The organism is Weissella confusa (assembly GCA_041871065.1).
GTDB lineage: Bacteria > Bacillota > Bacilli > Lactobacillales > Lactobacillaceae > Weissella > Weissella confusa_A.
Genome location: CP168942.1, coordinates 1,556,051 through 1,613,721, shown reverse-complemented (window position 1 = coordinate 1,613,721; position 57,671 = coordinate 1,556,051). Strand labels below are relative to the sequence as shown.

The 57,671-nt window shown below is 45.3% G+C and carries 51 protein-coding genes (2 of these 51 running past the window's edge); 49 read left to right on the top strand and 2 right to left on the bottom strand.

Annotated features, from left to right (window positions below; genetic code table 11):
- The 48 genes from ACAW68_07850 to ACAW68_07615 form a co-directional block, all read left to right on the top strand.
- Nucleotides 1–428, top strand: the 3' portion of a protein-coding gene (locus ACAW68_07850) for a 16S rRNA (uracil(1498)-N(3))-methyltransferase (GenBank protein ID XGA15389.1). The gene continues 319 nt to the left of window position 1, outside the view; 428 of the gene's 747 nt are visible here — the last part of the coding sequence; the start codon falls outside the window, past its left edge; the stop codon is at nucleotides 426–428.
- 48 nt (nucleotides 429–476) lie between these two features.
- Complete coding sequence (locus ACAW68_07845; protein XGA15388.1) at nucleotides 477–857, top strand: hypothetical protein; 381 nt, start codon at nucleotides 477–479, stop codon at nucleotides 855–857.
- A 508-nt stretch (nucleotides 858–1,365) separates the two neighbouring features.
- Nucleotides 1,366–1,800, top strand: coding sequence for a division/cell wall cluster transcriptional repressor MraZ (gene mraZ, locus ACAW68_07840; protein XGA15387.1), 435 nt, complete (start codon nucleotides 1,366–1,368; stop codon nucleotides 1,798–1,800).
- Between the two features lie 44 nt (nucleotides 1,801–1,844).
- Nucleotides 1,845–2,789 (top strand): 16S rRNA (cytosine(1402)-N(4))-methyltransferase RsmH, encoded by a 945-nt coding sequence (gene rsmH / locus ACAW68_07835; GenBank protein ID XGA15386.1) that lies wholly within the window; start codon nucleotides 1,845–1,847, stop codon nucleotides 2,787–2,789.
- A 44-nt stretch (nucleotides 2,790–2,833) separates the two neighbouring features.
- The gene (ftsL, locus tag ACAW68_07830; protein XGA15385.1) at nucleotides 2,834–3,205 is read left to right on the top strand and encodes a cell division protein FtsL; all 372 of its coding nucleotides are present in this window, start codon (nucleotides 2,834–2,836) and stop codon (nucleotides 3,203–3,205) included.
- Between the two features lie 82 nt (nucleotides 3,206–3,287).
- Complete coding sequence (locus ACAW68_07825) at nucleotides 3,288–5,399, top strand: penicillin-binding protein (protein XGA17016.1); 2,112 nt, start codon at nucleotides 3,288–3,290, stop codon at nucleotides 5,397–5,399.
- A gap of 29 nt (nucleotides 5,400–5,428) precedes the next feature.
- On the top strand, nucleotides 5,429–6,421 hold the full coding sequence (mraY, locus tag ACAW68_07820; GenBank protein XGA15384.1) for a phospho-N-acetylmuramoyl-pentapeptide-transferase: 993 nt from the start codon (nucleotides 5,429–5,431) through the stop codon (nucleotides 6,419–6,421).
- A 105-nt stretch (nucleotides 6,422–6,526) separates the two neighbouring features.
- Nucleotides 6,527–7,870, top strand: a complete 1,344-nt coding sequence (gene murD, locus ACAW68_07815) for a UDP-N-acetylmuramoyl-L-alanine--D-glutamate ligase (GenBank protein ID XGA15383.1) — start codon at nucleotides 6,527–6,529, stop codon at nucleotides 7,868–7,870.
- A gap of 11 nt (nucleotides 7,871–7,881) precedes the next feature.
- Complete coding sequence (gene murG, locus ACAW68_07810; protein ID XGA15382.1) at nucleotides 7,882–8,979, top strand: undecaprenyldiphospho-muramoylpentapeptide beta-N-acetylglucosaminyltransferase; 1,098 nt, start codon at nucleotides 7,882–7,884, stop codon at nucleotides 8,977–8,979.
- A gap of 31 nt (nucleotides 8,980–9,010) precedes the next feature.
- A complete protein-coding gene (locus tag ACAW68_07805; protein XGA15381.1) occupies nucleotides 9,011–9,940 on the top strand; it encodes a cell division protein FtsQ/DivIB in 930 nt (309 codons plus the stop codon).
- A 141-nt stretch (nucleotides 9,941–10,081) separates the two neighbouring features.
- The gene (ftsA, locus tag ACAW68_07800; GenBank protein ID XGA15380.1) at nucleotides 10,082–11,446 is read left to right on the top strand and encodes a cell division protein FtsA; all 1,365 of its coding nucleotides are present in this window, start codon (nucleotides 10,082–10,084) and stop codon (nucleotides 11,444–11,446) included.
- Between the two features lie 39 nt (nucleotides 11,447–11,485).
- A complete protein-coding gene (gene ftsZ, locus ACAW68_07795) occupies nucleotides 11,486–12,739 on the top strand; it encodes a cell division protein FtsZ (GenBank protein XGA15379.1) in 1,254 nt (417 codons plus the stop codon).
- 11 nt (nucleotides 12,740–12,750) lie between these two features.
- Nucleotides 12,751–13,224 (top strand): cell division protein SepF, encoded by a 474-nt coding sequence (locus ACAW68_07790; GenBank protein ID XGA15378.1) that lies wholly within the window; start codon nucleotides 12,751–12,753, stop codon nucleotides 13,222–13,224.
- 11 nt (nucleotides 13,225–13,235) lie between these two features.
- Nucleotides 13,236–13,499 (top strand): YggT family protein, encoded by a 264-nt coding sequence (locus tag ACAW68_07785; protein XGA15377.1) that lies wholly within the window; start codon nucleotides 13,236–13,238, stop codon nucleotides 13,497–13,499.
- An 11-nt stretch (nucleotides 13,500–13,510) separates the two neighbouring features.
- On the top strand, nucleotides 13,511–14,296 hold the full coding sequence (locus ACAW68_07780) for an RNA-binding protein (GenBank protein ID XGA15376.1): 786 nt from the start codon (nucleotides 13,511–13,513) through the stop codon (nucleotides 14,294–14,296).
- A 14-nt stretch (nucleotides 14,297–14,310) separates the two neighbouring features.
- Nucleotides 14,311–14,946: a DivIVA domain-containing protein gene (locus tag ACAW68_07775; GenBank protein XGA15375.1), complete on the top strand. Its 636-nt coding sequence runs from the start codon at nucleotides 14,311–14,313 to the stop codon at nucleotides 14,944–14,946.
- A gap of 290 nt (nucleotides 14,947–15,236) precedes the next feature.
- The gene (ileS, locus tag ACAW68_07770; protein XGA15374.1) at nucleotides 15,237–18,026 is read left to right on the top strand and encodes an isoleucine--tRNA ligase; all 2,790 of its coding nucleotides are present in this window, start codon (nucleotides 15,237–15,239) and stop codon (nucleotides 18,024–18,026) included.
- 453 nt (nucleotides 18,027–18,479) lie between these two features.
- Nucleotides 18,480–19,142: a histidine phosphatase family protein gene (locus ACAW68_07765; protein ID XGA15373.1), complete on the top strand. Its 663-nt coding sequence runs from the start codon at nucleotides 18,480–18,482 to the stop codon at nucleotides 19,140–19,142.
- A 20-nt stretch (nucleotides 19,143–19,162) separates the two neighbouring features.
- Nucleotides 19,163–19,831 carry a tetratricopeptide repeat protein gene (locus tag ACAW68_07760; GenBank protein XGA15372.1) on the top strand — a complete coding sequence of 223 codons (669 nt, stop codon included), beginning with the start codon at nucleotides 19,163–19,165 and terminating at the stop codon, nucleotides 19,829–19,831.
- Nucleotides 19,812–22,349 carry an ATP-dependent RecD-like DNA helicase gene (locus ACAW68_07755; GenBank protein XGA15371.1) on the top strand — a complete coding sequence of 846 codons (2,538 nt, stop codon included), beginning with the start codon at nucleotides 19,812–19,814 and terminating at the stop codon, nucleotides 22,347–22,349. Before ACAW68_07760 ends, ACAW68_07755 begins: the two co-directional genes overlap by 20 nt.
- A gap of 113 nt (nucleotides 22,350–22,462) precedes the next feature.
- Entirely contained in the window at nucleotides 22,463–23,185 is a 723-nt protein-coding gene (locus ACAW68_07750) for a YebC/PmpR family DNA-binding transcriptional regulator (GenBank protein ID XGA15370.1), read from the top strand.
- A gap of 273 nt (nucleotides 23,186–23,458) precedes the next feature.
- Complete coding sequence (locus ACAW68_07745; GenBank protein XGA15369.1) at nucleotides 23,459–24,913, top strand: NCS2 family permease; 1,455 nt, start codon at nucleotides 23,459–23,461, stop codon at nucleotides 24,911–24,913.
- Between the two features lie 139 nt (nucleotides 24,914–25,052).
- Nucleotides 25,053–25,949 carry a competence type IV pilus ATPase ComGA gene (gene comGA, locus ACAW68_07740; GenBank protein XGA15368.1) on the top strand — a complete coding sequence of 299 codons (897 nt, stop codon included), beginning with the start codon at nucleotides 25,053–25,055 and terminating at the stop codon, nucleotides 25,947–25,949.
- Nucleotides 25,939–26,937, top strand: a complete 999-nt coding sequence (locus tag ACAW68_07735; protein ID XGA15367.1) for a type II secretion system F family protein — start codon at nucleotides 25,939–25,941, stop codon at nucleotides 26,935–26,937. Before comGA ends, ACAW68_07735 begins: the two co-directional genes overlap by 11 nt.
- Nucleotides 26,931–27,245: a competence type IV pilus major pilin ComGC gene (locus ACAW68_07730; protein ID XGA15366.1), complete on the top strand. Its 315-nt coding sequence runs from the start codon at nucleotides 26,931–26,933 to the stop codon at nucleotides 27,243–27,245. The genes ACAW68_07735 and ACAW68_07730 overlap by 7 nt, the downstream gene beginning before the upstream one ends.
- Nucleotides 27,229–27,624: a type II secretion system protein gene (locus ACAW68_07725; GenBank protein XGA15365.1), complete on the top strand. Its 396-nt coding sequence runs from the start codon at nucleotides 27,229–27,231 to the stop codon at nucleotides 27,622–27,624. The genes ACAW68_07730 and ACAW68_07725 overlap by 17 nt, the downstream gene beginning before the upstream one ends.
- The gene (locus tag ACAW68_07720) at nucleotides 27,611–27,808 is read left to right on the top strand and encodes a hypothetical protein (protein XGA15364.1); all 198 of its coding nucleotides are present in this window, start codon (nucleotides 27,611–27,613) and stop codon (nucleotides 27,806–27,808) included. The genes ACAW68_07725 and ACAW68_07720 overlap by 14 nt, the downstream gene beginning before the upstream one ends.
- Nucleotides 27,781–28,209, top strand: a complete 429-nt coding sequence (locus ACAW68_07715) for a competence type IV pilus minor pilin ComGF (protein XGA15363.1) — start codon at nucleotides 27,781–27,783, stop codon at nucleotides 28,207–28,209. The genes ACAW68_07720 and ACAW68_07715 overlap by 28 nt, the downstream gene beginning before the upstream one ends.
- 360 nt (nucleotides 28,210–28,569) lie before the next feature.
- Nucleotides 28,570–29,577 (top strand): class I SAM-dependent methyltransferase, encoded by a 1,008-nt coding sequence (locus tag ACAW68_07710; GenBank protein ID XGA15362.1) that lies wholly within the window; start codon nucleotides 28,570–28,572, stop codon nucleotides 29,575–29,577.
- Nucleotides 29,578–29,689: 112 nt separating this feature from the next.
- A complete protein-coding gene (locus tag ACAW68_07705; GenBank protein XGA15361.1) occupies nucleotides 29,690–30,880 on the top strand; it encodes an acetate/propionate family kinase in 1,191 nt (396 codons plus the stop codon).
- A gap of 265 nt (nucleotides 30,881–31,145) precedes the next feature.
- Nucleotides 31,146–32,186 carry a DUF916 and DUF3324 domain-containing protein gene (locus tag ACAW68_07700; protein ID XGA15360.1) on the top strand — a complete coding sequence of 347 codons (1,041 nt, stop codon included), beginning with the start codon at nucleotides 31,146–31,148 and terminating at the stop codon, nucleotides 32,184–32,186.
- Between the two features lie 11 nt (nucleotides 32,187–32,197).
- Entirely contained in the window at nucleotides 32,198–34,366 is a 2,169-nt protein-coding gene (locus ACAW68_07695) for a hypothetical protein (GenBank protein XGA15359.1), read from the top strand.
- A 160-nt stretch (nucleotides 34,367–34,526) separates the two neighbouring features.
- Complete coding sequence (locus ACAW68_07690; GenBank protein ID XGA15358.1) at nucleotides 34,527–35,201, top strand: WxL domain-containing protein; 675 nt, start codon at nucleotides 34,527–34,529, stop codon at nucleotides 35,199–35,201.
- A gap of 259 nt (nucleotides 35,202–35,460) precedes the next feature.
- Nucleotides 35,461–36,531, top strand: coding sequence for a DUF916 and DUF3324 domain-containing protein (locus ACAW68_07685; protein XGA15357.1), 1,071 nt, complete (start codon nucleotides 35,461–35,463; stop codon nucleotides 36,529–36,531).
- Nucleotides 36,512–38,536: a hypothetical protein gene (locus ACAW68_07680; GenBank protein XGA15356.1), complete on the top strand. Its 2,025-nt coding sequence runs from the start codon at nucleotides 36,512–36,514 to the stop codon at nucleotides 38,534–38,536. The genes ACAW68_07685 and ACAW68_07680 overlap by 20 nt, the downstream gene beginning before the upstream one ends.
- A gap of 103 nt (nucleotides 38,537–38,639) precedes the next feature.
- Nucleotides 38,640–39,365, top strand: a complete 726-nt coding sequence (locus tag ACAW68_07675) for a WxL domain-containing protein (GenBank protein XGA15355.1) — start codon at nucleotides 38,640–38,642, stop codon at nucleotides 39,363–39,365.
- Nucleotides 39,366–39,496: 131 nt separating this feature from the next.
- Nucleotides 39,497–40,984 carry a helix-turn-helix domain-containing protein gene (locus ACAW68_07670; protein XGA15354.1) on the top strand — a complete coding sequence of 496 codons (1,488 nt, stop codon included), beginning with the start codon at nucleotides 39,497–39,499 and terminating at the stop codon, nucleotides 40,982–40,984.
- A gap of 172 nt (nucleotides 40,985–41,156) precedes the next feature.
- Nucleotides 41,157–43,577, top strand: a complete 2,421-nt coding sequence (priA, locus tag ACAW68_07665; GenBank protein XGA17015.1) for a primosomal protein N' — start codon at nucleotides 41,157–41,159, stop codon at nucleotides 43,575–43,577.
- Between the two features lie 50 nt (nucleotides 43,578–43,627).
- Nucleotides 43,628–44,590 carry a methionyl-tRNA formyltransferase gene (fmt, locus tag ACAW68_07660; protein XGA15353.1) on the top strand — a complete coding sequence of 321 codons (963 nt, stop codon included), beginning with the start codon at nucleotides 43,628–43,630 and terminating at the stop codon, nucleotides 44,588–44,590.
- On the top strand, nucleotides 44,574–45,950 hold the full coding sequence (rsmB, locus tag ACAW68_07655; protein XGA15352.1) for a 16S rRNA (cytosine(967)-C(5))-methyltransferase RsmB: 1,377 nt from the start codon (nucleotides 44,574–44,576) through the stop codon (nucleotides 45,948–45,950). The genes fmt and rsmB overlap by 17 nt, the downstream gene beginning before the upstream one ends.
- A gap of 35 nt (nucleotides 45,951–45,985) precedes the next feature.
- Complete coding sequence (locus ACAW68_07650) at nucleotides 45,986–46,726, top strand: Stp1/IreP family PP2C-type Ser/Thr phosphatase (GenBank protein XGA15351.1); 741 nt, start codon at nucleotides 45,986–45,988, stop codon at nucleotides 46,724–46,726.
- A 1-nt stretch (nucleotide 46,727) separates the two neighbouring features.
- A complete protein-coding gene (pknB, locus tag ACAW68_07645; GenBank protein XGA15350.1) occupies nucleotides 46,728–48,533 on the top strand; it encodes a Stk1 family PASTA domain-containing Ser/Thr kinase in 1,806 nt (601 codons plus the stop codon).
- 28 nt (nucleotides 48,534–48,561) lie between these two features.
- Nucleotides 48,562–49,476 carry a ribosome small subunit-dependent GTPase A gene (gene rsgA, locus ACAW68_07640; GenBank protein ID XGA15349.1) on the top strand — a complete coding sequence of 305 codons (915 nt, stop codon included), beginning with the start codon at nucleotides 48,562–48,564 and terminating at the stop codon, nucleotides 49,474–49,476.
- Nucleotides 49,477–49,497: 21 nt separating this feature from the next.
- A complete protein-coding gene (rpe, locus tag ACAW68_07635) occupies nucleotides 49,498–50,157 on the top strand; it encodes a ribulose-phosphate 3-epimerase (GenBank protein XGA15348.1) in 660 nt (219 codons plus the stop codon).
- On the top strand, nucleotides 50,157–50,822 hold the full coding sequence (locus ACAW68_07630) for a thiamine diphosphokinase (GenBank protein ID XGA15347.1): 666 nt from the start codon (nucleotides 50,157–50,159) through the stop codon (nucleotides 50,820–50,822). The genes rpe and ACAW68_07630 overlap by 1 nt, the downstream gene beginning before the upstream one ends.
- Nucleotides 50,823–50,963: 141 nt before the next feature.
- Nucleotides 50,964–51,164 (top strand): 50S ribosomal protein L28, encoded by a 201-nt coding sequence (rpmB, locus tag ACAW68_07625; protein ID XGA15346.1) that lies wholly within the window; start codon nucleotides 50,964–50,966, stop codon nucleotides 51,162–51,164.
- 139 nt (nucleotides 51,165–51,303) lie between these two features.
- The gene (locus tag ACAW68_07620; GenBank protein XGA15345.1) at nucleotides 51,304–51,666 is read left to right on the top strand and encodes an Asp23/Gls24 family envelope stress response protein; all 363 of its coding nucleotides are present in this window, start codon (nucleotides 51,304–51,306) and stop codon (nucleotides 51,664–51,666) included.
- 27 nt (nucleotides 51,667–51,693) lie between these two features.
- Nucleotides 51,694–53,382 (top strand): DAK2 domain-containing protein, encoded by a 1,689-nt coding sequence (locus ACAW68_07615; GenBank protein ID XGA15344.1) that lies wholly within the window; start codon nucleotides 51,694–51,696, stop codon nucleotides 53,380–53,382.
- A gap of 60 nt (nucleotides 53,383–53,442) precedes the next feature.
- Here ACAW68_07615 and ACAW68_07610 read toward each other — a convergent pair whose 3' ends face one another.
- A complete protein-coding gene (locus ACAW68_07610; protein XGA15343.1) occupies nucleotides 53,443–55,215 on the bottom strand; it encodes an oleate hydratase in 1,773 nt (590 codons plus the stop codon).
- A gap of 164 nt (nucleotides 55,216–55,379) precedes the next feature.
- Complete coding sequence (locus ACAW68_07605; protein XGA15342.1) at nucleotides 55,380–56,294, bottom strand: helix-turn-helix domain-containing protein; 915 nt, start codon at nucleotides 56,292–56,294, stop codon at nucleotides 55,380–55,382.
- A 76-nt stretch (nucleotides 56,295–56,370) separates the two neighbouring features.
- Here ACAW68_07605 and ACAW68_07600 point away from each other — a divergent pair, with 76 nt between their 5' ends.
- On the top strand, nucleotides 56,371–57,671 hold the 5' portion of the coding sequence (locus tag ACAW68_07600; protein ID XGA15341.1) for a family 43 glycosylhydrolase. The gene runs 358 nt beyond the window's last position; the window shows 1,301 of its 1,659 coding nt (coding positions 1–1,301); the start codon lies at nucleotides 56,371–56,373; the stop codon falls past the right edge of the window.

The window sequence follows — 57,671 nt, the reverse complement described above, 5'->3', positions numbered from 1 at the left end:
TCGTAGAGACGGATTGGTCGGTTGTGCATTGGGGCATGAAGGCCGATAAGAAGCTTGCGCGATTGCAGAAGATTGCCCAAGGGGCTGCTGAACAATCGCACCGCTTACGTGTGCCAGATGTGACGTATGTTGAAAAACTACGTGATTTGGTGTTGCCGGATGATATGGTTAAGATTGTTGCCTGGGAAGAGAGCGCCAAACAGGGTGAAACAGCGCAACTGGTTGCGCAGTTCAGTCGTTTGAATGCGGGTGACAAAATTGCCTTTTTGGTTGGACCTGAAGGTGGTTTAAAGGAAAGTGAGTTAGACTTACTAACGAAGACGTTTGGCTTTGTGCCAGCAGGACTGGGTCCACGTATTTTACGGGCTGAGACTGCACCACTTTATGCGCTAAGTGCACTAAGCTATGCACTTGAGTTAGCACGTTAGAATTTTTAAGGTTAACATCGTTGCAGGGATGTTAAAAGGGGAATTGATATGAAGCGTTTGAAAGAAGCGTGGGATTGGCGGTTCTGGATTTGGATGCCAATCTTGGGGTGGTTAGTACCGTTTTTGATTAACGAATCACCGTTGACAGCGAATGTTAAAATTATTTTTTCATTGTTTGTGGCGAACATGATTTTCAGTGCCATTGCAGGCGCATTCTTGCGTAAGCGAGGAGCGTTCTGGTACTTGATGTTTGTGTGGCCAGTCGTGTTCTTGGTGTCAGTTTGGCTACATTTGAACTCAGCAATGTACGGCTACTATTTGGCGGCCCTTTATTTCGTCATTGAGTTGTTTGCCTTTACACGTGGACAAGAGGAAGAAATCGACATCGAGGATCAAATTCCAGTTGATGGCGGCTTCCGCGAAATTTAAATAACTATCGAAAAAGCGACCTCAGTCTTGAGGTCGCTTTTTTGTGTGGTTTTGGGCACTGAGTGGGGAATGCGACCTGCGACGGCGTAGGTTGAAGTAAACATATTGATGGCTTAATGGTGTCGGTGGGGATGCGACCCACTTTTTGTTCAAATCCCCACCACTTTCCACCACCTAATCTTCCCACCCACTGTCCCCCACCTCCCACCATCTTCATAACTAAGTTGTTAACCGTTGGTATATCAAGGGTTTGACCTTATAACCTTAAAAAATTCTTCATTTTCTAAAGTTATTCGAAAACTTGTAAAGTGACTGTTAAAAAGGAGCGTCAGAGCCGGTGTAATAGGCTTTTGAACCCTAAAATACACCATATATCCCAGTGGTAGAACGTGGGGGTAGGTGGTGGAAGGTGGGAGATTGTGGTAAATTAAATGTATTGAAATGTCGACTATTCTCAATACGCCACAGCATCTGAAATTGCTGAATAAATTGAAAGGGGGTATCGCCGATGTTCATGGGAACTTACCAACACACGTTGGATACTAAGAACCGGTTGATTATCCCCGCAAAATTCCGCAATCAGTTGGGTGAATCGTTTGTGATTACACGCTGGATGGATCACTCATTGCGTGCCTACACGATGCAAGGCTGGGAAGATTTTTCAACTAAGATTAATGCATTGCCAGAAACGAATGCCAAGGCGCGTCAATTTAAGCGTTTTGTCTTCGGTGGTGCGACAGAAGTTGAATTCGACAAGCAAGGGCGTGTGAACCTATCACCAACCTTGCGTGAATACGCAAATATCGATAAGGATGTCACGGTCTTCGGTTTGGGTGATGATACATTCGAACTTTGGAGTGCCGAGAAGTGGCAAGCTTACGAAGAAGAAACTGCAGAGAATTTTGATGATATTGCTGATGGATTGGAAGACTTGGGCTTCTAACAGCAAATTGATACGAACTAGAAAGGTCGAACAGGCAATTACATATGACGGAGTTCAATCACGTAACCGTATTGCTTAACGAAGCAATTGATAATTTAAATGTTAAGCCAGACGGAACATATGTTGATGCAACGTTGGGTGGCGGTGGTCATTCACAGTTGTTGGCAAGTCGTTTGACAACCGGAAAGCTTTGGTCATTTGATCAAGACATCACGGCAATTAACTACAATAAAGAACATTTGGCTACTGAGTTGGCTGAAGGTAAGGTTGCCTTCATTCAAAACAACTTCCGCAACTTGCGTGACGCACTTGCTGAGGTTGGAGTCACTGAAATTGATGGTATCGTTTACGATTTGGGTGTGTCATCACCACAATTCGACGACGGACAACGTGGTTTTTCATATAACTATGATGCACCACTTGATATGCGCATGAATCAATCACAAGAATTGACAGCGCGTACGGTAGTTAACGAGTGGGATTTCCACGACTTGCTACGAATCTTGTCACGTTACGGTGAAGAAAAGTTCGCTAAGCAAATCGCACGTGCGATTGAGCGACAACGTGAAATTCAACCAATTGAGACGACATTTGAATTAGTTGAAGTCATCAAGTCAGCAATTCCTGCAGCGGCTCGTCGAACGGGTGGTCATCCGGCCAAGCGTTCATTCCAAGCTATTCGAATTGCCGTGAATGATGAATTGGGAGTGGTCGAAGAATCACTCGCACAAGCTTTGGATATGTTGAAGGTTGGTGGTCGCATTTCGGTCATCACTTTCCATTCACTTGAAGATCGCCTTGTTAAGACGATGTTTAAGGAAAAGACGGCAGTTCCTGAATTGCCAGCTGGCTTGCCAATCATTCCGGATGAGATGCAACCTGATTATAAACTCGTGACGCGTAAGCCAATCTTACCTTCAGAAGAAGAAATGGCTAACAATCACCGCGCTCATTCAGCGAAGTTGCGCGTCATCGAACGACTACGATAGCATAGGCCGCCCATGATGGACGGTGAAGAAAGGATCTGAACATCATGGATGCAATGCCAAACTACACGCACACAACGTCACCGCGCAAAGTTAATCAACCACAACAACGCCCAAGCGTTCGTGTGGTTAAGCGTAAGCTAGAAAAGCCTGGCTTTAACGCCATTGATATCGCCTTTTGCGTAGCAACTGCGTTTGTTGTTGTCTTCATGGCGATGGTTGTCGTACACACGTCAAATCGCGCAGCAACAGCAAACTCACAATTGGCGACAACGTCAGCTTCCCTTGAAAAGGTACGCAATCAAAACAATGATTTGAAGCAAGAAGTGAGTGATTTGACGAGCCCAAGTCGTTTGAACGATGTTGCGGCTAAGAACGGATTGACGCTTCAAAACCAAAACATAAGGAACGTGAAGTAGCATGGTTAAGAAACAGCGGATGCCAAAACGTAACCAATCGGATAAAAACAGTCGTATCACGGGTCTTGTTCTCGTGAGTACTATGTTGCTGATTTTGGTTGTGTTGGGGGTCCGTTTTTCTTATGTTGCCATTACAAAGGACGTGAAGGGGCATAAGTTAAACGAAGCCGCTCAACAAGTTTACCGAAGTCAGAATGCAGTTCAGCCCAAGCGTGGCGAAATATTTGACTCAGTCGGGAATGTGTTGGCTGAGAATGCAACAACCTACACATTGGCGGCAGTGATTGACGATACGCAAAAAACAAGTAAAGGCAAGCCAGCCTACGTTGCGCCAAGCCAAGATGAGAAGGTCGCTAAGCAATTGGCTGGCATCTTGGGTGGTAATCCGAAGACTTATGTGGAGACCTTGAAAAAAGGTCGGGCTAACAAGTTGAAGCAGGTGCAATTTGGTTCACGTGGACTAAAACTAGATTCCCAGACATATAAGAAAATCAATAAATTGAAGATACCGGGTATCACCTTTACGAATAGTGCGTCACGTTTCTATCCAAACGGTGTTTTTGCGTCAAATGTCATCGGTTATACGAGTGAAAAGACTGATGACAAGACTGGTGCACAAAGCATTGTTGGTCTGATGGGAATCGAACAAAAGTACAACAAACAACTCACTGGTAAGAAGGGTGTGAAGACAACTTCGGTCGATGATACAGATTCGAGTGTCTCAAAGAAAGACCAATCTGCAAAAAACGGGTATGATATTTATACAACCATAAATACAAAGTTGCAGACAACGCTCGAAGAGAAGATGCAAAATTTGTATGATGATATGAAGCCTAAGTCAGCGCTGGCGATTGTACTTGATACGAAGACGGGTAATATCGTTGCAACAACGCAACGCCCTTCATTTAATGCAACCACTGGTGAAGGTATCGGTGATTACTGGACAAACGAAATTTCAGGTTCTGTTTATGAGCCGGGATCAGTTATGAAGGGGATCACGCTGGCAGCAGCAATCGATACTGGTAACTGGGTTGGTGATGCGTATTATCAATCTGGAACCTTGAAAATCGGTGATAAGAGCGTTACTGATTGGAACAATGGTCAAGGTTGGGGAACGATTACGTATGCACGTGGAATAGCCGAGTCTTCAAACGTTGCGATGGCGTTGACCGAGCAAAAGATGGGTGCTGAAACTTGGCACAAGTACATTAATAAATTCCGCTTCTTGAAGTCAACGGATTCGGATTTGCCAGGTGAAGAAACTGGTTTGATGCAGTTTAAGTATCCAATTGAACAAGCGAACACATCTTATGGACAGGCCATTTCGGTAACGCCTTTGCAAATGGTTCAAGCCTATACAGCAATCGCTGGAAATGGTGAGGAAATCAAGCCGAACCTTGTTGAAAAGGTCGTTGATCCAAATACCAAGAAGGTGATTTACCAGGCCAAGCGTAAGGTTGTTGCAAAGCCAATTAAGAAATCAACGGCTGAGGCAACGCGTAAGCAATTGGAAGATGTTATTTACTCTGAGTACGGTTTGGGTCAAGCTTATGCGATCCCAGATGTTCGTACGACGGGTAAGTCTGGAACGGCACAAATCGCGACTTCGACAGGTTATTCATCACCAGGCGACAATACCCACGAAATCCATTCATGGATGGGAATGGCGCCATCTGATGATCCACGATACTTGATGTACATTGTGACGAAGGAACCACAGCAGAACACGCAAAATATTGCGACGGATATGTCCAATATGTTCGTGACGGTGATGCAACAAGCACTAACGATGTCGGATTCTGACAATAAAGTTGTTGTCAGTGAAGACCAACAAGTGGCTGTCCCAACGGTTGTTGGTGGATCAACCAATGAGGCAGAAAAAGAAGTTGCGGCAGCTAATTTGACACCAGTTGTAATGGGTGACGGAGATACAATCAAGAAACAGACACCAGCAGGTGCGCAAAAGTCTTTGACGAATCAACGTGTCTTCTTGAACACTGGTGAAAATATTGCGGTGCCAAATATGCACGGATGGTCGAAGAGTGATGTGCTAGCTTGGGCAAAGTTGGCTGATATCAAGCCAATTATTAAGGGTGATGGCTTTGTGGCAACACAATCAATTACGCCTGATACCCAGTTGGCAGATGGCTATCATGAAATAACGGTTGAGTTTAAAAACGCGAAAGCGGAATAAACAAGGGTTTATAAGAGAGGAGAAGTCAAATGTCGACTTTGTTACTCGGACTATTGGTGGGGTTGATTGCAACAATCATCGTAGTACCGCGTTTGAGAAATTGGTTTAAGAAAATTAAGGTGCAACAATTGGTGATGCGTACTGGTGAAAATGGGCCAGATCACGCCGCTAAGGCAGGAACACCTACGATGGGTGGGGCAGGATTTATTCCGGTTGTGATTATCGGTTTCATCATCTTGGCCTTTGCGACAGGCGCTAACGCCTCAACAGGTTGGGCAACGTTGATTGCCATTATTGTGTTTGCGTTGGTTGGTGCCTTTGATGACAGTATCAAGGTCTTTAATCACCGTGATGAAGGACTTCGTTTCTTGCCAAAGCTATTTTCACAAATTGCTGCTGCATTGCTAGCGGTTGCGGTGCTATTCTTGGGCCACTTTGACTTCACGTTGGATTTGCCATTTAACTTGGGTAGCATCAACAGCATCATCGTTTACACGTTGTTCACGATTTTCTGGCTTGTGGGTTGGTCAAATGCCACGAACTTGACGGATGGTTTGGACGGCTTGGCATCTGGTACAGCGATTATCGCTTACGTTGCATACTTGATTATCGCGTTCGTTCAAGGTGACATGACGATGGTCTTGTTGGATGCCTTGATGATTGGGGCATTGCTTGGATTCTTGGTCTTTAACCACTATCCAGCATCAATCTTCATGGGTGATACCGGATCATTGGCGTTGGGTGCCGGCTTGGCGATGAACTCACTTGTCTTGCACCATGAGTGGTCATTGTTGTTGATTGGTTTCGTCTTCATGGTCGAAACGTTGACGGTTATGATTCAAGTCACAAGCTATCACTTCTTCAAGAAGCGTATTTTCTTGATGACACCAATTCACCACAGTTTTGAAAAGGGTGGTTTGACTGGTAACACAGATAAGCCATGGAATGAGTGGCAAGTTGATACATTCTTCTGGGCAGTCGGATTGATTGCTGCGGTTTTGTACCTTGTGATTTTTAAGTAAATCATTATTCACTAAAACACATATTAAGTCGTTATAAGACTTTTTGCATTATGCAAACGAGCGGGGATCGCCCCGCGTACATAACTTTTTAAAGGGGATCTGATCATGAGTAAGCATGTTTTGGTAATTGGCTTTGCACGTTCTGGGGCAGCCGTTGCGTCTTTGTTGTTGAACGAAGGTGCGCAAGTGACAGTTTCAGACCCAAAATTGGATTTGACGGATGAACGCGTGGTTGCTTTGCAAGCACAAGGTGTTGTATTCACAACGGAACAAACTGATGAGTTGCTAGCTGACGTCGACCTAATTGTTAAGAATCCTGGAATTCCATATCGTATTCCAGTTTTGGCCGCAGCGCAGGAAGCTGGTATTCCAATTTTCGTTGAAGTTGCAATGGCGCAACGTTACATCAAGGGAACTTGGATTGCATTAACGGGTTCAAATGGTAAGACAACCACGACTGAGATGATTGCAGCTGTGCTACGTACGCAAGCAGACGACGAGCATGCAGTTGTTGTTGCCGGAAATATTGGGACGCCAGTGAGTGAGGTTGCCCCAACATTGCGCGCGACCGATACACTTGTCACAGAGCTCTCATCATTCCAATTGATGGGGATGCCAACGGCTAAGCCAAATATTGCGATAATCACAAACATTTTCGCATCTCACTTGGATTACCACGGCACACGCGAAAACTATGTCGCCGCTAAGATGGGGATCACAAAGAATCAAACGGCCGATGATTTCTTGGTTATCAATGTTGACCGCGAAGAATGGGTTGAATTGTCAAAGCAAACTGCAGCGACAGTTGTCCCAGTTTCACGTCAAAACGTGAGTCAAGAAGGTGCTTACGAACTAGATGGTACGTTGTACTTCCGTGGTGAAGCTATCATGCAAGCTAACCAACTCGGCGTACCAGGCGATCACAACGTCGAAAACGCGTTGGTTGCGATTGCTGTTGGTAAGTTGATGAATGTGCCAAGCAATCAAATTGCGATGACATTGCGTCAATTTGGTGGTGTTGAGCACCGTTTGCAATATGTTGGCACGTTTGAAGGACGTCAAGTCTATAACGATTCAAAGGCGACTGATATTGAGGCAACGGAAATGGCGCTATCAGGATTTAAGGCGCCCGTTGTTTTGCTAGCTGGTGGTCTAGATCGTGGTGACGACCAAATGCGTTTGCTTGAAGCGATGAAGCCACACGTAAAGGCTTTGGTTGTCTTTGGTCAAACGGCGGATAAGGTTGCAGCAGTCGGTGAGGCGCTTGGTATTGAAGTGGTTCATGCTGAAGATGCGCCTCATGCGGTTGAACCGGCTTTCGAATTGAGTGAGCCAGGTGACATTATTTTGCTATCACCAGCTGCAGCATCATGGGATCAATTCCCTAATTTCGAAACACGTGGTGATTTGTTCGTGGCAGCTGTTAAGGCTCACAGCGAAGGAAAGTAGAGGAGATAGATATGCGTATTGTTGTTTCAGGTGGTGGAACTGGGGGACACATTTACCCAGCGCTAGCAACGGTTAAGCAATTGAAGCAATTAGAACCAGATACCGAAGTGTTGTACATCGGTGGTGAACGTGGCTTGGAAAAGTCAATCGTGCCAGAAGCTGGATTCGACTTTAAGGCTTTGGCCGTGCAAGGGTTCAGTCGCTCATTGTCACTTGATAATGTGAAGACGGTCTATCTTTTCTTGACGGCTACTCGCAAGGCTAAGAAGATGCTGGAAGACTTTAAGCCGGATGTTGTGGTTGGAACTGGTGGTTATGTTTCTGGTCCAGTGCTATATGCAGCCCAACAACTTAAGATTCCAACGGTTATTCACGAGCAAAACTCGGTTGTGGGTGTCACAAACAAGTTTTTGGCCCGTCATGTGACGAAGGTCGGGGTTGCCTTTCCGGCGGCGCTATCAGCCTTTAAGGATGGTTTGGCAACAGTTGTTGGAAATCCACGTGCCCAAGAAGTCGTTGACGGTGAAGGAGCATTTGATTGGGATACCTTGCACTTGTCTGCAGATAAGCCAACGGTGTTGATCTTCGGTGGCTCACAAGGGGCGTTGAAGTTGAACAAGGCCATGGTTGCAGGCATGTCAAAGTTCGCTTACCGTCCATACCAAGTTATCTTCGTTACGGGTGGCAAGCGCTATGACGACGTACAAGCAGATCTACGTGCCGGTGGTGTCGTACCAGCTGAAAATGTCGCTGTTGTACCATACATCGGTAACATGCCACAATTGATGCCAGTTGTGGATTTGGTCGTTGGACGTGCCGGTGCGACGAGTTTGGCGGAACAAACGGCATTGGGTAAGCCAATGGTTTTGATTCCAAGCCCATACGTGACGAATGATCACCAAACAAAGAATGCCCGTAGCTTGGTTGAAGCCGGTGCAGCTGAAATGATTACTGAAGAGTCACTTTCAGGTACAACGTTGTTTGGCACAATCGACCACTTGATGACGCACGATGATCAACGTGCTGCGATGGCTAAGGCAGCCAAGGAATTGGGTGTGCCTGACGCAGCTGACCAATTCATCAAGTTGATTAAAACAGTTATTAAATAAGTTAACCTAACGATTGGAAAGGAGGCACATGATGGCCAATGAAAATGAATCGAAGCCGAAAGGAACGAAATCAAGTGATATTCAAGCGCACTTAGATGCATTGTTGTCGGAAGATGACTGGTCATCATTGCCTACACGCCAGTCGAAAGAAAAAAAGGCTCGTCGTGAATTAAAACTACCTCGTCGCTTACGTGAAACGTTTGCTGAAGAACCCGAAGATTCGGTGGCCGAAAGTGTTGAGCCGGTTGTAGAATCCGAGCCGATTCTCTTTCCCTACGAGCGTGGTGCTATTCTCTCGGCAACTGCACTAACGGTATTGGCAGGTGTCTTAATTTACTTGATGTCACCACTGAGTCAGGTGAATCACTATAAAGTGGTCGGATCAGAAAGTCTTAGCAAGCAAGCTGTGTTGGACGCAGCGCAATTGAAAACTGGCCAGCCACTGTTGACGACGCTCCACCAAGCTGATTATTTCAGTAAGATGGCTGCACAACGTAATCCGCAAATTTCAGGTCTTAAGTTTGAATTGGGTTCTGATAACACCATTGAAATCAAGGTCAACGAAATCGTGAAAGTGGGTTACGTCAAAGCAGATACGCATTACTATCCGATTTTGGAAAACGGTAAGATGCTGACGAGTGCTGAGGCGGATCAACCGGTCGGTGGGTTGCCACTGTATGATAATTTCACTTCAGTTGCTGATTTAAAATTAGTTTTAGCTGAGTTTGGTAAACTCCCATTGGCGTTACGCCGCTCGGTTTCTGAAATTGTTTGGTCACCAACTAAGCAAAATAATCAACGTCTTGAGTTGTATATGAATGATGGCAATGAAGTTTTGATTAGCGCAGATGACCTGGCAAGTAAACTGAAATATTACCCAGCTATGGCTGCATCGCTGGATAATAAAACCGGAATTGCCGACTTACAAGTCGGTGCATATTTCACACCATACGGACAATAAGAAAGCTAGGATTTCTTTTCCGAACAAAAACGGGATAATCCCGCAAGAGGTCTGGAAGAACCCTTATAAAGTATGGTATTATCTTAAAGAATTGTTTATTTATTTAAACATCAACTGATTGGCAGTTAAGGAGGTACTCAAATGGCCAACCACGGGTTAATAGTTGGTCTCGATGTCGGGACAAACACGATAAAAGTGCTAGCGGCGGATGTTCGAGATCAGCAAGCTAACATTGTGGCGGTTGGTCGTTCGATTGCCCACGGCGTTAAGCGCGGTGTTGTTGTGGATATTGAAGCAACAGCTAATGATATTCGACAAGCAGTTGCACAAATCAATGAGCAAACCAGCACGCCAGTCACTGAAGTTGTGGCTAGCTTGCCTGCAAGCAACATTCAAATTCAAAATGTTAGCGGTACAGTGACGGTAAAGGATAGTCAACACATTTCGTATGAAGACGTCTCAGCAGCCGTGAAAGAAGCTGTTAAAGTTAACGTGCCAAGCGATCGTGAAATTGTTGAACTATTGCCTACCGAATTTATCGTAGATGATTTTGATGGTATTCAAGATCCAAACGATATGGTGGGGATGCGTCTAGAAATGAAGGCGGTTGCCTATACAGCTCCTCGCAATGTGATGGGGAACTTGCGACTGGCAATTGCTAAAGCTGGATTGCAATTACGCGACTTCGTGTTGACGCCACTTGCTTATAGCAAGACGATTTTGGATGACGGACAACAGGAATTTGGCACAATCATTTTGGATATGGGTGCTGGTCACACAACGGCAACCGTTGTTCATGATCATCAACTAAAGTTCCTATCAACTTTCCCAGCTGGAAGCGATAATATCTCACGCGATATTAGTGCAGTTTTGGAAGTTGGGTTGCATGATGCAGACATGTTGAAGCTTGATTCTGGTTTGGCGCTTTCAAGCATGGCTCGTGAAGATAATAAGCTTGTTATCAAGAAGGTTAGTTCAGAAGAAACTGAGCAAATCTCTGAGGTATTGTTGGCACAAATTATCGAAGCGCGTCTCATGCAAATTTTGGACAAGCTTGGCGAGAAGCTACAACTTGTTGGGGCGTTTGAATTGCCAGGTGGCATTGTTGTTACCGGTGGTGGTGCTGCCTTGCGTGGCATGACTGAAGCAATTCGTAGTGTCTACAATGTGCAAGTTAAGCCATTTTCACCAACTGACATTGGGTTGCGTCACCCTGGTTATGCCGGAGCTTGGGCTTTGGTTCACTATGCTGCGCAACAATCACCAATTCAATTGATTGTGAAGGAGGCCTTGTACGGCTTGCCATTGACAGTTGTTGGTCAACCAACAATCGCGGTGGCAACACCAGTGCAAAAGCCAGCGACAAATCGCCGACCTGTTCGACCTGAAAGTCAAACGGTGGTAGAACCATCAGTTAATGACATGGATGATGTCAATTACGATGATGAAGAGAAGACTAAGAAGAAGAGTGCATTGTTTAGCTTCTTCAAGGAATTCTTCGACTAAACAAAAAAGAAAAGATAAGTGAGAAAAAAGGAGCTCGTTATGGATTTCCAAATGGATATGAACCAAGAGTACGGCGCAACGATTAAAGTAATTGGTGTCGGTGGTGGTGGTGGAAACGCCGTTAACCAAATGGTGAATGACGGTGTTGAAGGTGTTGAGTTTATCGTAGCCAACACTGATGCCCAAGCGTTGGAGCGTTCAGCTGCAGAAAACAAGATTCAAATCGGTGCTAAGGCAACTCGTGGTTTGGGTGCTGGAGCTCGTCCAGAAGTTGGTGAAGCTGCTGCTAAGGAAAGCGAGCAAGAAATTGCTGATGCTTTGGCCGGTGCAGACATGGTCTTCGTTACTGCTGGAATGGGTGGTGGTACTGGTACTGGTGCCGCACCAGTTATTGCTAAGATCGCCAAGGACTCAGGTGCTTTGACGATTGGTGTCGTAACACGTCCATTCTCATTTGAAGGTCCAAAGCGTGGCAAGTCAGCTGCCGAAGGATTGGCTAAGTTGAAGGAAAACGTTGATACGTTGATCGTTATCGCTAACAACAACTTGCTACAAATCGTTGATAAGAAGGCGCCAATTATGGAAGCCTTCAAGATGGTCGACGATGTCTTGTTGCAAGGTGTTTCAGGTATCTCAGACTTGATTACTAAGCCTGGTATCATCAATTTGGACTTTGCCGATGTTAAGACAGCGATGGCCGGTCAAGGTACTGCCTTGATGGGTATTGGGTCAGCTTCTGGTGAAAACCGTGCTGCCGAAGCAACGCGCAAGGCCATCGCTTCACCATTGTTGGAAGCTAAGATTGAAGGCGCTACGAACGTTTTGCTTTCAGTTAAGGGTGGCGCAGACATGTCATTGTTCGAAGCGCAAGAAGCTTCAGAGACGATTGCACAAGCTGCTGGAACAGACATTGACATTATCTTCGGTACAACGATTGATATGGAAATGGAAGGCGAGTTGGTTGTGACGGTTATTGCAACTGGTATTGATCGTCCAGCAACGCCACGTCCAGAAATCAACTTGGGCGCAGCCAACACAGCTAGCCCATTTGAAGCAGTGTCTGAGCCGGTAGCGCCTGTGCAACAACAAACTGCACCGGTTCAACCACAACAACCAGTTAACACTGATCCTTTTGCTGACTGGAACGTGACGGCTGAGCCCGCACAACAAGCAACGCCTGCACAAGCTGCTCCGGTTGAACCAGTTCAACCGCTTTCATCAGAAAACACAGCTGCTGACGAAGAAATTGAGCGTCCAGCTTACTTTAACTGGATGAAGCGTGGCGAAAAGTAAGGAGACAACCGATGGCTTTTGAGAATTTTAGAAACTTCTTCATGGGATCAGATAGTGATTACTACTATGAAGAAGAAGAGGCACCGGAAGAGCAATACGTGCAAGAACCTGCACAACAAGCACCGTCAAAGACTAAGGCTAATAATGCAAATGCAACACGTCCAACGGCAGCACGTCGTCCAAACGTTTTGCCAATGGATGGCTCACGTCCAGGTGAGACGTCAAAGATTGCATTGTATGAGCCACGTACGTACGCTGATGCCCAAACAATTGCGACGCAATTGTTGGCTGGTGAAGCGGTTATCGTAAACCTAGGTTCAATTGATGAAAACACGGGAAAGCGTGTGCTTGACTACCTAGGTGGGACGGCGTTTGCTGTTGACGGTATCATTGAACGTGTTGGTGAGCGCATCTTCCTTGCGACGCCTCACAATTTTGAGATTTCAGGAACGATTTCTCAAAACTTGGGACAACAATTTAATTAATAGGTGACCAAATGTTAACACTCATTTTTTCGTTATTGATGTTGGTCTTGCGTGCCATGGAGTTCGTAATCTTGATTTGGGTGCTGATGTCATGGTTGCCCGGGGCACAACAATCAGCCTTGGGACAATTGCTAGGTCGTATTGCCGGAATCGTCGTTGATCCGATTCGCCGTGTGATGCCTCGTACGGGAATTATCGACTTTACCCCATTGATTGGTTTGCTACTATTGCAAGCTGCTCAAGTTGGCCTACGCGCAATTGCACAAGCATTCTAGAGAAATAAAATATGGCAGATAATGTATCACAACATTTCCGCCCGAGCGAAGCTGCATTTCTTGATGTAGCGCAAGGCTTAATTCGTCAGGCATTGGATGAGTATCGTCCAGTACTGACGAATTTTTTGAACCCGCGGCAGAGATATATTTTGGAGACGTTGGTTAACCAGCATGATGAGTTAAAGATTGCTCACTCTGGTGGCTATACTGATGCCGAAAGTGCACGGTCCTTGATTGCACCAGATTACTACGATGTGCAACAGGACGATTTTGAAATTGCTGCAATCCGCATCAACTATCCAACCAAGTTTGCTGAACTACATCATAGTACAGTGCTTGGTACGTTAATTAACAATGGCTTATCTCGAGATAGTTTCGGGGACATTATTAGTAGCGAAGATGGTGATTGGCAGATTGTTGCAACGGAGCAGATGGCGCGATTTATCACGTCATCACTGGATCACGTTGGTAAAACAAAGGTTCGTTTTGAACCAATGATGCTAGCTGATATTGTCACACCACAAGAGGAGTGGGACGATATCAATACAACTGTGTCATCCCTTCGACTAGATACTATAGTGGCTAATGGGTATAATGTATCTAGAACGCATGCTAAAGAATTAGTTGAGCGTGGCATGGTCCGAGTAAATTGGACCGAGATTGACCGACCAGATTTTATGTTGGCGGTCAACGATTTAATTTCAGTGCGCCGGTTCGGTCGCATGAAATTGCTAGCTGAAAATGGTATAACAAAAAAAGATAAATGGCGCGTCACACTGGCCGTCATTAAGAAATAGATTGGAGAACGATCATGGCATTGACCCCACAAGAGATTCACGCTAAGGAATTTAACACAAAGAGTAACAAGTGGTACGACAAGGCTGAAGTAACGGCTTTCTTGGACCAAATCGTAACGGACTACGATGGTTTGCTACAAGAGAACCAAACTTTGAAGACGCAATTGGCTGAAGCAGATGCTAACGCTAAGCAAGTTGAAGAGATGAAGCAATCTGTTAACTCATCAATCTTGATCGCCCAAGAAGCAGCTGACCGTTTGAAGAAGCAAACTGAAGCTGAAGCTGAGGCAACGTTGCAACAAGCACAAGCTGAAGCACAAAAGATTGTTATGGAAGCTAACGCTAAGGCCAACTCATTGTTGACTGAATCTCAATCAAAGAACGAAGCATTGGTTGCTGAGCACGATGCTTTGAACAAGGAAATGGGCGCATTCAAGGCTAAGATTGAAGGTATGTTGAACGCACAATTGGACTTGGTTAAGACTGATGACTGGGCTGCATTCCAACAACCTGCTGCATTCCAACAACCACAATCAGCCGCTCCGGTTGCACCAGAGTCAGCTGCGTCACAAGCTAGTTCAGAGGTCGAGACGGTTGTTATCTTCCCTGAATCAAACGAAAACGAAGAAAACTTCTTGAATAAGGACTAATTTTTCGTTATCATGTAATCATGGTTTCTTGACCAAACGGCAAGATGTATTCCAAACAGCGACCTAGGATTACCCGGTGAGAGCCTAGGATGGTCACGCAGCTTGTTTATCAGCAAGAATGATTTTTTTAAATACACAGAAGAGGCGGCTTTTTGCCGTGAATTCGGGTGGTACCACGTTGACATGACGTCCCGCATTGGCTATTTGGCCGATGCGGGATTTTTTAGTTTCAGGGTAAACCGCATGTCAACGCGGTAGCACTTGAATTGAACAGAAAGGATTGCGCTTTTATGAAGATGAAGCAAACCTTGAACCTAGGAAAGACGAAGTTCCCAATGCGTGGTAACCTACCACAAACTGAGCTACAACGTGAAAACATCTGGTTCGAGAACAAGGTCTATGAGCAACGTCAAAAGATGAACGAAGGTAAGCCATCATTTATGCTTCACGATGGCCCTCCATATGCTAACGGAAACATTCACATCGGACACGCAATGAACAAGATTTCTAAGGATATCATCGTTCGTTACAAGTCAATGAATGGTTTCTACGCACCATTTGTCCCTGGTTGGGATACGCACGGTTTGCCAATTGAACAACAATTGACAAAGGCTGGTAAGGATCGCAAGGCGGTTGGACCAGTTATCTGGCGTAAGATGGCCGAAGAATTTGCACGTAAGCAAGTTAAGACGCAAATGGCCGACTTCAAGCGTTTGGGAATTTCAGCTGACTGGGATAACCCATACTTGACGTTGTTGCCTGAGTTCGAAGCTGCACAATTGCGCGTCTTCGGTGAGATGGCCAAGAAGAACTTGATCTACCGTGGTAAGAAGCCTGTCTTCTGGTCATGGTCATCAGAGTCTGCTTTGGCAATGGCTGAAATCGAATACCACGACATTGAGTCAGACACGGCGTTCTTCTCAGAGCGCGTTAAGGACGGTAAGGGCTTGTTGGATAACGACACGTACTTCATCGCCTGGACGACGACGCCTTGGACGGTACCAGCTTCACAAGCTTTGGCTTTGAACGCTGATTTCGAATACTCACAAATCCAACCCAAGGGTTCAGACAAGAAGTACATCGTTGCTTCAGCTTTGTTGGGTGCCGTTGCACCTAAGTTCGGCTGGGACGAGTACGAAGTTGTCGCAACCTTCACTGGTAAGGAACTTGAAATGGTGACAACTGAGCACCCATTCATGGACCGTGAGATTTTGGTTGTTAACGCTGATTACGTTACGGCAGATGCCGGTACTGGTGCGGTTCACACGGCCCCAGGATTTGGTGAAGATGACTTTGCTACCGGTCAACGCTACAACATGCCAGTTATCATGAACGTTGATGACCAAGGTAAGATGACGGCTGAAGCTGGTCCTGACTTTGAAGGTGTCTTCTACCAAGACGCTGACAAGGTTGCTTTGCAAAAGCTTGAAGAAGCTGATGCGTTGATCTTGCACGAGCCAGTTGTTCACAGCTACCCATTTGACTGGCGTACTAAGAAGCCAGTTATCTTCCGTGCTGTGCCACAATGGTTCGCTTCAATCGACAGCTTCCGTCAAGACATTTTGGATGCATTGGACGATGTAACGTTCCAACCAGAATGGGGTAAGAAGCGTTTGTACAACATGATCCGCGACCGTGGCGACTGGGTTATCTCACGTCAACGTGTTTGGGGTGTGCCATTGCCAATCTTCTACGCTGAAGATGGTACGGCAATTGTTGACCCTGAAATCATTGACCACATCGCTGACTTGGTAGCTGAGCACGGTTCAAACGTTTGGTTCGAACGTGAGGCCAAGGACTTGTTGCCAGAAGGTTACTCAAACGAGCACTCACCAAATGGCGAATTTACCAAGGAAACGGACATCATGGACGTTTGGTTCGATTCAGGAACTTCACACCAAGGTGTTATGGCCACTCGTCCAAACCTAAGCTTCCCAGAAGATTTGGTTTTGGAAGGTTCTGACCAATACCGTGGTTGGTTCAACTCATCATTGATCACTGGTGTTGCCGTAACTGGTAAGGCTCCTTACAAGTCAGTCTTGTCACAAGGATTCGTCTTGGACGGAAACGGTGAGAAGATGTCTAAGTCATTGGGTAACATCATTTCACCTAACGAAGTGGTGAAGGAGATGGGTGCTGAAATTATCCGTTTGTGGGTAACGTCAGTTGATTCATCAGCCGATGTTCGTGTGTCAATGGACTTGTTGTCACAAACTTCTGAGACATACCGTAAGATCCGAAACACGATGCGTTTCTTGTTGGCTAACACGTCAGACTTTGATCCAAAGGCTGACACAGTTGCCTTTGATGACTTGGTTGCAGCTGATCAATACTTCTATGCTCGCTTTAACAAGTTGGTTGCCGACATTAAGGCTGCCTACGACGCATACGACTTCCAAGCAGTAAACAAGTTGGTTATCAACTTTATTAACGTTGACTTGTCAGCGTTCTACTTGGACTTCGCTAAGGACATCTTGTATGTTGAAGCGCCTAAGGGACACGCCCGTTTGTCATTGCAAACGGTCTTGTACAAGGTCTTGGTAGACTTGGACAAGTTGTTGTTGCCAATCTTGCCACACACGGCTGAAGAAATCTTCGAGTATCTAGAGCACGAAGAAGGCGACTTTGCTTACTTGACTGAGATGCCAGTTGTTGAAGACATTGCTAACGCTGACGAATTGATGGCTAAGTGGTCACAATTCATGACGTTGCGCGATGCCGTGAACAAGTCACTTGAAGTTGCACGTGATGCTAAGTTGATTGGTAAGCCAGCCGAAGCAGCGGTAACGTTGTTCTTGACTGACGACCAAAAGGCTTGGTTGGATTCATTGGGACAAGATGTTCGCGTCTTGTTGCTTGTTTCTCAATTGCACGTGGCATCAGCTGATGAAGCTGGTGATGCCACGGACTTTGATGGTTACAAGATTGCGGTTGCTCACGCAGAAGGTGAAGAGTCACCACGTGATCGTATGTACCACACTGATTTGGGTGCAGATCCTGACTTCCCAATGTTGTCAGCACACGAAGCACAAATCGTCCGCGAGAACTTCCCTGAGGCTTTGACTGAAGGTTTGGAGTAATCACGGTTACACACTAAAAATATAATATCGATAACAGGAAAACGCCGGGAGATTTTTGTCTCTCGGCGTTTTTACGTCTATAATGGGAGATGTAAGTTTTTGGTGGTTAGTGTCGACGCGTTGCGTCGAGGCATGGGAATGCGGGACTATCTCCGACAAAATTCAAATCAAGGCAACCGAATGGCGCGGACGCCATTCAGCGGGGCAAATAATTCCCCCTAATCCTTTTAGTCCTGTGTGGGCTTATCTGAATAGCGCCGGCCATGCGGCATGTTGCCCTGATTTGAACGCTACGATAGTCCCGCATTACCATGCCAGCAGCCAAGATGTATTAGTCTGTTTCGGATTTACATCTGCTGGAAAATCAATGGGTGAACAGTTCACCCTGCCGTCAGGGCGTACACTCACCACTACCTTAAATACATAACCAATTAAAGAGAAGGAGACCAACGCATGACGAAGCTATACTTCATCCGCCACGGTAAAACAGAATGGAACGCAGAGGGCCGTTTTCAAGGGGCAGGTGGTGACTCACCATTGTTGCCTGAATCATACGACCAAATCAAAATGCTTGGTAATCACTTGAAGGATATTGAATTTGCACACGCCTTTTCAAGCCCTATCAAGCGTGCTCGCATCACTGCCGAAGAAACCTTAGCCATGCTAAACAAGCGTCCTGAGTTGACGTTTATGGACGGTTTGAAGGAGTTTTCATTCGGTGTTTGGGAAGGGATGAGCTTCGCTGAAGTTCAAGAAGGCTGGTATGACATGTACGATGCTTCTCGTAACCACCCAGAGAAGTTCGATGCAAGCCAAGTTGAAGGATCTGAGTCGTTCGAAAGCGTCCAAAAGCGCTTCCGTGAGGCGGTTGAAGAAGCTGTCGCAACATACGGTGGCGAAGATGTTAATTTGGTTTTCTTCAGCCACGGCGCTGCGTTGACGACCGGAATGGGTGGTCTTACAGGTATTCCGCTGGCTGATTTGCGTTCGCGAGGTGGCTTGGGTAACACAAGTACATCTATCCTAGAAACGCATGATGGTCACACGTTTACGGAAATTTCACGAAATGATACAAGTTATTTGGGTGTCGCAAGTGATGCCTCAAATACAATTTAAAGAGAAGAAGGATTTTTAAGATGACGCAACCAGAAAATGCAGCACAAGCAGATATCGCTCGCTTGGTAAGTGAGATTAACGCTAACCCAGACAACTGGCAAGCCTATGCAGACTTGGTGGCTGTTTTGGTTGCCACAGAAAATCTTGTGGAAGCAGAAGAATTGGCTTTGAAGAGCTTGGGCTTGTTCCAAGCGAATGATGAAGCGTTGCAAAATTTGTTGTACGCTGCTGGAAATGTTTATTACGTGGCTGGTGATTATGCGCGTGCGAATGAGTTTTTCGCTAAGATCACTGATTTAGAGATTTTGCATGATGCAACGGTTATGCAAGCCCAAGCATGGTATGCACAAAATCAATTCCAAAAGGCATTGGTATTTGCGTTGACGGCGGTAGAGCAACAACCAGAAGACGTTGCCGCCCAAGTGCTACTTGGTAACATCTGGCTTGGTTTGCAAAACATGGATAAGGCAACGGCTGCATTTAATGATGCTATCCATGTGGACCCAATGAATTTTGACGCTAATTTCGGTCGCGGAATTATCGCAATTGTTGATGGTGACCGTGAAAATCAATGGTCAGCCACGGCTGAAATGATTGATATGGAACGATACCGCGCCCAAGCCCAACGATTGGATGAAATCGTACAACTACTATCAGGGAGTCGTGTAGATGAGTCAGAGTCAAACTAGTTTGTTCGATGGCCCAGCGGCATCGGATGAAACACCGACTGTCACTGGGCAAGTGAAGAATATTCTGTTTGCTGCCCAAGATTCTTTTTATAAAGTCATGATTATCGAAGTAGCCGAACAAAACTTCGATTATGATGATACTGAACTAACGGTGACTGGTAGTTTTGGTGATATTCAGATTGGGGCTAGTTATGAGTTTAAGGGTCGGCTAACGACGCACGCGCGTTATGGGGTCCAGTTTGCGGCTCAAAACTATCAACGTCAGGCAGCTAGTACAACGTCTGGATTGGTTGCTTATTTATCTGGTGACCAATTTCCCGGTGTTGGAAAAGCGACGGCAACGAAGATTGTTGATGACCTCGGTATTGAAGCAATTGATAAAATTCTGGAATCACCAGACGTCTTGATTGAAACGGGTATTTCAACTAAATTGCAAGAAGTCATCGTGAAGCAGTTGCAACAATCGGACGGTATGGAACGCGCCATCATTGCGCTTAACGATTATGGTTTTGGTTCAGCCCTCGCCACTGTGATTTACCAAAAGTATCAGCAGCAAACTTTACAGATTTTAAAAACTAACCCTTATCAAATGGTTATCGATATTGAGGGTGTTTCATTTGCTCGTATCGATCGTTTAGCAGCTCAGCAGGGAATTGACGCGTTGGACGCGCGTCGTATCCAAGCAGGGGTTATTTCAGCGATTAACCAGGCAACATTCGAGTCTGGTGATACGTTTATGCAAGTGGAAGCGTTGCTACAAACTACGCAACAAATTCTAGAACGTTCTCAAAATGCCCGCATTGATCCAGCGTTGATTAAGCGCGCATTATTAACCTTGACGTCTGATGGCATCGTGATTGCTGACGGACAGAACTTATACATTAAGGCGCTATTTGAAGCTGAACGTGAAATTGCCCAACGCATGGTCCGTTTAAGCAAAACGAAGAATAGCGAATACAAGCGCGCTGATGTTGTGAAGCAACTCGCGGAAGTCGAGGAAGAGAATCCGTTTCCGTATGATGATGTGCAACGTGATGCGATGATTGCGGCTCTGATGAGCAATCTATTTATCCTGACGGGTGGACCCGGTACAGGAAAGACGACCATCATCAATGGTGTTGTGGCAACGTTGAAGAAGTTGTTACAAGATGAAGGTATGAAGTGGGATGAAATTAGTGAGAGTATTCGCTTAGCGGCGCCAACTGGTCGTGCAGCCAAGCGACTTTCCGAATCTACAGGCATGCCAGCTTCGACAATTCACCGTTTGCTAGGTATCACTGGTCGTGAAAATACAGATGACATTGATATCGAGGAGTTAAGCGGTCGTTTGCTCGTGATTGATGAGATGTCGATGGTGGATACGCAATTATTCGACTTATTACTACGCGCGATTCCAAATGGCATGCAAGTCATCTTGGTTGGCGATAAGGATCAATTGCCTTCTGTTGGGCCTGGTCGAGTTTTCTACGATTTATTAGCCAGCGGATTGTTGAATTATCGTGAGTTGGAGACAATCCACCGTCAGGGTAAGGGCTCAACCATTATTGAGTTGGCGAGCTCAGTGAAGAGCGGTGTCTTGCCAGCAAACTTTACCGAGCGCCAACCTGACCGATCGTTTTTCCCGGCGCAGACAAATCAGGTGCCACGCATGGTTGAACAGATTGCCACGAGTTGGAAGGAACGCGGTAATTCAGTTGCTGATATGCAAATTTTGGCGCCCATGTATCGTACGCCAGCGGGTGTTCACAATCTGAATGCTGTGGCCCAAGAAATCTTTAATCCAATGACGGCCAAGAAGCGTGAAATTCACATGAAGCTTGGTGAGTTAGAGTTTAACTTCCGTGTTGGTGACAAGGTCATGCAGACGGCCAATGATCCTGAACATAATGTGTTTAACGGGGACATTGGGTACATCACGGCAATTATGTTGGCGAAGGATAAGAGCAACGAAGATAATACGGACAACATCACGGTGGCTTTTGATACCGGCGAGGTTGAATATACGCGTCAGAACTGGAATCAATTGACGTTAGCGTATGCAACGACGATTCACAAGGCGCAGGGTGCTGAATACAAGCTGGTTATCATGCCACTTGTGAATGCGTTTAGTCGCATGCTGCAACGCAATCTGCTGTATACCGGGCTAACGCGTGCTAGTGAGTCACTCGTCCTTATTGGAGATGTTAGTGCCTACCAACGCGCAGCCGAAACTGAGGGTGTTAATCGACACACGACGTTGCAAGAACGATTGCAACAGGCGCAAGATGGTGAGCTGCCAGATGTACCGGATGATGATAAATCATTGGCAGCGGTCAATGCGATTAATCAAAAGCCAGTAGCAGTTGTGCCAATCGATGAAGAAAACACAACCATTGATGATACGCCGGTTGTGGACGAAATTGTCCAAGCTGTTGCGGATGACGATGATGATTTGCTAACGATTGCGAAGATTATGGATGAGTCGATTGACCCAAATGTGGGGATGGCAGACATGACACCATACGACTTCATGCCTTAATAAGGATGTAACGGTAGCACGTCATGAACATTGTGCTATAATCTACTAGTCAAGCACTAGTGAATTGTGCTAAAATTAAGCGATAAATTTTCGAATGAAAAGGGGTTTCTGAAATGTCAGGACACAGTAAGTGGCATAACATTCAAGGACGTAAGAACGCCCAAGACGCAAAGCGTGGTAAGATCTTCCAAAAGCTTGCCCGCGATTTGTACACGGCAGCTAAGGCTGGCGGTGTAGATCCAGACTCAAACGCTTCATTGCGTTTGGTTATCGACAAGGCTAAGGCAGCTAACATGCCTAAGGATAACATCCAACGTGCCTTGGATAAGGCTTCTGGTGCCGGTGGCGCTAACTACCAAGAGTTGACGTACGAAGGTTACGGACCAGCCGGTGTAGCCGTTTTGGTTCAAGCTTTGACTGATAACATCAACCGTACGGCTGCTTCAGTTCGTTCAACGTTTAAGCACTTCGGTGGTGAATTGGGAACGACTGGATCAGTTTCATTCCAATTCGGCCGTAAGGGTTACATTGAAATCGAGCGTACTGAAGACAACGATATCGATGAAGATCAATTGTTTGAAGACATGTTGGAGGCTGGTGCCGAAGACATGAAGACTTACGATGACCAATTCGAAATCTACACGGACCCTAAGTCATTCCCAGAAGTACGTGATGCTTTGGAAGCAAAGGGTTACACTTTGGTCAACGACGAAGTTACGATGGTTGCACAAAACCCAATGGCAGTGCCTGAGGATAAGCAAGCATCATTGGCTAGCTTGGTTGATGAACTTGAAGAAAACGATGACGTACAAGCTGTCTTCACGACTGCTGAGTAATCATCTCATGAAAAACCGACCAAATTTTGGTCGGTTTTTTTGTAGGCGCAAAAGTTGACGATGTGAACAAAAAGCGATAAAGTAGTAAACAATTATTAATAACTTGAGTCGTTAACGTGTTTCGCCACAGACTCGGAACAAAACGTGCCTGGTATAGCTATATGCCTGACACCGTTAACGACGCCGAGAGTAGTTACTTTTGGCGTCGTTTTCTTTTCCTGTATCATTTGGCGAACCGTAATGATACGGGATTTTTTATTAGGAGAGATAAGCATGTTAGAACGCTTTTTTAAGTTGTCAGAGAACAATACGACAGTTCGAACAGAAGTGATTGCCGGTATTACAACATTCGTTGCGATGGCATACATCATTTTCTTGAACCCATCAGTATTGTCTATGACAGGAATGCCAAGTCAGGGAGTTTTCTTGGCAACAATTTTGACAGCCGTTGTGGGAACTCTTATCACAGGACTTTTTGCTAATTTGCCATATGCATTGGCACCATCAATTGGTATGCAAGCCATGTTCACGTACACGATTGTTTTCGGACTTGGGTACACATGGAAGCAAGCATTGGGAATGGTTTTCTTGGTTGGGTTGGTTGATGTGATTATCACATTGACGAAGGTCCGATCAATGATTGTGAAGGCTATCCCTGACCAATTGAAGCACGCGATTGCTGCTGGTATCGGTTTGTTTATCGCCTACATTGGTTTGAAGAACGCTGGCTTCTTGAACTTCTTGGTTGATCCACAAAACATCATGACGTTGAATGGTAAGCCATTTACTGAAGGTGGTGGTGCCAAGGTCATTGAGAGCATCACAGCGAATGGTGGGACGACGCCATCAATCTCAACCTTTGCACAACCAGCAGTTTTGTTGGGCTTGATTGGTTTGATTATTTTGGTATTGTTGGTTGTTGCTAACGTACCTGGTGCCTTCTTGCTTTCTGTTTTGATTACAACTGTCATTGGTATTCCAATGGGTGTGACAAACACACACATTGATGCCATGGCATCATTCTCATCAACGTTCCACGACTTTGGCTCAATCTTTGGTCAAGCCCTTGGACCTGATGGGTTGTGGTCAATGTTCACGTCACCAAAGCACGTTTTGATTGTTGTTTTGACGGTCTTCTCAATGGGATTGTCAGGATTGTTTGATGCCATTGGAACGTTTATCGGAACTGGTATGACGACTGGTATCTTCTCTGAAGCTGACCAAAAGGAGTTCTACGAAGGTAAGGGCTTCAAGTCAAAGATGGATCGTGGTTTGGTTGCTGATACGTTTGCAACGATGTTTGCGGGTATTTTTGGTACTTCAAACACGACGACATTTATTGAAGCATCAGCAGGAATCAAGGCTGGTGGACGTACTGGTTTGACATCAGTTGTCATTTCAATTGGTTTCTTGCTTGCTATTATCGCAGCGCCATTGGTTAACGTGATTCCATCTGCCGCAACAGCACCAATTTTGGTTGTGGTTGGTATTATGATGATGAATGAGTTTAAGTTGATTACATGGGATGATATTGAAATTGCCATTCCGGCATTCTTTACATCAGCCTTCATGGCCTTCTCATACTCAATTTCATACGGTATCGCTGCCGGCTTCATTTTCTACGTTTTGATCAAGAGTGTGAAGCGCAAGTTCAACCAAATCAGCCCAATTTTGTGGGTTGTGACTATTCTGTTCTTGCTTAACTTCATTTCGTTGGCAATTAATTAATAAACAAAATCTAACGCGTGATGCCTTGTGCATCACGCGTTTTTTGTTGTCATTAAATCTATGAAATAAAACAAGTCAAAAAATAATTGGAAAATTGCGTCGCTTTTCACTCTTTCTTTTCGAAGGAGGTGAATGAGACATGAGCGTTCAAAAACAATTTGCGTCGTTAGTGCAGACGGCTGCCCAGGTGCGAGCAAGTGACTTATACGTGATGCCTGGTGAAGAAGGCTATCGGGTGTTTTGTTACACAGCAACCGGGATTCAACCATTGGCATCCCTAACTTTGGCTAATGGAGAAGCCTTGATTCGCCACATTAAATTCGAAGCCCAAATGGATATTAGTGAGACGCGACGTCCGCAGCTTGGCCGATGGTGTTATTTACTTGATCAGGAACAACTGTATTTACGGATATCTAGTGTGGGAGATTTTTTGAACCGTGAATCAATTGTTGTGCGCCTGATATTCGCTGTTGATGACCAGCATATCCAATTAACGGCTCAAAGCGATGTGGCCGCCGTGGACGAGGCAATGACGAGTGGTGCTGGGCTGATTTTGTTGGCCGGTCAGATGGGGTCAGGAAAAACGACAACGCTCCATTATTTAGCCTATCGGTATTTGACAGAGAAAATTGTGCTAACGATTGAGGATCCGGTTGAAGTGGTGCAACCAAACTTTTTGCAATTGCAGGTTAATAAGGCGGCCCAGATGGATTATCCAGATTTGTTGAAGCTTGCCTTGCGTCATCATCCGGATGTGATGATTATCGGTGAAATTCGAGATGCCCAAACGGCGCAAATTGTGGTTGAAGCAGCTCTGAGTGGCCACTTGATTATCAGTACGATTCATGCAATGTCGCATCTGGGCATTTGGCATCGCTTACGTGATTTTGGAGTGCCGGCCGGGACGTTGCGCCAAGTCATGACGGGCATGGTTCATCAAAAATTAGTCATAACTGAGGATGGCGTCGCAGCAGACTTAGCCGTGTTGACTGGCGCTGACTTGCAAGAAAGGATGGCTGAGTGGCATGCGGAATAAGCGGTGGTCGAAAGCAGAGCAAGTAGATTTTTTTGAGACATTGGCGCAGTTGATTAGCGTTGGCTATGACTTGGAAAAGGCACTAATCGCATTGGAATCATTGTTGCCTAAATTACGGCGGGATTTGCAACGAATCATTGCTGGTCTGCGCGAAGGACGCCATTTTTATCAGTTAGTTACACCGCATGTGCGAGCAGAAATCCGACGTGAATTAGCCTTCGCCGTTGTGCATGGCAATTTGATGGATATTTTAGCTGAAATTGGTAGCCGTGAAAGGCGACGTATGCAACAAATTCAAAAGTTATGCCAACTATTGTTGTATCCGATTGTACTGTTTGGTTTGCTAGCTGTGATATTTGCAGTCTTTATGCAATTCCTCTTGCCAGAGTTTACGAACATGGGGATGACATTGCCAACGTTGCCTGGACTACCGATTGTGCTGTTTGTAATGGTGGCTGCATTTATTGGCGTCAGTGTTGCCGGGTGGGCTTGGTGGCGCCGACATTCTTGGCTACAGAGATTGGTGGTGATTCGGCGTTTGCCATTAATTGGGCCGGTCGTACGATTGAGTTTGGATTATCAAATTTCATTACAATTGGGATTGCTGTTAACAAGTGGCGTGAGTTTTTCGGTAATTGTTAAGCGCTTTGCAAGTTTAGATGAAGGTGGCGTGCTAAAAGATGTGAGTCGACTGGCCGAAAAGTCACTCACAGCAGGAGAAAGCATTGCTGAGTTTGTTGCAAAGGTACCGTTGCTTCCCCGGGAAAGCGAATTGTTGTTTTCAAAGGGCAAGCAGCAACAAGATATTGGTCGGGAGTTTCAACTACTGGCTGAACGAAAATTTGAATTATTAGAACGACGGATTAGTCGTTATTTATTGATTATTCAACCATTATGCTTTGGTGTAATTGGCTTAGTTGTTGTCGGTTTATATCTATTGATGTTGATGCCGATGTATCAAAATATGGGGGATTTAATGACATGGTAAATCAAAACAAGCGTAAGGGATTCACATTGATTGAAGTTGTCACAACTGTTTTTATTATTGGCCTGTTGGTATTGCTGGTCTTGCCAAACGTTAACCATGTGCGTGCGTTCGCGGAACGTAAGCAACAAACAGCGTTGGTACAGACTGTTCAAACACAAGTCGACTTGTACCGTAATGAAAATGGTAGTGCACCAGCTAGTTTGAAGGATTTGGCCGATAAGGAATATTTGTCAGAAGGTCAACTGGCACAAATTGATAAAGCAGCCATTGCATTAAAGGGAGATCGAGTTGTTGCCGGCAAGAAGTAGAACGGCGTTTACTCTAATTGAAAGCATTGTTGTGTTAGGCGTTATGGGCATGCTAGTCACCAGCTTTACCTTTATGGTAAGGCCCGAAAAACAGAGTTGGTCGAAATTTGAACGTGAATTTAGCGAAGCGTTCATGGTTGCGCGTCAAAAACAGGTCGGTCGAAATGAAGCCTTCTATATTCAGGTACAGAAAGATTATGTGAATGTTGATGGCCAGATTGTTCGAGTACCCGAAAATTGGTTTGGCGGTGAAAAGATGATTCGCTGTCAAGTTTTCACGATGGCGCCAACCAGCTTTTCACTCTATAACAAGGAAACAATGCGAAGGCGAAATGTTGTCTTTCAATTGGGAGGCGGAACTTATCATGTTGAGACGTAAAGGCGCGTTGTTGTCAGAAGCACTCGTGTCATTATTGCTTGCGACGATGACAGCTTGCCTGATTGTGACAACGATTCAATATTTCAACCGTCTACGGATGGCAGAAGAGACACAAATGAAAGAAGCGCGTCGACAATATTATGAGGAACAACAACGATGGCTGAGCGACGGGGCTTCACCCTAGCCGAAACACTTGTGGCTTTATTGGTCTTTAGTATGGCACTAAGTTTATTTTGCTTGGTGATGACGAATCTAAAACAGCAGTACCAGGGTAATTACAACCAACAACGTGAAGCGCAGGTCGCTCGGACGATAATGTCGTTGGAAGCGCCAGAAACAGGGCTGACACTAAAGACGTGTTTTAAACGACAATTGATTTTATATAGCAAAATAACGAACAAAAAATACTATTTTAGTACCCGACCTAAGGTGCTCGTGTTGCGAACAGATCAAGGTGGAAACATGAGGTATCTAAATCAGGTCCGCAAGGTTACGTTTGTCCAATTGTCGAAACAACGTGTGCAAATGACCGTTGAATTTGAAGAAGGCATTAGCGTAACACAGGAGATAACCTTTTATGAATGAGCGGCAGGGAAGCTTGTTAGCCCATACGTTAATGTTGATGTTGCTTTGCTTGAGTGGCTTTACGTTTTGGGTGGCGGGACAAACCCGACAACAACAAGTTAGACACCTAGTGATAACAAATTGGACAAAGCGACGAGAAGCCGTGCAGTTTTTAATGGCCAACCCAGAAACGCCTGTTATGCCACGTAACACAACGACCTATCCATCGGTCATTGAAAGAGATGACTTAAAAGAAGTCGTACTTGTTTCTGAGAAACATCGCGTTGTGATACCACGATATCGTCCAGTAAAGCCCTAGAATTGTTGAGAAACAGCTGAAACCTGCTACACTGTTAGTTAGTATAAAAAAGAGGTGAGCGCATGTTTGAGACAATTGAAAAAGCAGTAAAGCATTTACAGGCAGCCCAAAAGGAAATTGCTGACGCCTTGGATATGGCAGCAATTGAAGCGTTGGTTGTCATGTTTGAAGTGATGTTGAACCAAGAAGATGAAGAGTGGGCAACCCTTTCAGAAGAACAACGTACGGCAATTGTTGCGATGATTGACGATGCAGCATTTGATGGCATGACTGTTGAATTGAAGCGCCAAGTTTTGCAATTGCTTTTGGTTGCAACAATGCGTGAAGATGGTTTGCAAGCTAACTATCAAGTAACCCCAGATGCGATTGGCATGTGGGTTGGTTTCTTGGCTGAGCAATTTACAGCCAAGAACACGGCGACAAAGCTACTTGATTTGACGGTTGGAACTGGAAACTTGTTGGCCACTGTGCAACAAGTTCTTGCCCAACAAGGCAACACGATGACCATCAACGGTATCGAAAATGACGACACCATGTTAACGGTTGCCAGCGGTATGGCAGCATTGCTTAGCTTTGACTGGCAATTAACATTGGCCGACGCGGTGGCAAGTGAGTTGCCAACTGATCAAGATGTTGTTGTGGCTGACTTGCCAGTCGGTTACTATCCGGCTGAAGTGCCAAGTCACTTTGCGACGACCGCTGAAGATGGTTTGACTTATGTACACCATTTGTTGATTGAACAAGCTGTTAACGCTTTGCGACCAGGTGGCATGGCAGCCATCATTGTGCCAGCAAATCTATTTGAGACGGAACAAGCCCAATCATTGTTGAAGTACTTGCAATCAGAAAACGTGTACTTCCAGGCTTTGTTGCAATTCCCAGACAAGCTGTTCGCAAACAAGGCTGCTGCCAAGGCAATCTTAGTTTTGCAACGTGCCGGGGGGGATGCTATCCAAGCAACGCCAGTTATGTTGGCAAAAACACCAGAATTGACGAACGTTGCAGAGAACAAAGATTTCGTGACAGAGATGACGGCATGGATGACTGCGAACCACATGCTACACGCGTAGTCGTACGACTGACACACGTCCGAAATAGTTGACAAGATATTCATAAGAAATTGTGATATACTAATCTGCAGATATTGAACAATTCCGTTTGGAAAAGAGGAGACAAGTACACATGGCTAAGACTATGGCGATTAATGCCGGTTCATCATCATTGAAGTTTCAATTGATTGAGATGCCAGCAGAAAAGGTAATTGCAAAGGGACAAGTTGAACGAATCGGTTTGAGCGATTCAATTTTCACGTTGAAGTTCAACGGTGAGAAGTTTGAGTTGATTCAAGACATCGACAACCACGAGGCTGCCATTAACTTGCTATTGGAACAACTTAAGGAACACGAAGTCATTGCTGACTTGAACGAAATCACGGGTGTTGGACACCGTGTCGTTGCCGGTGGTGAGTGGTTTAACCACTCAGTTATCGTTGATGACGAAGTGTTGAACAAGATTGACCGCTTGGCTGCTTATGCACCATTGCACAACCCAGCCAACGCAATGGGAATCCGTGTATTCCAAAAGTTGTTGCCAAACGCCACGTCAGTAGCTGTATTTGACACTGCATTCCACCAAACGATGCCTCGTAAGAACTACTTGTATGCTTTGCCATACGAGTACTACACGAAGTATGGTGCACGTAAGTACGGTGCCCACGGAACGTCACACCGTTACGTTGCAGCCCGCACTGCCGAAATCTTGGGTAAGCCATTGGAAGACTTGAAGATTGTGACATTGCACTTGGGTGCTGGTGCTTCAATTACGGCTATCAAGGATGGTAAGTCATTGGATACGTCAATGGGATTCACACCATTGGCAGGTGTTATGATGGCTACGCGTTCAGGTGATGTTGATCCTTCATTGGTTTACTACATCCAAGAGCGCGAAGGTTTGACTAACGACGAAATGCTTAACATCTTGAACAAGAAGTCAGGTTTGTTGGGTGTGTCAACGTTGTCAGCTGACATGCGTGACTTGAAGGCTGTTCGTGATACTAACGAGCACGCTGAATTGGCTATCCAAATGTTCGTTGACCGTGTTGTTCGTTACATCGGTCAATACTACATGGAGCTTGAAGGTCTTGATGCTATTGTCTTTACGGCTGGTATCGGTGAAAACGCCGATGACTTGCGTTCAGAAATCATCAAGCGCTTGAACTTCATGGGTATCAAGATGAACGAAGAACAAAACAAGCAACGTGATGATGAGATGATCATCTCAACGGACGATTCATCAGTTAAGGTTTTGAAGGTCGCAACTGACGAAGAAATCATGATTGCTCGTGACGTTGAAACGTTGAAGAACGAACAATAATAAATAGTAAAAAGTGAGTCTGATATTCGTATCGGACTCACTTTTTTATATGCGAAAGTTAAACGGCATAGCCTGCTCTGACGAGTAAGCTATGCCGTTTTTGTTTTTAGCCCGTGAAAAGGACACTGAAAATATTAGCGATTGTATTTTTAGATAAATTAAAAAGAGTTAAAAGGCTCTGTTCACAACGCCCTTTAAAGCGGTTATGAACAGAGCGCTCAATCCTCTTGTTATTGTATGAAGAAGGAAAGAGGAGGATGTCAGAATGAAAAGAAAACTACAACTTGCATTAGCAGTCGCCCTAGCCATTGGTGTCAGCCAAGTCGGTACGACGGCTTCTGCAAACAATAGTGCGCTTGGAGTTGACCCGATTTTTCCCGAAAGTCAAATTGATCCTAAAGTAGGGTACTACGACTTAAATGTGCAGCCTAATCAAGAACAAACTTTGCAAGTGACATTGATGAATGGCAGTTCAAAGCCACTACGTGTTCATATGAGCGCTAATCCAGCCTCGACAAATGATAGCGGTGTTGTTGAATATGGAAAAAATAACATCAAGACAGATGCTTCGTTAAAGTCCAATGTTGGACAGATGATTACAATCCAAAAAGAAGTAACTATTCCAGCAAATTCTTCTACAACGGTTTCGGCAAAATTGGCAGTTCAACCAGAGCACTTTAATGGTGTTGCAGTTGGAGGCCTTTCATTTGTGACTGACCCAGATAAGGATCAGAAAAAGTCTGCTGGTATGCAAGTTAGAAATCGTTATGCATATGATGTAGCGGTTGTTTTGCATGAGTCTAATGATTCTGTGAAGCCAGACTTACACATCCATAAAGTCCGTGCATCATTGGTTAACTATCACACGGCTGTTTTGGCTAGGTTACAGAACGACAAGCCTGCCTTCATTACTGGCATGAAATCCCATGCCGTTGTGTATAATGCCAAGACTCATAAACAAATTTTGGCAGAAGATAAAAGTGATCAAAAGGTGGCACCAAACACGCACTTTGATTACACAATGATGTTTGCGGATGGTCAAAAGTTAGCGCCAGGTAAATATGTGGCTGATATTAATTTAACCGCTAATGAAGGGCACTGGCACTTTAAGCAAAGCTTTGATGTCTCAGGACAAAAGGCACACGCCATTAATAAGCAAAACGTAACGGTTAGTCATTTCGCTTGGTGGCAAACACTTCTACTCTTGTTGGCATTCTTGTTATTAGTATTGTTGATTACCTACTTAGTACGACGTAATCGAAAGCAAGCCGCTGAACTACGCCGTCTAAAGAGTGGTGTACGGTGAGGTGAGTGATAATGAAAAAATTTAAAACGTTAAGTGCAACACTGTTAACTACAACGTTGCTAGGTTTTGGGGTTATTCCGTTTGTTGGAGCCACTCCAGTTACAAACGCAGATGCTAAACCTGCAAAGCAATTGACCGTAGGCAAAGATGAAACTGCCGACGATATTACCGTGAATCCAGATGACTTTAATCCGGATAACGCAACTCCTGATAGTAGGAGAGCGAGTTCAATTACGCCGTTTGATAAACCAACTTATGATTCTTCATCACATAAATGGCGGTTGGCTCAGGGTAAGAATACGGATAATGGTAGTGCAACAGTAGCTTTTAATCGTCCTTTTGACTTGTCGAAAGACTTCAATTTTGAAGCTCAACTAGAATTGCACTCGAGCGACGATATGAGTTTCAATTCAGATTTTATGGGTGTGATACTAACCACAGATAATCCTGATCACATGGCTAAAAACCAGGTAGTCGCCTTTCACAAGAATGCTGGATACGCGAATGAAAACACAAAATGGCAGTCAGTATTTGGTGTGTATGCTGACATGGGTGGAGATACCACCCACCAGAACGTGGTCCGTACCTCACAAAATGGTGTGCAATCTAACCAACTAATTAATCAGTTTGAAACAGGACCAACTTGGGCGGGATGGTTTGCAAAAAAAGTTATTAACCAAACATATGACGTTCATTATAAGCACTCAGATGATGGTCAGCCAGGCGTCATAACATTTTCTGTTCCAAAGCAATCTAAAACAGTTTCTCTACAGCTTCCGGACCATGTTTCGCATTTGTATATTGGTGCTGTGACTACTAATGCAGGAAATGGAGATCTTGATGATGGTGGTATCAATTTTTCGAATTTTTCAGGGTCATATGCAACAACTAAGACAGATGTTAACTACGTTAATGAAAATGTAGATCCGGGGTCATCAAATTACTCTCTCGGGAAGAAGAGCGTTATTACCAGTATTATCGGTGAACACTTATCGGTCTCAGGTAATGACGTAGGAGCTAATGGACAGAATTACATTGCGCCTCACATTGAGCACGCAACGTTAAATAATAGTGCAGCAGAAAGAGCAAACAGAACAATTGTTACCAAGGAACTGGCAGATGACGGTTCGACACCTAACATTATCAATGTAAAGTATGATGCCGCTGTTGAAAATTTGCCATATAAGGTTGTTGATGATACCCAAAAAGATTCACCTGTTATCAAAAATGGTATGGCAGTGAAGTCTAAGACTGGCAATGATCAAAATTATGCATACGGAGATTCGTACGATTACGATACTACGAACATTATTGACCACGTTGAGCTGCCAAAGGGCGTTGATGTAAAGTCATTGGAAAATCCATCTGGAACAATTAATGACAACAATACGCCAATCATTATTCATGTGGAGCACCACATGGACTACCCTACCTTAAATTTCACTCGTAAGGTTCATTACGTCTTCGATGACGGCCTAACAGGAACGCCCGCAGCCCCAGCAGATGCAATTGATCTTTATCAGGTGAAAGAAACAATTGATGAATATTTAAAAAATAATGATGCAAGTTATAAGCCAACTTTTGATTTAAAGAACTTTAAAGATATTAAAAGTCCTGAAGTTGAGGGATATGTGCCAAATCAAGAATCTGTTAACTATAGTCAAGAGACTATTGATGAAAAAACTCAATTATTTGAATCTACGACTGTTAAATACGGGGGAACATTACAGTTGTATGCGCCTGCGATTGATTTCGGAACTGTCCACTACGGGGATATAGTTTTTGACGGAGCCGCTCAACAAGGAGCAGCAAATCTGAAGGGTGATCTTGATATTGCAAATACCGATCCTGCGAAAAAAGATGTGAAGTGGCATGTAAAGGTCAATATGGACGATAACTTTATGATTGGCTCACCGACGCTCACTATCTTTGGAAAAGAATTGAATGGTACTGAACAAACGGATTTGTTCGATTATACGAGAGTTAATGATACGCTCCTGGTTCAAAAAGGAATCTATCGAATAGTCGATAGTTCAAAATATAATGGTCATCCGGATGCTCTCAAGCAACTATTTTCATTGAAATTCAACGGTTTAAGAAATCAACATATTGATTGGAATTCTGGAGATAAAGACTATTCCGGAACTATTACTTGGACAATAGGAACCGGACCAGCTTAATAAAAGACGTCAAAATGGGGGTCCATGCCCCGTAAAAAATCATGGGGAGTTTTAAATTTTTATTTTAAAGAAAGAGGTATAGTTCTCATGAAGAAGACTGTATTTTTGGCAACTGCCGCCATCTTGGGTGGTATGATTGCTTCATCAGCAGCTTTTGCTGATGCCACCACGCCAACAGCACCGGCAGATTATGGACGCAAACGGTAACTCAACTGCTACGAGTCCTGCAGTTGTACACTTTACTAAGGCATCAACTAACCCTGATAAGCCTTTCATCCCTGATCCATCAAACCCTGACAATCCCAAGACACCAGGTGAAGGTGGAAACACTCACCCAGGTGCACTTGCCATTTTGTGGGCGCCACACCTTGATTTCGGAACACACGAAATTAGTTCTAGCAACCAAGTTTGGGGTGGTCAAGAAACTGAAAAGGATGCCTCTGGATTCGTACCATACGCTCAAGTTTCTGATCAACGTGGAACGGCAGCCGGCTGGTCTTTGCACGTTAAGGAAGATCAACAATTTATGAAGGGAACGACGCCTTTGAAGGGTGCCTCACTTCAACTTAAGCAACTTAACTACTATGATACTAACGTTAAGCCAATGAACACGCTTGCCGGTACTGCAAAAGATAATGATCTTTTGACAGAACAAAAGGTCATGGAAGCACCAGCCGGTACTTTGGATGGTACTTACTCAGTAAACTTTGGAGACAAGCTTGACGATAAGGGATTCTCACAAGGTATCCAATTGTCAGTGCCTGGTAACGCTGCTTTGGTTGGTGATTACAGCACGAACTTGACTTGGACGTTGAACGCGTCTCCAACGAAGTAATATAAGCTGTTGAACGTGAAACCAATATTTCAAACCTAACACAATAAACGACTAATCTCACAATCCGCGAGGTTGGTCGTTTTTTTGTGTTTTAAATCCGATAAACCGGAAAAACGCATAACGACTTTCGTAAATGTTTTTTAAATACTCAAAAAAATAATCTTTGTATCACGCCGTATCTACTCCATTCTAAGGTAGTTATTCCGAACGATGGTGGCTTTGCTAAACTTCTATGTGTAAGGAAGAGGAGGAAAGAGACATGAAGAGAAAGCTACAAATTGCATTAGCGACTGCGTTGACATTCGGCATGAGTCAAGTTGCAACAACTGCCTTTGCTGATAATAGTGCCCTCGGCGTTGATCCAATTTTCCCAGCATCACAAATTGATACAAAGACTGGATATTACGACTTGAAGGTCGAACCAGGACAAGAACAAAACCTAGAGATGACATTGATGAATGACGGTGATAAGCCAATGCTTGTTCACATGAGTGCTAATCCGGCATCCACCAATGATAATGGGGTCATCGAATATGGTAAGAACAAGATCAAAGTAGACGAATCAATGACTGCCAACGTCGGCAGCATGATTACGGTACCAAAGAGTGTGACAATTCCAGCACACGGTACCATCAAAGTCAGCGCCAAGTTGTTGGTACAAAGTCAACGATTTAACGGTATCGCAGTGGGTGGTATCTCGTTTGTGACCGACCCTGAAGCCGGTAAGACACAAAATACTGGGGTTCAAATTCGCAACCGTTACGCCTACGACATGGGGGTTGTGCTACACGAATCAGATGATGCGGTCACACCAAACTTGCGTATGCACCAAGTTCGTCCAGCAACGGTGAACTATCGCACGGCCATCCTAGCCCGCTTGCAAAACGATCAACCGGCATTCATCACTGACATGAAGTCACATGCGGTGGTCTACACGGCTAAGGATCACAAGCAAGTTCTATCTGAAGATAAAAAGGATCAGAAGGTCGCACCAAACAGCCACTTCGATTACACGATGATGATGACGGATGGGCAAAAGTTGCAGCCGGGCAAGTACGTGGCTGACATCGACTTAACGGCCAAGCAAGGTCACTGGCATTTCAAGCAAACGTTTGTCGTTGCAGCTAATCAAGCCCGCACAATGAACCAACGCAATGTCACAATCAGCCACTGGGTATGGTGGCAAATCGCTTTGATGATTTTGGCAGTCATTCTCTTGATTTTGCTAATCATCTTCTTAGTACGACGCGATCGTAAGCGCACAGCGGAGTTGCGTCGATTGCAAATGAGCGTTAGTGAGGTAACCAACAATGAGGGTAATCAAAACTAATAACTTAATAAAACCACTGATTGTGTTGATTGGTGTTGCAGCATTGTTGAGTATGTCGGTTGAAATGGCATTCGCGGATGATACGACCTTACAACCGGGTGATCACATCCCCGCTAAAAACGTTTCGCCTGATGCAAAGACGTTTGATGATAAGCACTCGGTTGTCAGAACGACGCCAACGCACTCGGCATCTTTTCCAACGCCGACTTTCCGCAAAGGAGTTGGCGACTGGCAAATGTTGAATGGTGAAGCAGATGGTGGTGCTTACGGATTTTCATCGGCAGCATTTGAACGACCATTGCGCACAGACCGCGACTTTTCGTTGAAAACGCACGGCTACATCACCTCAAAAAACAATTACTTGTATACAAGTGACTTTTTGGGAGTTGCCTTGTCCACCGCTAGTGCCGAGAAGCTATCAAGTGTACAAACCGGCGGTGTGAAATCAAATGCTGGATATGCCACCAAAGACGTGGCATGGCAGACAACGTTTGGGACACAAGCCTTTGGTGAAACATACTATGGGCCAGTTAACTGGGGTTGGGGAATCAATAAGATGGATCACTACAATTTCGTGCGAACGACGATTGCGGGGGTTAAAAATCAAGCCAAGCAGACAAAATTTACGACGAGTAACTGGTCAGCAAAGCCAATTGATCAACAATACGACGTTAATTATGACGCAACGACACGCCAGGTTACTTACACGGGCAGCGATGGTCTAACAGCGACGACCGATATTCCAAAGACGGTATCTCGTATCTACATCGGCTTGTTAACATCAGTTCAAGGAAATGGTTACTATGACAAAAGTTATCTTAGCCTAAACGACATCAAAGGAACGTATGACACAACGACGACGACAGTACATTTTGTCGACAAAGATGGTAACCGACTTGCCGACGATGCGCAAATCGACAGCATCATTGGTGCAAAGATTTCGGTATCTGGAAGCGGTGAAGAAAATTGGATTGCACCAAGCATCCCCCACGCCACACTAGCTGGCACAGCTGCCGACCGCACCATCACAACAACTGAAGATGCTTCAAAAAATGTCATCACAGTTCGTTATGATGCGGTATCGGGTAAGTTACCTGTCCAACTGGTCGATGATACCGACCCTAACAACAAGCTAGCCGATGCGACGATGCCGGTAGTGATTGGGCAAGATTTCAACTACGCGATCACAGATTTGAAGAACCTAGTACCAGTGAACACGCACATCGTCCACTTGGAAAATAACGTTGGGACCGTTACGGCAGATGATCAAAATAATGTGACGAACCAACCGGTCATCATTCATGTGGCCCACGATACAAGTGACGAACAAGTAACGTACAAGCGCACGGTTCACTATCAAGGATTGCCAGCTACACAGTTACAAAAAGATAACGTGCAAACCATTCAACTCATACGGACAACTGATAAATACACAGGCCAAGTGAAGTTGGAAACGCCGGCCTCTTGGCAAGACGTGAAGACGCCGGAAGTTAAAGGATATACACCAGATGTGACAACGTTCCATTGGGACGCCATTGATCAAAACGCCACTGAAACGTTGGACAAAACAGTCACTTACAAGGGCATGTTCAAAGTATTTGCGCCAGACGAGATGGACTTTGGCACGATTACAGTGGGCGATAAGTACTACCAAGGAAACGCCACAAAGTATGCCAAAAGCGTGCACGGCAGCCTATATGTTGCCCATACAGATGCGACCATGGCCAACCGCAATTGGCGACTAACAGCCAAGTTGGATCAAGACTTCATGGTCGGCAAGCCAACCTTGGAGCTCGCAGGCGGACAATTCACGATTAACAGCGATGGCGAAACAGAAATTGCCAATCAGTCAAACGAATCGACCGACGGCATTACGGAAACAACGATTAATGACGCTAACCCGGGCATGGTTGGGCTGCGATTTACGAAGCCAGCGCAACAAGCCCAAGCGGGAAAAGATTATCACGGCACAATTACTTGGACACTAGGAACGGTACCAGCATAAATGACAAATTGGGTAAAAGTGGGTTACCATGCCCCGCCAAACAAGACATGGTAATGAGAAAAATTTTGGGATTTTTGATATATACGGAAAGAGGGAAACTATCATGAAGAAGACTGTATTTTTGGCAACGACGGCAATTTTGGGAACGTTGATGGTATCATCAACTGGATTTGCAGCAACTTACACGGACAACACGGCGAAGACTGATGCCAAGGTTGCCTTCCAAGCACCTAAGGAAAACCCAGACAAGCCAGTAACGCCTGGTACTGACCCAGAAAACCCAGACACGCCTGACCAACCAGGTAACAACGGAAACGATTCAAAGGCTTTGTTGAAGTTGGTTTGGGCAACGGACTTTGACTTTGATTCACACACGATCAGCTCAAAGCAAGAATCATACGCTGCTAAGCAATTGGCAACTAAGAACGGCAAGTTTATTCCAGCTTATACTGAAGTTTCAGACAAGCGTGCCGTCCAAACTGGTTGGAACTTGTCAGTTAAGCAAGACAGCGATTTCATCGGAACTAAGGGTTCAACTTTGAAGGGGGCTCAATTGAAGTTGGCTGACCCAGCTGTTACCGAATTGGCAAATGGGGATGTTTCAACGATTACGCACCAAGCGAACACGTTGTCTGATAAGAACAGCACAGTTATGGATGCTAAGCAAGGGACGATGCCTGGTAACTACTTCGCTTCATTCCAAGGAACGGCTGACACAACGAACCACACTGACGATGGTGTATCTTTGACAGTTCCAGCCAACGCTGCTTTGGCTGACACGTACACAACAACTTTGACTTGGACGTTGAGCAACGCGCCAGAAGCTTAAACACAAATATGAATAGTACAAAAGACCTGATATTACTGAATCAGGTCTTTTTTTCAATCTTTCTTCACGAGGTTACATGACGCCTTGTGCTACTATTTCAAGTAAATTAGCGCAAGTAGGGGAGTTTCGTGATGGAATGGTTATTAGGGAAACGCGAATATAAGAAGTTGCAACTGTTCCGCTTTTTATACCAAAGCAGTGGCAGTTTTATGACGTTAGCAGAAATTGAGACCCATTTTGGCTGGTCAAAGTACATGACCGAAACGTTAGTAACGGAACTGATCGCGGATGAAAAAGAAAACCATATTCCTCGTCACATCCAACTGGTGTACGATGCCGATACACGCATCATTCATTGGTTGCCCGGCTACAGCGTGAGTTTGGTCAGAATGGAGCGTAAGTACACGCTAGAGTCACATGCTTTTCAACTATTGATTGCGACGTTAAAGGATCGGCCGTTTTCGTTAAATGAGATTGCGAAAAAGACAGGTGCGAATTTAAATCATTTGAACGAAGACAAGCACGAATTAAATAAACGTCTGGGTGCGAGTGGGGTTCGTCTAAATTCAGCGAATCGGCTTGAAGGAAATGAGACCGTGTTGCGCATCATGTATGAGCGATTAATTTTCGGTGCGACGGATACAGTCGATGATTTGGGAAATTATTTCGACGAAGAAACCATGCAATGCGTCCAACGAATTATTGGTTACTATGAGTTTTCACAAAATAAAAAGCTCCCAGTCCGGCGCAAATACATTATGGCGATTACCGTTGCGGTTTGGGTCGCACGTATGGGCGTTGCCTGTTTCATCCCCCGCGACAATGACTTTGATGTCCTAGTTGATACGCCCGATTTTAATCCACAAATGGCAGCGGTGTATGACAAAGTAAAGCAAATGGCGGAAGGGTTTACTAACATTACACCGGGACATCTAAATCGTGAAATCCGATATGGCATGACGGCGTTGATTAGTAATGGCTTTTTGCAGGCGAGTTCGGTGGCGAATGCGGACCGTCACTATTTCCGTTTCTACAACGGCATTATCGACATCATTAAGCAACAGTACTTGCGTCAGTTTAGAACGTTGATGCCGGCGGACACCGAGGATGATATTAAGACTAATCTTGACCGAGCAATGATTGCGGTTTATTTCTTATACAAGATTGATTATCGCGGGCATGACGATCAGATGCCACGACATTCCCTGCTACCGGAGTATGAGCTTTTTACGGAACAAGTATTTGATGGCATCCGGGAACATTTTGGGGTTGAAAGTCACGAGATACGTTCACGTTTATTTGCGATGTTCTATAACGTCTTTTTGCACGCTATCAGTCGTGATGTGATGATTCCAAAGATGACGATTATGCTTGAATTTGATAATCCGGGATTACAACAAGAGATTGAGTCATTGCTACGCCGTCGATACGAGTTGAACATTGATTATATTGATGATCCAACGATTGCCGACGCTGTATTGGCCGACCATTTAATGCCGCTTGCACCGAACAAACGTTTATTTATTTGGCAAATGCCACCATCGTTTGCCGAATTAGATGTGTTCATGCATGAAGCGGTGAAACTAACGATGACAAGATTTAAAAATCAACGCGAATAAAATTGAAAATTGGTCAAGGTGACAATACCTTGACCTTTTTTGTTGGTGTAAAACCAAAGGAAATATAAAGCGTATCGGGCGTCATTAGGGGGATTTGCCTAAGTTTGGTAAAATAGAGTGAGCAAATTTTAGACTTATTGAATATAGAGACCAGATGAAAGGAAAATATTACATGTATGCACAAGTGATTGTCGATGTACCGGCAATGCAAACAAACCAGCCATATACCTATCGTATTCCGGCTGAGTTAGCAGATGTTGTCGTTGATGGTATGCGGGTTGTTGTACCATTTGGCCGTGGAAATCGCTTGATTCAGGGGTTCGTCGTTGGCATCCTCAACGAGGCTGAAGATGCTGACAAGTTGAAGGAAATTGATAGCGTTGTAGAGCTAACCCCAGTTTTGAATGATGAATTGTTGCAACTAGGTGGCTGGTTGGCCGAAACGAATTTTTCATTCCGGATTAGCGTGTTGCAAACGATGCTACCTAACGTGATGCGCGCTAAGTATTCAAAGACGTTACAACTGGTTGACTCAGATGCGATTGCGGATGATGCAGCCGTTGCGTTGCTATTTGCGGATCGTTCTGAAATTCCGTTTGACGAACATGAAATTGAGCCAGCGCTATTGCCAAAGTTGCAACGTTTGCAACGACAGGGTGTTCTACAGGTTGGCTATGTCGTGGATAATCGTGCCACGGCGAAAACAGTCTTGGCGATGAAGCCGACCCAAGACGCTGACTTTTATGATAATGAGCGTCGTCAGTTACGTAAGACGGCGGTTAAGCAAGCGCGCTTGTTGACCTTTTTGATGACGGCTCCACGGGACTTTATGCCAATCAAGACTGTTATTGATGAACAACATCTTGACTATCCAACGATTAAAAAAGCTGAGGAACAGGGCTGGATTACGCGTGCCGAAATTGAAGAATATCGATTGCCACGTTTGAGTAGCCCGGTAGCTGCAACGGAAGCTTTGACGTTAAACCCAGAGCAAGAAGTTGCTTACGATGCCATTACGGCTAGCTTGAATAAAGCCGAGAATCACACCTTTTTGCTAGAAGGTATTACCGGTTCAGGAAAAACCGAGGTGTACTTGCAAAGCATTGCCCACACGTTGGCCAATGGTAAGACAGCCTTGATGTTGGTGCCGGAAATTACGTTGACGCCACAAATGGTACGCCGTGTGAAGGGACGTTTTGGCGACAATGTGGCGGTGATGCACTCAGGTTTGTCAGATGGCGAACGTTATGATGAGTGGCGTCGTGTTGAACGTCATGAAGTGCAAGTGGTTGTGGGAGCACGTTCAGCGATTTTTGCACCGTTGGAAAATATTGGTCTTATCGTAATCGATGAGGAGCACGAAGCAACCTATAAGCAAGAAGAAAATCCACGTTATCACGCTCGCGATGTCGCGCTTTGGCGTGCCGAGTATCACAATGCAACGGTTGTACTGGGGTCAGCAACACCATCGTTGGAAAGTCGTGCGCGTGCCCAACGTGGTGTATATACATTGCTAACGTTGACGGAGCGTGCGTTGCACAATCCGTTGCCAAAGGCGGACGTTGTGGACATGCGTGAAGCGATGAAGGCTGGTGGGGATGATATTTTCTCACCACAATTATTAACGAAACTCCGCGACCGCATGGACAAACAAGAACAAAGTGTCCTGATGTTGAATCGACGTGGCTATGCAAACTTCATGATGTGTCGCAACTGTGGTTATACGCCACGTTGTGTGAACTGTGATTTGGCTTTGACGGTGCACAAGGACACGGGTCGTTTGGAATGCCACTACTGTGGTTACAGCGAACCAATCCCAACAACTTGTGCCAACTGCGGTTCTGATCGTATCCGTCCTTATGGTACGGGTACGCAAAAGGTTGAAGAAGAATTGCAACGTATTATGCCTGACGCGCGCATCATCCGTATGGACGTTGATACCACGCGTCGTAAGGGTGCGACCGATAAGATGTTGAATGATTTTGGTGAGAAAAAGGCGGATATCCTGTTGGGAACGCAAATGATTGCCAAGGGTCTGGATTTTCCAGATGTCACATTGGTCGGTGTGCTAAACGCTGATACCACGCTTGGTTTGCCGGATTATCGTGCTTCTGAACGTACTTTCCAACTGCTTACCCAAGTGGCTGGTCGTGCAGGACGTGCTGATAAGGAAGGTGAAGTGGTTATCCAAACCTTTAACCCTGATCACTATGCCATTCAGTTGGCCAAGACGCAGGACTATGAGTCATTCTACAAACAAGAAATGAATCTACGTCATACTTGGCAGTACGCACCATACTTCTACACGGTGCAAATTAAGATTGCCCATGAACGTCAAGATGAGGCAGCCAAGGTTGCCTATCAGACAGCGAACTGGCTCAAGCGCCACTTGGCATCTGACTCAGTTTTGCTTGGCCCTTCGACCGGTGCAATCGCACGTTTGAAGAATAAGTACTACTACCGTATGGTGATTAAGTTTAAGCATGACGATGGGTTAGAAGAAGCGTTAACGGAACTTGTTTCAGCCGGACAACGACTACAAAAACAAGGTGTCACCTTAACGATTGATCGCGACCCAGTGAACTTTATTTAGCAAACAAACGAGGCTTTGTGCCTCATACATATAAAAAGGAGACTGGCAACATGACAACTAAGATTGTATTTATGGGAACCCCTAACTTTTCTGTGCCAATTTTGAATGCATTGATTGCAAATGATGACTACGAGGTTGCGGCCGTAATGACGCAACCAGATCGTCCAGTTGGTCGTAAGCGTGTAATGACGCCAACGCCAGTAAAGGAAGCAGCCGTTGATGCAGGCATTAAGGTCTTGCAACCTGAAAAGCTTTCTGGCTCAGAGGAAATGGCTGAAGTCATTGCGATGCAACCAGATTTGTTGATTACAGCAGCGTACGGCCAATTCTTGCCAACCAAGTTGTTGGAAGCAGCACAAATTGCGGCGATTAACGTCCACGCATCATTGCTACCAAAGTATCGTGGTGGCGCACCTATTCACTACGCTGTGCTTAACGGCGATGCTGAGACAGGTGTCTCAATCATGTACATGGTGAAGAAGATGGATGCCGGTGATGTGATTTCACGTGCAACGTTGCCTATCTTGGATGACGATAACACAGGTACGTTGTTCGACAAGTTGAGTCTATTGGGACGTGATTTGTTGATGGAGACGTTGCCTAAGTTGATTGCTGGGGATGTGCAACCTGAACCACAAGCTGAAGAAGACGTGACGTTCTCACCAAACATTTCACCAGAACAAGAAATTTTGGACTTCAGCCGTTCAGCACGTGAGATTCACAACCATGTGCGTGGTTTGTACCCATTCCCAATTGCCCACACGACGATTAACGGTGTACGCACGAAGATTCAACGTACCCACTTGATTGACGAAACAACAACGGCACCAGCCGGAACGGTTGTTAAGAAGGGCAAGCATGATTTGTGGCTAGCTGCTGGGGATGGCAACATCATTGCAATCGATGAATTGCAACCAGCTGGTAAGCCAAAGATGGACGTAACGGCGTATCTAAATGGACACGCTAAGTTCGAAGAAGGAGACATGGTGATTACCGATGAGCAAGGGAAGTAGTAATAAAGTTGCCGAATGGGAGCTGCACAATGCACGTGCAATGGCCATTCGAACACTTGAAAAGATTCGTAATGGTGCCTATTCAAACTTGCAACTGAACAATACGGTTAAGCAAGCTGAATTGGATGAACGTGACGTTCACTTGATGACAACAATGGTTTACGGTGTTATTCAACGTCGCATGACCTTGGAATACTGGTTGACGCCATTTGTGAAGAAGCCGGAAAAGTTGGATCCATGGGTTCGCGAATTGTTGTATGTGTCTCTTTTCCAAATGAAGTTCTTGGACAAGGTGCCCAACCACGCTATCTTTGACGAAGCGATTAACATCGCCAAGCGTCGCGGTCACGATGGGGTTCGTAAGTTTGTCACGGGTGTGCTTCACGCGATTGACCGTGAAGGTGTGCGCTCATTTGACGAAATTACTGACAAGGTTGAGCGTTTGTCAATTGAGGCGTCATTGCCAACTTGGTTGATTAACCAATTGACGGAAGAGTTGGGCTGGGAGAAGGCGTCACGTATTGCGATGGCAATCAACGACGCGCCTGCGCAATCAGCTCGTGTAAACTTGGCAGTCACGACGGTTGCCGATGCAACGAAGATTTTGGAAGAAGAAGGCTTTACGGTCACACCTTCAAAGGTAACGCCGGATGCTTTGCTCCTTGCCGGTGGCCACGTTGCCAGCTCACAAGCGTTTAAGGACGGGTTGGTGACGTTGCAAGACGAATCAGCGATGTTGATGGCCCCTAGTTTAGACATTCAACCTGATGACCAAGTTTTGGATGCCGCGGCTGCCCCTGGTGGTAAGACGACGCAAATTGCAACGTATTTGAACGCGGCTGAAGGTGGTCACGTTGAAGCGCTAGATATTCACGATCACAAGGTTGGTTTGATTAATCAAAACGCCGAACGTTTGCACGTGGCTGATCGTATCAACGCTCGTACGTTGGACGCCCGTAAGGTTGATGAGGCATTTGCGGACGGACAATTCGACCGTATTTTGGTTGATGCGCCTTGTTCTGGCTTTGGCCTATTGCGTCGTAAGCCTGAAATTCGATACGATAAGAGTATTGAAGACAGCTTGAGCTTGCAAAAGATTCAATTGGGCATCTTGGAAGCAGCTGCGCCTAAGCTAAAGGCTGGTGGACGTATGGTTTACGGTACTTGCACGATTTTGCGTTCAGAAAACGAAGATGTCGTTGACATGTTCTTGGCTGAGCACCCAGATTTCGAATTGGTACCAACGTACACGGCCTACGACTTAGATGCACGTGACGATCGTGGCATGGTTCACATGTTCCCAGATGATTTTGAATCTGATGGTTTCTTCATTGCAACGTTGCAAAAGAAGCAAGCCTAATTAACAAGTAACCGCTGAAAGGAAGGCTTATTTTTATGAAAATTGCGTATGCGTCCGATACTGGTCGTGTTCGTGCCGACAATCAGGATTACGTGGGCGTCTTCATTAACGAAGCTGGCGCACAGCTAGCAATCGTTGCTGATGGCGTTGGAGGCGAGAACGGTGGGGATGTTGCTGCAACCATGGCGGTTTCGCACATTGGTAATGAGTGGCAACAAACCGACATTCATGATATTGTCGCGGCTCGTAACTGGCTACAAAGTCAGGCGGCCCAAGAAAATGAAACAATTTTAACGACGGCTAATCGTTACCGTACGTTGCGCGGTATGGCAACGACTTTGGTAATTGCCGTTATTTTGGTTGATCAATTAGTTGTCGCTAATTTGGGTGACTCACGCGCTTACCTCATTCGAGAGGGTCAATTGCGTCAATTGACGGTTGATCATAATTTGGCAAGTGAGTTGGTTCGCCGTGGTGCGATTACTGAAGATGAGGCAGTTAAGCACCCTGGTCGTCACGTGATTACGCGTCAATTGGGTGTCACTGAAGAGGCGGAACCGGATGTATTTGAATTCGCAACCCGTCCAGGTGATATGCTAGTTTTGACGACTGACGGCATGCCAAAGCACGTGTCGGATGAGGAAATCTTGGCTAAGATTAATGACGCACCGACAATTACTGATGCAGTTGCTGAACTGATTAGTGCAACAAATGAAGCTGGTGGATCAGACAATGTCACAGTCTTGATCGGCCGACAAGAAAGTGAGGCACGCTAACATGGAAATGAATCAAATGATTGGCGGACGTTACCGAATTGTCGAACCATTAGGCGAAGGCGGGATGGCGAACGTTTATCGCGCCCACGACATTATTCTTGATCGTGATGTTTCAATTAAATTGATGCGTCTTGATATGCGTGATAACGAGGCAGTACGTCGTCGCTTTGAAAATGAAATTTCAGCGACAACTGCTTTGGTACATTCAAACATTATTCAAGTGTACGATTACGGTGAAGATGGTGGTTCACAATATTTGGTAACCGAATATGTTGAAGGGATGGACTTGAAGCGCTACATCGCTGAACGCCAACCGATTCCGGTGACCCGTGTCATCGAAATTATGAGCGACATCTTATCAGGTGTTGCTGAAGCTCATAAAAACGGTATTGTGCACCGTGATCTAAAGCCACAAAACATCTTGATTGACCTGAATGGGCAAGCAAAGATTACCGACTTTGGGATTGCCCGTGCCCAGACGTCATTTGGGATGACACAGACGAATACGGCAATTGGGTCAGTGCACTACATGGCCCCTGAACAAGTGAAGGGTGATATTGCGACTGTTCGAAGCGATATCTATTCACTTGGGGTGATGCTGTATGAGATGTTAACGGGTCATGTGCCATTTGATGGTGAAACGGCGGTTGCGGTTGCGGTTAAACACACGCAAGATCCGATGCCATCAATTCGTGACTTTGACCCACGAATGCCACAGGCACTTGAAAACGTGATTCTCAAGGCAACAGCCAAGAATCCACTTAGTCGTTATGCATCTGCAACTGAAATGGCTAGTGATTTAGCGACGGCACTGTCACCTAATCGCGTGGATGAGGCGCGCTGGGTTGATCCGAATGAAGATGCAGCCGATGGGGCAACGAAGGTTGTGCCATTAGCGCAAATTCAAGATATGGCAGCCAAGCGACCACAGGCGGTTGCTGAAACGGACGACCAGTTAGCTGATAAGGTTACACCGCTACCTGATGCAACGGTCGCACCGAAAAAGAAGCGCTCACCATGGCGTTTTGTATGGCTGGTGCTCGGTTTCGTTGTAGCCATGGTCGTTGGTTTAGCAATTTATGGGGCGATGCAACCAAGCAAGGTGCACGTGCCTAATTTGCGTGGCTTAACCCAAGCTGCGGCCAAGCAAGCTCTTGAAGACAATAACTTGAAGCTCGGTGATGTGACGACGACTAACTCGTCAACCATTGCGCGTGGTAAGGTTGTGCGATCAACGCCTTCAGCTGACAAGACAGTTGAAGCCGGTAAGAAGGTGGATTTGGTCGTTTCTAAGGGTGTCGCTAAGGTTCGCTTTGGTGATTACGTCAACGAGAAGTACACGACGGTTGCTGAAAACCTAAAGAATAAGGGCTACACAGTTGAACAGACTGAGGTTGCCGATGATACGATTCCAGCCGGTTACATCGTGTCGCAAAATATCGATGCCGAAGACAAGGTTGTACCATCAAAGACAACTGTTAAATTCAAGGTATCAACTGGGGTAAGCCGTTACACAGTGCCAGACTTTAGTGGTAAGACGCGTGGAACGGTCGATGCTTGGGCTCATGAAAACGGCATCAGTGTCACGTATAATGAGATTTATTCAGATAGTATGAGTAAGGATCAAATTGTGGCGCAATCTATCACCCCAGGCACGAAGATTACATCTAATGAGATGCTGTTGATTTACATTTCGAAGGGACAGAACCCTGATGCTGTGTCATCAAGTTCGTCATCTTCATCAAGTAGTAGTTCAAGTTCGTCAAGTGCAACTAGCGCGACAACTGAATCTTCTACTCATCAATAAGATTAGGCAAAAATAAATAGGAGAGTAAATGGCAAATTATCATGGACAAATTCAATTAGCGTTGGCAGGGTTTTATGACGTGTTAACTGATGACGGAGAATTATTCCGCACACGAGCACGTGGTAATTTCCGCAAGCGTGACATGAAGCCTTTGGTTGGTGACTGGGTAACTTTTAGTGCCGATAGCCAATCTGAAGGATATATTTTGGATATTGATGAGCGTGATAACAGTTTGGTACGCCCACCAGTTGCTAACGTTGATCAAGCAATTGTTGTGACGGCGGTTAAGATGCCAGATTGGTCAAGTAATTTGCTTGATCGTCAACTGGTCGCACTTGAAGAAAAAGATATTGAACCGGTGATTTATTTCACTAAGACTGATTTGCTGAATGAGCAAGAAATGGCTGAAATGGTGACAGTCGCCGACGGTTATCGCCAAGCTGGATATCAAGTTATTTTGCCAGAAAAGGCTTTTGACGAGCCTAGTTTGACGGCTGTTAAAGACATGCTGAGCGATAAGTTGTCAGTTGTGATGGGACAAACTGGTGCGGGTAAGAGTACATTGCTTAACCACATTGCGCCAGAATTGGACTTGGCAACGGGTGAAGTCTCACAAGCGTTGAGTCGTGGACGTCACACGACTCGTCAGGTTGGCTTAATTAAGCTGTTTGGCGGTTTTGTGGCTGATACCCCAGGATTCTCTGCGTTCGAAGTATTCGACATGGAAGCGCGTGATTTGACGCGTTACTTCCGTGAATTTAACGAACTGTCACCAAACTGCCGTTTCCGAGGATGTGTTCACTTGAACGAACCCGGTTGCGCAGTGAAGGAAGCATTGGCCGCCGGTCAAATCATGCAATCACGTTACGACAACTACAAGTTGTTTTACGATTTGATTGAGGGTCGCCGCCCGGTTTATAATAAACACGATAAGAAGCACTAGAAAAATACGAGGTTTTTTGAGATGACGATTAAGGTAGCACCATCAATTTTGTCTGCAGATTACATCAATTTGCAAAAGGACATCGAGTTGATTGAATCTGCAGGGGCAGAATTTGTTCACATCGATGTTATGGATGGTATGTTTGTACCATCAATTTCTTACGGTCCAGCATGGGTTAAGGCTTTGCGTCCAGTAACTAACATGGTCTTGGATGTTCACTTGATGGTTGAGCAGCCAGAACGCTACATTGACGTTTTTGCTGAAGCTGGTTCAGATATTATCGGTGTGCACTACGAGGCAACGCCACACATTCACCGTGCTTTGCAACAAATCAAGAACCACGGTATCAAGGCTGAAGTTGTTATCAACCCTGGTACGTCAGTGGCTGCTATCGAACCGGTCTTGCACATGGTTGACCAAGTTTTGGTGATGACGGTTAACCCTGGTTTCGGTGGACAAAAGTTCTTGCCTGAAACGTTGGAGAAGATTGCTCGTTTGGCTGAAATCAAGCGCGAAAAGGGTTATGACTACGACATCGAAATCGATGGTGGTGCAAACGACGAAACGACTAAGTTGGCCTACGAAGCTGGGGCAACGGTTGCGGTTGCTGGTTCATACGTCTTTGACAAGGTTGACCCAGCAGCTAAGATTGCCCGTTTGAAGGAAGTGACGTCAGACTAATGGAACGCTTGCGCTTACTAGTCGGTGGTCCAATCTCGGAATGGCCGGATGAACTCGCACAGGGAACGTTAGCCGGCCCATGGGCGGCTGCTGATCGTGGCGCACATCGTTTGTTAGCCTTAGGTCATGTTCCGGTCCTCACGGTTGGTGATTTTGATTCAATGACACCGAGTGAACGTGAACAAACGTTGGCTCAGTTGCCACGGGTCGTGAGTGCCAAGCCGGAAAAGGATGAGACGGACACGGAATTGTTATTAGATATTGTTGAACGTGAGCTACAACCTGACCACATTGAAATATATGGGGCAACCGGGGGGCGTATCGATCAACTATTGTCGAATATCTGGATTTTTACGCAACCACGTTTTCAACAGTTAGCCACGAAAGTCGTTCTGATTGATCGGACGAATCGCGTGTCCTTCTATTTACCTGGGACGCATGCGATTACGCACACACCGGGCATGAATTATTTGGGATTTATGCCATTAACACCAGTTACAGGCTTGACTTTGATCGATGAAAAGTACAAACTAACTAACTGGCAAGGTAATCCATTCTCGTTCTCATCGAATGAATTTGACGGCGACGTTAATCACTTTTCGTTTGAGTCGGGGATGGTTGCGGTCATTGAAAGTCGGGACTTAACTGGTCAAACAGGCGATTAATTCGCAATTCCGACACAGTTTAATCGTGTAAAGTAAAAATACTTTACACAAAACCCTTGCACATCGAGTAAGGGTTTGATATTATTATTCAAGTAAATAAAAGCACTGAATTAAAAGAGCTTAAGATTGGAGGGTAAACATATGGCAGTTGATGCAGTCAACGGAAAGCGTACTCGCTTCGGTAACCAACGTTCACACGCCCTTAACTCAAGCCGTCGTAGCTGGAAGCCAAACTTGCAAAAGGTGACGGTTAAGATTAACGGTTCAGCACCTAAGAAGGTGTACTTGTCAGCTCGTACTTTGAAGGCTGGTTTGAAGAACGGTTCAATTGAGCGTGTTTAATAGATAAAGCTACCGTTTACGGTGGCTTTTTTCTTTATACACGGTATTTGTTCAGGGTATAACGAAATTGGCTATAAGGACCTATTTCTACGCTACGATATGGTAGAATAGATATAGTTTTATACGGAGGTCATACAAGATGGCAGTTAAGATTCAAACAACGCAAGGTGCAATTGAAATCGAAAACGAGGTCATTGCGACAATCGTTGGGGGCGCAGCTACTGACAACTATGGTGTTGTTGGTATGGCCAGCCAAAACCCACTACGCGATGGTGTTAACCAAATTTTGAATGGCGACAACTTTTCAAAGGGTGTCGTTGTTCGTCAACAAGATAACGGCGTTGTTGTCGACGTCCACATCATTGTTGGGTACGGTATGAAAATTTCTGAAATTTCAAAGAGCGTCCAAGCTCGTGTAAAAAACGATTTGAATGTCATGCTTGGTATTGTTGCTAGCGAAGTTAATGTAACGGTACAAGGCGTGCGCATGCTAGGAGACTAAAAACCTAGTTATAAGGAGTTGAGAAAAGTGGAAGTTGTAACGACTATTACCAACGTTGAATTTGGTAAGATGATCAACGCGGCAGCGGATGCGCTGAAGAATAACGCGGAAAAGATTAATAAATTGAATGTGTTCCCAGTCCCAGATGGTGACACGGGAACAAACATGACATTGTCAATGGCAAGCGGTGCTGAGTACGAGCGTAACGAAACGGATACGCACTTGGGCGCTTTGGCACAAGCAACGTCAAAGGGCTTGCTAATGGGAGCTCGTGGTAACTCAGGTGTTATCTTGTCACAAATCTTCCGTGGATTTGCGGCTAAGATTGCCGACAAGGAGACGTTGTCAGCTCGTGACTTGGCTGATGCCTTGATGGGTGGTGCTGAGACGGCTTATAAGGCTGTTATGAAGCCAACTGAAGGAACTATCCTAACAGTTATCCGCGAAGCAGCAGCGGCAGCTAACCGTACGGCTAAGGAGTCAGATGACGCAGTTGTTGTCATGAAGGAAACTTTGGACGCAGCTGAAAAGGCTTTGGCATCTACGCCTGACTTGTTGCCTGTTTTGAAGGAAGTCGGTGTTGTTGACTCAGGTGGTCAAGGACTTGTTATCGTTTTGGAAGCTTTCTACGCCGTTTTGTCTGGTGAAGAAATCACGACTGAAATTGATAACGCTGCTTTGGATGCGATGGTGATGTCTTTGCACAACGCCGGTGTTCAAGGTGACTTGAACCCTGAAGATATCCAATTCGGATACTGCACGGAAATCATGGTTGATATTGCAAAGGGAACGACTTACGATCAAGAATTTGATTATGACAAGTTCTACGAGCACTTGGCAGCCATGGGGGACTCATTGTTGGTTATCAACGATGATGAAGTCGTAAAGGTTCACGTGCACACTGAAGACCCAGGTGAAGTTATCAACTGGGGAACGCACTTCGGTTCATTGCGCAAGGTTAAGGTTGATAACATGCGTGATCAACAAGCTGAAGCTGCTGCTGCGGCTGAAGCACAAAAGGAAGCTGAAGCTAAGGCCGAAGCTGAAAAGCCTGCAGTTGATTTGGCAGTTATCACGACGGCTACTGGTGAAGGAATCAAGGAATTGTTTGCTTCATCAGGTGCGACGGTTGTTATTGATGCTGAGCAAGCACCATCTACACAAGATTTGGTGAATGCCGTTAAGGAAAGTGGCGCTAAGGAAGCGTTGATTTTGCCTAACGACAGCAACATCTTTATGGCCGCTGACCAAGCAGTTGAAATTGCTGACGTGCCTGTTAAGGTTGTACGTACGCGTACCATCCAACAAGGTTTGACGGCGCTTGTTTTGGGTTACAACCCTGAAGGAACGCTTGAAGACAACGCTGAAGCAATGACCGCTGCTTTGGGTGATGTGAAGTCTGGTGCCGTAACGACGTCTGTCCGTGACACGACGTTGAACGGTTTGGAGATTCACTCAGGTGACGCAATTGGTTTGTTTGACGGTGAAATCGTCGTTTCAGTACCAAATGCTGACATCCACCAAGCAGCAGTTGAATTGCTAGGCAAGATGATTGACGAGGATTCAGAACTTGTGACGGTATACTACGGTCAAGAGTCATCTGAAGACGATGCCAGCAAGCTTGAAGAAGCTGGTTTGGCAATCGACGAAGATTTGGAATTCGAGATTCACGATGGTGGTCAACCATTGTACCCAATCTTGATGTCAGTCGAATAATAGAGTAAATACGAAAGCGCCAACACGCTCGGAAATTCCAAATGTGTTGGCGCTTTTTGATTACAGTAGATGTTGTTCCTTCAGTAGCTCTTCAATCCAAGTGCCCTTAATTTTCTTATTGAGCGCAAGTTTAACGAGCTTCGGCATGTGCAGATCCATTTCATCGAGCTTCTTCTTATCTGACATGTAGTAGAAAGCTTTCAGTAGTTCGCGGATATCGAATACTGAACCATACACTTCAGGTACCGCACGGTCGACGTTCATTAATGTATAAACGGCTTCCATGGCCGTCCGAATCGAGTACTCAGTCGTAAAGACAGTATCACGGCTTGGTGATTCAGCGAAGTTACCAATGAAGGCCAAATTTTCTGAATCATTAGGCACAACGGCCGGGCGATCACCGGCCTCACGTGGCATGAAGTATGACGTGATGAATGGCATGTATACTGGAACCGTGTTGACGTTTTCTTGCTTAGCCAGTTCTTTGATTTTTACTTCTGGCACGCCGAGGTGGTAGAGCAATTCTTGTGTGATTTCCTCACCAGTGGCTTCCACAATTGTCTTATCAACATAGTTTCCTTTGGTATCAGAGTACAAACCGTAAATCCAAACTACGGTTTCATTTTCTTTTTGCGTCTTGAAATGCGGTTGTCGGTGAATGGTGAAGCTCATCATCCAATTTGAATCAGTGATGGTGATAATGCCCCCGGTGTTGACCTTGTGATCGTGAAGGCTACGGTTTGTGAGACGTTCAATGTACGGTTCGATTTCAGGCACCTTGATAGTGGCTGTTGCTGAAATAAACCAGCTGCGGTCTGGCAAGTTCTCACAAAAGACTTCAGGGTGGCCGAATTCATGGGATTGGGCAGCCAGGTTTTGCCACAACCGCCAGCTACCACCAAGCTCTTTCGATACGGGCGCCGCTTGATGGTGTGAACCATACGTTGAACTCTCGGTAATTGAACCATTCGTGACAAAGACCAAATCGTCAGTTGTTAGCGAAATTGTTTTGTCCGTGCCATCAATTGTCATCAAAAGTTCTTTAGCCGTCTTTTTATCCGCTTGCACATCGACAACAACATTTGTGACCTGAGCGTTGTAGACGAAGTTCACGCCATGTGACTCAAGGTACTTGATGATTGGCAAAACCATTGAATCATATTGGTTGTACTTGTTGAACTTCAATGCAGTGAAGTCAGGCAAGCCATCAATGTGGTGAATGAAGCGCATCGCGTAACGACGCATTTCGACCGCTGAGTGCCATTTTTCGAAGGCGAACATAGTTGCCCAGTAACTCCAAAAATTACTCTCAAAAAAATCAGGTGTGAAGAAATATTCAAGTGTTTGACGGCCTAATTTTGATTCAGGTGTCATGACAAGCTTCACGAGTTCCATCGCCTTGTCATCAAGTTCGTACTTGCCATCAGTCGGGACGCGCTGTCCGCGCTTGTAAATTAGGCGTGTGTTAGATGAATTTGGATCGTCTTGGTCCAGCCAATAAAACTCATCCAAGTATGAAGCACCTTCGATTTCCAAAGAAGGAATCGAACGATACATGTCCCACATCGTTTCGAAGTGATTTTCCATTTCACGACCACCACGAATCACAAAGCCAACGTTCGGACGGTTGTCGCCATCGAGTGAACCACCGGGAATGGGGAGTTCTTCGTAGATGTGAATTTGATTGCCGGGCACTTGGGCATCACGGACTAAAAAGACTGCTGCAGCTAAACCAGCCAGACCACCACCGACAATGTGAGCTGACTTCTTGTCAGCATCAGCCGGCTTACGTGGGCGAGCGAATGCTTCATAGTTACCATTTGAATATCGCATATATATCCTCCATAAATTTCGCTGTGCATACAATATGTCGTATGCAGTCAGTGTACGTAAACGTCATAACGTTTCCATAACTTATCGGGGAAAGTTATATGAAGCAAGCTATGCTGGCATTCGATGCTATTTATGGGCAAGTTGAAAACAACCTTACCTTGATATTAAAGTTCATTGTGTTGCTTGCGAGCTTGGAGCGGAGTGGTTCCATAGGCGGCCTTGAAATATTGCATGGCTAGGCGCTTATTAGTCAGTCCGTTTTTCATTAGGAGTTCTTTGACAGGTTCGTCCGTTTGCAACAAATCTTGATAGAAGTGAGTGAGACGCACCTGATAGATATATTGCACCGGCGACAAGGCGATTTCTTGTTTAAATAATCGGCTTAAATAATTTGGATTATATGAAAACATGTCTGCGAGTTCACTGATGGGTAGCTGTTCGGCGTAATGGTCATTGATATAACTCAGTACTTCCTTCAGGTGATCCGTTTTCGTTTCGGGTGTTGTAACAGGTTCGGAAAACGTCGTAAAGAGTGCGAATAGCATTTGCAAAATCGTTGCTTGAAAGATAAACGGATAACCTGGAATTTTTGTGTCGTAGATATCGCCTAAGACTGGAAAGTAGTCGGCAATTTTTTGATAATCCGAATCAGCCAGATCTAGATTGAAAGTTGTGTTTTCTGGATCAGGCCAATAATTCTTGATGAAGTCGATTGGAATTTGGAGTACATAGGCTTCGTTCGGCGTATTGCTGACAGCGTGAATTGCCCCAGATGGCACGACGATAAATTGGCCATCGGAAATTTGGGTCATCGCATGGTTCAACGTAAACGTCAGCTCACCATGAATTACATAAATAATTTCTAGACTACGGTGCCAGTGAAAAGGCACCAAGCCGGGTTCATCCATTTTTGAATAGTAAAATCGGACCCCAACATCAGGGTTGTGTTGGACAGTCTCGTGATAAGTTTTTGTTGTCATATCCTTATTATTACTTAATAACCAGCGTAAAAACAGGTCAAAAAGGTTACAATTCTCACCTTTGAAAGGTATCTTTTTAACCAACGACTTAAAATGCATTGTCAATGTATCCGCTTACATTGTACTCTTATTGAGTAATAACGAATGAAGAGATAGCCCAAAGGGGAATATAAAAATGACAATGATTCATAATCCAGTAATTCCAGGAATGGCACCAGATCCATCAATCATCCGCGTAGGTGAGACGTTCTACATTGCAACGTCAACTTTCCACTGGACACCAGGTGTTCAAATTTTCGAGTCAACGGACTTGGCAAATTGGACGTTGATTGACCAAGTGTTGAAGAATGGTGAAATTAACTTGCAAGGAACAAACACACCAGCAGGTATTTGGGCACCACACTTGTCTTACGATGAAGCAACTGGCCGTTACTGGTTGGCTTACTCACACATGTTGAACATGGCTGGTCGCGAGTTCAACTCAGACTCATACGCGATGTGGGCAACTGATATCCGTGGTCCATGGTCAGAGCCAATTTACCTAACGTCAATTGGATTTGACCCAGCCATCTTCCATGATGAAGATGGCAAGCACTACGTTTCAATTTTGGAATGGGAGTCACGTACTGGTTATCAAGCACCAGGTCACATTGTGATTGCTGAAGTTGATCTTGAGAATGGTGGTATTATTGGTGATTGGCACCGTGTGACGCAAGGCTTCACAACACGTGGCGCTGCTGAAGCACCACAAATTTACAAGCGCGACGATTACTACTACTTGTTGATTGCTGCTGGTGGAACTGGTTACGGTCACGGTGTTGAAATCGGGCGTTCAAAGAATGTCTTCGGACCATATGAGGCACACCCATCTGGTGAGCCAATCATTACGTCTTCACCACAACACTTGTTCTCATTGGGCGACCCAGATGCCGGTCAATTCCAAATGTACAACCCTAACTCAGTGATGCAAAAGGCTGGGCACGGGTCATTGGTTCAAACGCAAACTGGTGAATGGTACATCGCACACTTGATGTCACGTCCTTTGCCAGATACAACGTTGAACCCATTGGGTCGTGAAACGTCATTGCAAAAGATGGCGTGGACGGCTGATGGTTGGTTGCAAATGGCTGACGGATCAAACTTGGCGAAGATGGAAGTGCCAGGCATGACTGGTGTTGAATTTGAGAAGACGGCATCTGAAGACATTAATGAAACGTTTGATTCAGAAACGATTGATAACCACTTCATGACGCCTTACCGTGATCAAACGGCGGCTTGGGTAAACACGACAGAAAACCCAGGTCACATGCGTATCTACGGTGGCAACTCATTCTTCTCACAAATGCAACCAAGCATTATGGCAACGCGAGCAACGTCATTTGTTTATGATGTCGAAACGGCCGTAACGTTCCAACCAGATCACTATTCAGAAACAGCTGGTTTGGGATTGTACTATGATGCTAACAACTGGTTCTA

Excerpts from the sequence above, each read along its gene's own strand:
- murG (XGA15382.1), top strand. The coding sequence starts at position 7,882 with ATGCGTATTGTTGTTTCAGGTGGTGGAACTGGGGGACACATTTACCCA.
- ACAW68_07805 (XGA15381.1), top strand. The coding sequence starts at position 9,011 with ATGGCCAATGAAAATGAATCGAAGCCGAAAGGAACGAAATCAAGTGAT.
- ileS (XGA15374.1), top strand. The coding sequence starts at position 15,237 with ATGAAGATGAAGCAAACCTTGAACCTAGGAAAGACGAAGTTCCCAATG.
- ACAW68_07825 (XGA17016.1), top strand. The coding sequence starts at position 3,288 with ATGTTGCTGATTTTGGTTGTGTTGGGGGTCCGTTTTTCTTATGTTGCC.
- ACAW68_07675 (XGA15355.1), top strand. The coding sequence starts at position 38,640 with ATGAAGAAGACTGTATTTTTGGCAACGACGGCAATTTTGGGAACGTTG.
- rpmB (XGA15346.1), top strand. The coding sequence starts at position 50,964 with ATGGCAGTTGATGCAGTCAACGGAAAGCGTACTCGCTTCGGTAACCAA.
- ACAW68_07710 (XGA15362.1), top strand. The coding sequence starts at position 28,570 with ATGTTTGAGACAATTGAAAAAGCAGTAAAGCATTTACAGGCAGCCCAA.
- ACAW68_07750 (XGA15370.1), top strand. The coding sequence starts at position 22,463 with ATGTCAGGACACAGTAAGTGGCATAACATTCAAGGACGTAAGAACGCC.
- ACAW68_07680 (XGA15356.1), top strand. The coding sequence starts at position 36,512 with ATGAGGGTAATCAAAACTAATAACTTAATAAAACCACTGATTGTGTTG.
- ACAW68_07765 (XGA15373.1), top strand. The coding sequence starts at position 18,480 with ATGACGAAGCTATACTTCATCCGCCACGGTAAAACAGAATGGAACGCA.
- ACAW68_07690 (XGA15358.1), top strand. The coding sequence starts at position 34,527 with ATGCCACCACGCCAACAGCACCGGCAGATTATGGACGCAAACGGTAAC.
- ACAW68_07745 (XGA15369.1), top strand. The coding sequence starts at position 23,459 with ATGTTAGAACGCTTTTTTAAGTTGTCAGAGAACAATACGACAGTTCGA.
- ACAW68_07790 (XGA15378.1), top strand. The coding sequence starts at position 12,751 with ATGGCTTTTGAGAATTTTAGAAACTTCTTCATGGGATCAGATAGTGAT.
- ACAW68_07670 (XGA15354.1), top strand. The coding sequence starts at position 39,497 with ATGGAATGGTTATTAGGGAAACGCGAATATAAGAAGTTGCAACTGTTC.
- ACAW68_07780 (XGA15376.1), top strand. The coding sequence starts at position 13,511 with ATGGCAGATAATGTATCACAACATTTCCGCCCGAGCGAAGCTGCATTT.
- comGA (XGA15368.1), top strand. The coding sequence starts at position 25,053 with ATGAGCGTTCAAAAACAATTTGCGTCGTTAGTGCAGACGGCTGCCCAG.
- ACAW68_07630 (XGA15347.1), top strand. The coding sequence starts at position 50,157 with ATGGAACGCTTGCGCTTACTAGTCGGTGGTCCAATCTCGGAATGGCCG.
- murD (XGA15383.1), top strand. The coding sequence starts at position 6,527 with ATGAGTAAGCATGTTTTGGTAATTGGCTTTGCACGTTCTGGGGCAGCC.
- pknB (XGA15350.1), top strand. The coding sequence starts at position 46,728 with ATGGAAATGAATCAAATGATTGGCGGACGTTACCGAATTGTCGAACCA.
- ACAW68_07775 (XGA15375.1), top strand. The coding sequence starts at position 14,311 with ATGGCATTGACCCCACAAGAGATTCACGCTAAGGAATTTAACACAAAG.
- ACAW68_07685 (XGA15357.1), top strand. The coding sequence starts at position 35,461 with ATGAAGAGAAAGCTACAAATTGCATTAGCGACTGCGTTGACATTCGGC.
- ftsL (XGA15385.1), top strand. The coding sequence starts at position 2,834 with ATGGATGCAATGCCAAACTACACGCACACAACGTCACCGCGCAAAGTT.
- ACAW68_07650 (XGA15351.1), top strand. The coding sequence starts at position 45,986 with ATGAAAATTGCGTATGCGTCCGATACTGGTCGTGTTCGTGCCGACAAT.
- ACAW68_07705 (XGA15361.1), top strand. The coding sequence starts at position 29,690 with ATGGCTAAGACTATGGCGATTAATGCCGGTTCATCATCATTGAAGTTT.
- ACAW68_07755 (XGA15371.1), top strand. The coding sequence starts at position 19,812 with ATGAGTCAGAGTCAAACTAGTTTGTTCGATGGCCCAGCGGCATCGGAT.
- ACAW68_07735 (XGA15367.1), top strand. The coding sequence starts at position 25,939 with ATGCGGAATAAGCGGTGGTCGAAAGCAGAGCAAGTAGATTTTTTTGAG.
- ACAW68_07845 (XGA15388.1), top strand. The coding sequence starts at position 477 with ATGAAGCGTTTGAAAGAAGCGTGGGATTGGCGGTTCTGGATTTGGATG.
- rsgA (XGA15349.1), top strand. The coding sequence starts at position 48,562 with ATGGCAAATTATCATGGACAAATTCAATTAGCGTTGGCAGGGTTTTAT.
- ftsA (XGA15380.1), top strand. The coding sequence starts at position 10,082 with ATGGCCAACCACGGGTTAATAGTTGGTCTCGATGTCGGGACAAACACG.
- ACAW68_07700 (XGA15360.1), top strand. The coding sequence starts at position 31,146 with ATGAAAAGAAAACTACAACTTGCATTAGCAGTCGCCCTAGCCATTGGT.
- ACAW68_07620 (XGA15345.1), top strand. The coding sequence starts at position 51,304 with ATGGCAGTTAAGATTCAAACAACGCAAGGTGCAATTGAAATCGAAAAC.
- mraY (XGA15384.1), top strand. The coding sequence starts at position 5,429 with ATGTCGACTTTGTTACTCGGACTATTGGTGGGGTTGATTGCAACAATC.
- ACAW68_07785 (XGA15377.1), top strand. The coding sequence starts at position 13,236 with ATGTTAACACTCATTTTTTCGTTATTGATGTTGGTCTTGCGTGCCATG.
- ACAW68_07715 (XGA15363.1), top strand. The coding sequence starts at position 27,781 with ATGGCTGAGCGACGGGGCTTCACCCTAGCCGAAACACTTGTGGCTTTA.
- ACAW68_07730 (XGA15366.1), top strand. The coding sequence starts at position 26,931 with ATGGTAAATCAAAACAAGCGTAAGGGATTCACATTGATTGAAGTTGTC.
- priA (XGA17015.1), top strand. The coding sequence starts at position 41,157 with ATGTATGCACAAGTGATTGTCGATGTACCGGCAATGCAAACAAACCAG.
- ACAW68_07610 (XGA15343.1), bottom strand. The coding sequence starts at position 55,215 with ATGCGATATTCAAATGGTAACTATGAAGCATTCGCTCGCCCACGTAAG.
- rsmB (XGA15352.1), top strand. The coding sequence starts at position 44,574 with ATGAGCAAGGGAAGTAGTAATAAAGTTGCCGAATGGGAGCTGCACAAT.
- rpe (XGA15348.1), top strand. The coding sequence starts at position 49,498 with ATGACGATTAAGGTAGCACCATCAATTTTGTCTGCAGATTACATCAAT.
- ACAW68_07605 (XGA15342.1), bottom strand. The coding sequence starts at position 56,294 with ATGCATTTTAAGTCGTTGGTTAAAAAGATACCTTTCAAAGGTGAGAAT.
- rsmH (XGA15386.1), top strand. The coding sequence starts at position 1,845 with ATGACGGAGTTCAATCACGTAACCGTATTGCTTAACGAAGCAATTGAT.
- ACAW68_07760 (XGA15372.1), top strand. The coding sequence starts at position 19,163 with ATGACGCAACCAGAAAATGCAGCACAAGCAGATATCGCTCGCTTGGTA.
- ACAW68_07695 (XGA15359.1), top strand. The coding sequence starts at position 32,198 with ATGAAAAAATTTAAAACGTTAAGTGCAACACTGTTAACTACAACGTTG.
- mraZ (XGA15387.1), top strand. The coding sequence starts at position 1,366 with ATGTTCATGGGAACTTACCAACACACGTTGGATACTAAGAACCGGTTG.
- fmt (XGA15353.1), top strand. The coding sequence starts at position 43,628 with ATGACAACTAAGATTGTATTTATGGGAACCCCTAACTTTTCTGTGCCA.
- ACAW68_07720 (XGA15364.1), top strand. The coding sequence starts at position 27,611 with ATGTTGAGACGTAAAGGCGCGTTGTTGTCAGAAGCACTCGTGTCATTA.
- ftsZ (XGA15379.1), top strand. The coding sequence starts at position 11,486 with ATGGATTTCCAAATGGATATGAACCAAGAGTACGGCGCAACGATTAAA.